Annotated in this window: 59 protein-coding genes and 1 pseudogene (1 of these 60 running past the window's edge); 28 read left to right on the forward strand and 32 right to left on the reverse strand. The window is 66.7% G+C overall.

Annotated elements, in window-relative coordinates:
* Positions 1–95 precede the first annotated feature (95 nt).
* Positions 96–236 (forward strand): annotated as a pseudogene (locus A5775_RS25330) (amidohydrolase); the annotation flags it as partial.
* Positions 237–282: 46 nt separating this feature from the next.
* Here the strand turns inward: A5775_RS25330 and A5775_RS08410 are convergent.
* Positions 283–1,053, reverse strand: coding sequence for a fructosamine kinase family protein (locus A5775_RS08410; RefSeq protein ID WP_067250574.1), 771 nt, complete (start codon positions 1,051–1,053; stop codon positions 283–285).
* Positions 1,050–2,708: an acyl-CoA synthetase gene (locus tag A5775_RS08415; protein ID WP_067250578.1), complete on the reverse strand. Its 1,659-nt coding sequence runs from the start codon at positions 2,706–2,708 to the stop codon at positions 1,050–1,052. The genes A5775_RS08410 and A5775_RS08415 overlap by 4 nt, the downstream gene beginning before the upstream one ends.
* A gap of 70 nt (positions 2,709–2,778) precedes the next feature.
* Between A5775_RS08415 and A5775_RS08420 the strand changes: the two genes are divergently transcribed.
* Positions 2,779–3,615 (forward strand): crotonase/enoyl-CoA hydratase family protein, encoded by an 837-nt coding sequence (locus A5775_RS08420; protein ID WP_156660645.1) that lies wholly within the window; start codon positions 2,779–2,781, stop codon positions 3,613–3,615.
* 33 nt (positions 3,616–3,648) lie between these two features.
* On the opposite strand, the gene A5775_RS25630 is transcribed toward A5775_RS08420, so the two are convergent.
* Positions 3,649–3,867 (reverse strand): hypothetical protein, encoded by a 219-nt coding sequence (locus tag A5775_RS25630; RefSeq protein WP_197512483.1) that lies wholly within the window; start codon positions 3,865–3,867, stop codon positions 3,649–3,651.
* On the opposite strand from A5775_RS25630, the gene A5775_RS08425 reads away from it, so the two are divergent.
* The gene (locus A5775_RS08425) at positions 3,781–4,656 is read left to right on the forward strand and encodes a hypothetical protein (protein ID WP_067250584.1); all 876 of its coding nucleotides are present in this window, start codon (positions 3,781–3,783) and stop codon (positions 4,654–4,656) included. The genes A5775_RS25630 and A5775_RS08425 overlap by 87 nt on opposite strands.
* A gap of 32 nt (positions 4,657–4,688) precedes the next feature.
* Here A5775_RS08425 and A5775_RS08430 read toward each other — a convergent pair whose 3' ends face one another.
* Positions 4,689–5,909, reverse strand: a complete 1,221-nt coding sequence (locus A5775_RS08430; protein ID WP_067250587.1) for a cytochrome P450 — start codon at positions 5,907–5,909, stop codon at positions 4,689–4,691.
* 42 nt (positions 5,910–5,951) lie between these two features.
* Here A5775_RS08430 and A5775_RS08435 point away from each other — a divergent pair, with 42 nt between their 5' ends.
* The gene (locus A5775_RS08435; RefSeq protein WP_067250590.1) at positions 5,952–6,674 is read left to right on the forward strand and encodes an acetoacetate decarboxylase family protein; all 723 of its coding nucleotides are present in this window, start codon (positions 5,952–5,954) and stop codon (positions 6,672–6,674) included.
* Between the two features lie 116 nt (positions 6,675–6,790).
* On the opposite strand, the gene A5775_RS08440 is transcribed toward A5775_RS08435, so the two are convergent.
* Entirely contained in the window at positions 6,791–7,822 is a 1,032-nt protein-coding gene (locus tag A5775_RS08440) for an LLM class F420-dependent oxidoreductase (RefSeq protein ID WP_067250593.1), read from the reverse strand.
* Positions 7,823–7,890: 68 nt separating this feature from the next.
* Here A5775_RS08440 and A5775_RS08445 point away from each other — a divergent pair, with 68 nt between their 5' ends.
* From A5775_RS08445 to A5775_RS08460, 4 genes are read left to right on the forward strand one after another with little or no spacing between them, the layout of a single operon-like run.
* Entirely contained in the window at positions 7,891–8,892 is a 1,002-nt protein-coding gene (locus A5775_RS08445) for a Zn-ribbon domain-containing OB-fold protein (RefSeq protein ID WP_197512441.1), read from the forward strand.
* Between the two features lie 15 nt (positions 8,893–8,907).
* A complete protein-coding gene (locus A5775_RS08450; RefSeq protein ID WP_067250599.1) occupies positions 8,908–9,972 on the forward strand; it encodes a thiolase domain-containing protein in 1,065 nt (354 codons plus the stop codon).
* Positions 9,972–11,171, forward strand: coding sequence for a thiolase domain-containing protein (locus A5775_RS08455; RefSeq protein ID WP_067250603.1), 1,200 nt, complete (start codon positions 9,972–9,974; stop codon positions 11,169–11,171). The genes A5775_RS08450 and A5775_RS08455 overlap by 1 nt, the downstream gene beginning before the upstream one ends.
* Before the next feature lie 8 nt (positions 11,172–11,179).
* Positions 11,180–11,587 carry a nuclear transport factor 2 family protein gene (locus A5775_RS08460; protein WP_067251361.1) on the forward strand — a complete coding sequence of 136 codons (408 nt, stop codon included), beginning with the start codon at positions 11,180–11,182 and terminating at the stop codon, positions 11,585–11,587.
* On the opposite strand, the gene A5775_RS08465 is transcribed toward A5775_RS08460, so the two are convergent.
* The gene (locus A5775_RS08465) at positions 11,584–12,108 is read right to left on the reverse strand and encodes a gamma carbonic anhydrase family protein (protein WP_067250607.1); all 525 of its coding nucleotides are present in this window, start codon (positions 12,106–12,108) and stop codon (positions 11,584–11,586) included. The genes A5775_RS08460 and A5775_RS08465 overlap by 4 nt on opposite strands.
* A 114-nt stretch (positions 12,109–12,222) precedes the next feature.
* On the opposite strand from A5775_RS08465, the gene A5775_RS08470 reads away from it, so the two are divergent.
* The gene (locus A5775_RS08470; RefSeq protein WP_067250610.1) at positions 12,223–13,380 is read left to right on the forward strand and encodes a Rieske 2Fe-2S domain-containing protein; all 1,158 of its coding nucleotides are present in this window, start codon (positions 12,223–12,225) and stop codon (positions 13,378–13,380) included.
* 5 nt (positions 13,381–13,385) lie between these two features.
* Positions 13,386–13,835, forward strand: coding sequence for a hypothetical protein (locus A5775_RS08475; RefSeq protein WP_067250613.1), 450 nt, complete (start codon positions 13,386–13,388; stop codon positions 13,833–13,835).
* A 181-nt stretch (positions 13,836–14,016) separates the two neighbouring features.
* Here A5775_RS08475 and A5775_RS08480 read toward each other — a convergent pair whose 3' ends face one another.
* The 7 genes from A5775_RS08480 to A5775_RS08510 form a co-directional block, all read right to left on the reverse strand.
* Complete coding sequence (locus A5775_RS08480; RefSeq protein ID WP_067250616.1) at positions 14,017–15,162, reverse strand: sulfotransferase; 1,146 nt, start codon at positions 15,160–15,162, stop codon at positions 14,017–14,019.
* Positions 15,162–15,944 carry an SDR family oxidoreductase gene (locus A5775_RS08485; protein ID WP_067250620.1) on the reverse strand — a complete coding sequence of 261 codons (783 nt, stop codon included), beginning with the start codon at positions 15,942–15,944 and terminating at the stop codon, positions 15,162–15,164. Before A5775_RS08485 ends, A5775_RS08480 begins: the two co-directional genes overlap by 1 nt.
* On the reverse strand, positions 15,941–17,068 hold the full coding sequence (locus A5775_RS08490; protein ID WP_067250623.1) for a hypothetical protein: 1,128 nt from the start codon (positions 17,066–17,068) through the stop codon (positions 15,941–15,943). Before A5775_RS08490 ends, A5775_RS08485 begins: the two co-directional genes overlap by 4 nt.
* Positions 17,069–17,156: 88 nt before the next feature.
* Positions 17,157–17,462 carry a hypothetical protein gene (locus tag A5775_RS08495; protein WP_067250626.1) on the reverse strand — a complete coding sequence of 102 codons (306 nt, stop codon included), beginning with the start codon at positions 17,460–17,462 and terminating at the stop codon, positions 17,157–17,159.
* Between the two features lie 62 nt (positions 17,463–17,524).
* On the reverse strand, positions 17,525–18,580 hold the full coding sequence (dmpG, locus tag A5775_RS08500) for a 4-hydroxy-2-oxovalerate aldolase (RefSeq protein ID WP_067250629.1): 1,056 nt from the start codon (positions 18,578–18,580) through the stop codon (positions 17,525–17,527).
* Positions 18,577–19,500, reverse strand: coding sequence for an acetaldehyde dehydrogenase (acetylating) (locus A5775_RS08505; RefSeq protein WP_067250632.1), 924 nt, complete (start codon positions 19,498–19,500; stop codon positions 18,577–18,579). The genes dmpG and A5775_RS08505 overlap by 4 nt, the downstream gene beginning before the upstream one ends.
* A 53-nt stretch (positions 19,501–19,553) precedes the next feature.
* Positions 19,554–20,339 (reverse strand): 2-keto-4-pentenoate hydratase, encoded by a 786-nt coding sequence (locus tag A5775_RS08510; RefSeq protein WP_067250635.1) that lies wholly within the window; start codon positions 20,337–20,339, stop codon positions 19,554–19,556.
* A gap of 71 nt (positions 20,340–20,410) precedes the next feature.
* Here A5775_RS08510 and kstD point away from each other — a divergent pair, with 71 nt between their 5' ends.
* Together kstD and A5775_RS08520 are read left to right on the forward strand one after the other, a co-directional pair.
* Positions 20,411–22,102, forward strand: coding sequence for a 3-oxosteroid 1-dehydrogenase (kstD, locus tag A5775_RS08515; protein ID WP_067251364.1), 1,692 nt, complete (start codon positions 20,411–20,413; stop codon positions 22,100–22,102).
* A 5-nt stretch (positions 22,103–22,107) separates the two neighbouring features.
* Positions 22,108–22,968, forward strand: a complete 861-nt coding sequence (locus A5775_RS08520) for a MaoC family dehydratase (protein ID WP_067250638.1) — start codon at positions 22,108–22,110, stop codon at positions 22,966–22,968.
* Between the two features lie 129 nt (positions 22,969–23,097).
* On the opposite strand, the gene A5775_RS08525 is transcribed toward A5775_RS08520, so the two are convergent.
* The 7 genes from A5775_RS08525 to A5775_RS08555 all read right to left on the reverse strand — a co-directional run bounded on the left by A5775_RS08525 (position 23,098) and on the right by A5775_RS08555 (position 30,014).
* Positions 23,098–23,931 (reverse strand): endonuclease domain-containing protein, encoded by an 834-nt coding sequence (locus A5775_RS08525; RefSeq protein WP_067250641.1) that lies wholly within the window; start codon positions 23,929–23,931, stop codon positions 23,098–23,100.
* Positions 23,932–24,069: 138 nt separating this feature from the next.
* On the reverse strand, positions 24,070–25,239 hold the full coding sequence (locus A5775_RS08530) for a lipid-transfer protein (protein ID WP_067250645.1): 1,170 nt from the start codon (positions 25,237–25,239) through the stop codon (positions 24,070–24,072).
* A complete protein-coding gene (locus A5775_RS08535) occupies positions 25,240–25,641 on the reverse strand; it encodes a MaoC family dehydratase (protein ID WP_067250648.1) in 402 nt (133 codons plus the stop codon). It abuts the gene before it with no gap.
* A complete protein-coding gene (locus tag A5775_RS08540; RefSeq protein ID WP_067250652.1) occupies positions 25,638–26,600 on the reverse strand; it encodes a bifunctional MaoC family dehydratase N-terminal/OB-fold nucleic acid binding domain-containing protein in 963 nt (320 codons plus the stop codon). Before A5775_RS08540 ends, A5775_RS08535 begins: the two co-directional genes overlap by 4 nt.
* A complete protein-coding gene (fadE29, locus tag A5775_RS08545) occupies positions 26,597–27,760 on the reverse strand; it encodes an acyl-CoA dehydrogenase FadE29 (protein WP_067250656.1) in 1,164 nt (387 codons plus the stop codon). Before fadE29 ends, A5775_RS08540 begins: the two co-directional genes overlap by 4 nt.
* Positions 27,751–28,764, reverse strand: coding sequence for an acyl-CoA dehydrogenase family protein (locus A5775_RS08550; protein WP_067250659.1), 1,014 nt, complete (start codon positions 28,762–28,764; stop codon positions 27,751–27,753). Before A5775_RS08550 ends, fadE29 begins: the two co-directional genes overlap by 10 nt.
* Positions 28,764–30,014: a cytochrome P450 gene (locus A5775_RS08555; RefSeq protein ID WP_067250662.1), complete on the reverse strand. Its 1,251-nt coding sequence runs from the start codon at positions 30,012–30,014 to the stop codon at positions 28,764–28,766. The genes A5775_RS08550 and A5775_RS08555 overlap by 1 nt, the downstream gene beginning before the upstream one ends.
* A 122-nt stretch (positions 30,015–30,136) precedes the next feature.
* On the opposite strand from A5775_RS08555, the gene A5775_RS08560 reads away from it, so the two are divergent.
* From A5775_RS08560 to A5775_RS08575, 4 genes are read left to right on the forward strand one after another with little or no spacing between them, the layout of a single operon-like run.
* Entirely contained in the window at positions 30,137–31,300 is a 1,164-nt protein-coding gene (locus A5775_RS08560; RefSeq protein WP_067250665.1) for a steroid 3-ketoacyl-CoA thiolase, read from the forward strand.
* Positions 31,301–31,307: 7 nt separating this feature from the next.
* Positions 31,308–31,694: a hypothetical protein gene (locus tag A5775_RS08565; protein ID WP_067250668.1), complete on the forward strand. Its 387-nt coding sequence runs from the start codon at positions 31,308–31,310 to the stop codon at positions 31,692–31,694.
* A gap of 8 nt (positions 31,695–31,702) precedes the next feature.
* The gene (locus A5775_RS08570) at positions 31,703–32,149 is read left to right on the forward strand and encodes a nitroreductase family deazaflavin-dependent oxidoreductase (protein WP_067250671.1); all 447 of its coding nucleotides are present in this window, start codon (positions 31,703–31,705) and stop codon (positions 32,147–32,149) included.
* A gap of 39 nt (positions 32,150–32,188) precedes the next feature.
* The gene (locus A5775_RS08575) at positions 32,189–32,686 is read left to right on the forward strand and encodes a nitroreductase family deazaflavin-dependent oxidoreductase (RefSeq protein WP_067251366.1); all 498 of its coding nucleotides are present in this window, start codon (positions 32,189–32,191) and stop codon (positions 32,684–32,686) included.
* 25 nt (positions 32,687–32,711) lie between these two features.
* On the opposite strand, the gene A5775_RS08580 is transcribed toward A5775_RS08575, so the two are convergent.
* Both A5775_RS08580 and A5775_RS08585 read right to left on the reverse strand, forming a co-directional pair.
* On the reverse strand, positions 32,712–33,617 hold the full coding sequence (locus A5775_RS08580; RefSeq protein ID WP_067250674.1) for an SDR family oxidoreductase: 906 nt from the start codon (positions 33,615–33,617) through the stop codon (positions 32,712–32,714).
* Between the two features lie 14 nt (positions 33,618–33,631).
* Positions 33,632–34,429 (reverse strand): SDR family oxidoreductase, encoded by a 798-nt coding sequence (locus tag A5775_RS08585; RefSeq protein ID WP_369827804.1) that lies wholly within the window; start codon positions 34,427–34,429, stop codon positions 33,632–33,634.
* A 60-nt stretch (positions 34,430–34,489) separates the two neighbouring features.
* On the opposite strand from A5775_RS08585, the gene echA20 reads away from it, so the two are divergent.
* From echA20 to ipdC, 4 genes are all read left to right on the forward strand, one after another.
* Positions 34,490–35,248 (forward strand): (7aS)-7a-methyl-1,5-dioxo-2,3,5,6,7,7a-hexahydro-1H-indene-carboxyl-CoA hydrolase, encoded by a 759-nt coding sequence (gene echA20, locus A5775_RS08590; protein ID WP_067250680.1) that lies wholly within the window; start codon positions 34,490–34,492, stop codon positions 35,246–35,248.
* 59 nt (positions 35,249–35,307) lie between these two features.
* The gene (gene ipdA, locus A5775_RS08595; protein ID WP_067250684.1) at positions 35,308–36,186 is read left to right on the forward strand and encodes a cholesterol ring-cleaving hydrolase subunit IpdA; all 879 of its coding nucleotides are present in this window, start codon (positions 35,308–35,310) and stop codon (positions 36,184–36,186) included.
* A gap of 3 nt (positions 36,187–36,189) precedes the next feature.
* Complete coding sequence (gene ipdB / locus A5775_RS08600) at positions 36,190–36,945, forward strand: cholesterol ring-cleaving hydrolase subunit IpdB (protein ID WP_067250687.1); 756 nt, start codon at positions 36,190–36,192, stop codon at positions 36,943–36,945.
* 61 nt (positions 36,946–37,006) lie between these two features.
* Positions 37,007–38,077 carry a (3aS,4S,5R,7aS)-5-hydroxy-7a-methyl-1-oxo-octahydro-1H-indene-4-carboxyl-CoA dehydrogenase gene (gene ipdC / locus A5775_RS08605; protein ID WP_067250690.1) on the forward strand — a complete coding sequence of 357 codons (1,071 nt, stop codon included), beginning with the start codon at positions 37,007–37,009 and terminating at the stop codon, positions 38,075–38,077.
* A 133-nt stretch (positions 38,078–38,210) separates the two neighbouring features.
* Here the strand turns inward: ipdC and fadA6 are convergent, their stop codons facing one another.
* Genes fadA6 through ipdE1 form a run of 4 tightly spaced genes read right to left on the reverse strand, consistent with a single transcriptional unit; the run spans position 38,211 to position 41,976 of the window.
* On the reverse strand, positions 38,211–39,371 hold the full coding sequence (gene fadA6, locus A5775_RS08610) for a steroid 3-ketoacyl-CoA thiolase FadA6 (RefSeq protein ID WP_067250693.1): 1,161 nt from the start codon (positions 39,369–39,371) through the stop codon (positions 38,211–38,213).
* On the reverse strand, positions 39,364–39,996 hold the full coding sequence (gene kstR2, locus A5775_RS08615; RefSeq protein ID WP_156660624.1) for a TetR family transcriptional regulator KstR2: 633 nt from the start codon (positions 39,994–39,996) through the stop codon (positions 39,364–39,366). The genes fadA6 and kstR2 overlap by 8 nt, the downstream gene beginning before the upstream one ends.
* Before the next feature lie 46 nt (positions 39,997–40,042).
* Positions 40,043–40,831 carry a (5R,7aS)-5-hydroxy-7a-methyl-1-oxo-2,3,5,6,7,7a-hexahydro-1H-indene-carboxyl-CoA reductase gene (ipdF, locus tag A5775_RS08620; protein ID WP_067250699.1) on the reverse strand — a complete coding sequence of 263 codons (789 nt, stop codon included), beginning with the start codon at positions 40,829–40,831 and terminating at the stop codon, positions 40,043–40,045.
* Positions 40,828–41,976, reverse strand: coding sequence for an acyl-CoA dehydrogenase IpdE1 (gene ipdE1, locus A5775_RS08625; RefSeq protein WP_067250703.1), 1,149 nt, complete (start codon positions 41,974–41,976; stop codon positions 40,828–40,830). Before ipdE1 ends, ipdF begins: the two co-directional genes overlap by 4 nt.
* A 115-nt stretch (positions 41,977–42,091) precedes the next feature.
* On the opposite strand from ipdE1, the gene fadD3 reads away from it, so the two are divergent.
* Genes fadD3 through A5775_RS08650 form a run of 5 tightly spaced genes read left to right on the forward strand, consistent with a single transcriptional unit; the run spans position 42,092 to position 47,847 of the window.
* Complete coding sequence (gene fadD3, locus A5775_RS08630; RefSeq protein ID WP_067250706.1) at positions 42,092–43,636, forward strand: 3-((3aS,4S,7aS)-7a-methyl-1,5-dioxo-octahydro-1H-inden-4-yl)propanoate--CoA ligase FadD3; 1,545 nt, start codon at positions 42,092–42,094, stop codon at positions 43,634–43,636.
* Positions 43,636–44,781 carry an acyl-CoA dehydrogenase family protein gene (locus tag A5775_RS08635; RefSeq protein WP_067250709.1) on the forward strand — a complete coding sequence of 382 codons (1,146 nt, stop codon included), beginning with the start codon at positions 43,636–43,638 and terminating at the stop codon, positions 44,779–44,781. Before fadD3 ends, A5775_RS08635 begins: the two co-directional genes overlap by 1 nt.
* A complete protein-coding gene (locus tag A5775_RS08640; RefSeq protein WP_067250712.1) occupies positions 44,778–45,731 on the forward strand; it encodes an acyl-CoA dehydrogenase family protein in 954 nt (317 codons plus the stop codon). Before A5775_RS08635 ends, A5775_RS08640 begins: the two co-directional genes overlap by 4 nt.
* Positions 45,728–46,684, forward strand: a complete 957-nt coding sequence (locus A5775_RS08645) for an acyl-CoA dehydrogenase family protein (protein ID WP_156660625.1) — start codon at positions 45,728–45,730, stop codon at positions 46,682–46,684. Before A5775_RS08640 ends, A5775_RS08645 begins: the two co-directional genes overlap by 4 nt.
* The gene (locus A5775_RS08650) at positions 46,681–47,847 is read left to right on the forward strand and encodes a pyridoxal phosphate-dependent aminotransferase (protein WP_067250715.1); all 1,167 of its coding nucleotides are present in this window, start codon (positions 46,681–46,683) and stop codon (positions 47,845–47,847) included. Before A5775_RS08645 ends, A5775_RS08650 begins: the two co-directional genes overlap by 4 nt.
* Positions 47,848–47,858: 11 nt before the next feature.
* Here A5775_RS08650 and A5775_RS08655 read toward each other — a convergent pair whose 3' ends face one another.
* Entirely contained in the window at positions 47,859–48,689 is an 831-nt protein-coding gene (locus A5775_RS08655; RefSeq protein WP_067250718.1) for an arylamine N-acetyltransferase, read from the reverse strand.
* Between the two features lie 128 nt (positions 48,690–48,817).
* Between A5775_RS08655 and A5775_RS08660 the strand changes: the two genes are divergently transcribed.
* Positions 48,818–49,291 (forward strand): hypothetical protein, encoded by a 474-nt coding sequence (locus A5775_RS08660; RefSeq protein ID WP_067251371.1) that lies wholly within the window; start codon positions 48,818–48,820, stop codon positions 49,289–49,291.
* Between the two features lie 7 nt (positions 49,292–49,298).
* Here A5775_RS08660 and hsaB read toward each other — a convergent pair whose 3' ends face one another.
* Genes hsaB through hsaA form a run of 4 tightly spaced genes read right to left on the reverse strand, consistent with a single transcriptional unit; the run spans position 49,299 to position 52,836 of the window.
* Positions 49,299–49,862: a 3-hydroxy-9,10-secoandrosta-1,3,5(10)-triene-9,17-dione monooxygenase reductase subunit gene (gene hsaB / locus A5775_RS08665; protein WP_067250721.1), complete on the reverse strand. Its 564-nt coding sequence runs from the start codon at positions 49,860–49,862 to the stop codon at positions 49,299–49,301.
* A gap of 2 nt (positions 49,863–49,864) precedes the next feature.
* Positions 49,865–50,767, reverse strand: coding sequence for an iron-dependent extradiol dioxygenase HsaC (gene hsaC / locus A5775_RS08670; protein WP_067250725.1), 903 nt, complete (start codon positions 50,765–50,767; stop codon positions 49,865–49,867).
* The gene (gene hsaD, locus A5775_RS08675; RefSeq protein ID WP_067250728.1) at positions 50,767–51,639 is read right to left on the reverse strand and encodes a 4,5:9,10-diseco-3-hydroxy-5,9,17-trioxoandrosta-1(10),2-diene-4-oate hydrolase; all 873 of its coding nucleotides are present in this window, start codon (positions 51,637–51,639) and stop codon (positions 50,767–50,769) included. The genes hsaC and hsaD overlap by 1 nt, the downstream gene beginning before the upstream one ends.
* Before the next feature lie 12 nt (positions 51,640–51,651).
* On the reverse strand, positions 51,652–52,836 hold the full coding sequence (gene hsaA / locus A5775_RS08680) for a 3-hydroxy-9,10-secoandrosta-1,3,5(10)-triene-9,17-dione monooxygenase oxygenase subunit (RefSeq protein WP_067250732.1): 1,185 nt from the start codon (positions 52,834–52,836) through the stop codon (positions 51,652–51,654).
* Positions 52,837–52,994: 158 nt separating this feature from the next.
* On the opposite strand from hsaA, the gene A5775_RS08685 reads away from it, so the two are divergent.
* Together A5775_RS08685 and A5775_RS08690 are read left to right on the forward strand one after the other, a co-directional pair.
* Positions 52,995–54,089, forward strand: a complete 1,095-nt coding sequence (locus A5775_RS08685) for a ferredoxin--NADP reductase (RefSeq protein WP_067250734.1) — start codon at positions 52,995–52,997, stop codon at positions 54,087–54,089.
* Positions 54,090–54,141: 52 nt separating this feature from the next.
* Positions 54,142–54,675 carry a hypothetical protein gene (locus A5775_RS08690; protein ID WP_067250738.1) on the forward strand — a complete coding sequence of 178 codons (534 nt, stop codon included), beginning with the start codon at positions 54,142–54,144 and terminating at the stop codon, positions 54,673–54,675.
* A gap of 27 nt (positions 54,676–54,702) precedes the next feature.
* On the opposite strand, the gene A5775_RS08695 is transcribed toward A5775_RS08690, so the two are convergent.
* Positions 54,703–55,043, reverse strand: partial view of an SDR family oxidoreductase gene (locus tag A5775_RS08695; RefSeq protein ID WP_067250742.1) — the 3' portion only. The gene runs 550 nt beyond the window's last position; 341 of the gene's 891 nt are visible here — the last part of the coding sequence; its start codon lies beyond the right edge, outside the window — the gene reads right to left on this strand; the stop codon is at positions 54,703–54,705.

Below are 55,043 nucleotides of genomic sequence, written 5' to 3' on the forward strand. Positions count from 1 at the left end.
GCGCTGGCCGCCTGAGCGGCGTCTACATCGGATTGCCCGCCTTCTCCTCCTGCCGTTACGCGGCGTGCATCGTCGCCGGGCTACTGTCGATCCCGATGACGATCGACGTCTGGATGCAACACCCGACGCAGCGGTTCCTGCGCAGCGACATGCTGGCGTCCCTGCGGCGCTGGACGGGCGGGTCGATCCCCGATACCGAAATCCCGATCGAGGCGACCCTGGCGACGATGCACGCCGCGTAACGGCAGGAGGAGAAGGCGGGCAATCCGATGTAGACGCCGCTCAGGCGGCCAGCGCGGCGCGGGCGGCGGCGCCGGTCTGCCGCGCGTATCCGCCACCGAACAGCACGACATGGGCCAGCAGTCCGAAGAGCTGGTGCAGCCCGATACGGTTTCGCCAGCCGGGTTGCAGCGGCCGCACCCGCTGATAACCGTCGATGATCGCGTCGTGATGCGGGCAGCCGAACAGCGCGAGCATCGCCAGGTCCGTCTCGCGGTGACCGCCGTGCGCGGCCGGGTCGATCAGCACCACGCCGCCGGGCGTCCACATCACATTGCCGCTCCACAGATCGCCGTGCAGCCGGGCCGGCGGGTCGTCGTCGTCGAAATCTCCTGCGCGGCAACGCGCCGCGACGCCGTCGACAGCCTCGCGGGTCGCCGCGTCGAGCCCCGGCGCCGCGAGTTCGGCCATCGGGGCCAGCCGCTCCTGCGCGTAGAACTCGCCCCAGCGCCGGTGTCCCCGCAGCGACATCGGCAGGGGCTGCGACAGCGGCCCGAAGAAGCCGGGGCCGTCCCACCCGTCGGGCCCGGCGCCGAACGCCTTGGCGCCGGCGTCGTGCGTGATGGCCAGTTGGCCTCCGAACGCTCGCGCCGCCTCGGGGGTGGGGTTCACCGCATCGAGGCGCCGCAGCGTCAGGCGCGTCGCGCTGACGGAGACGACCTGCGCGCACGGCACACCGCCGTCGACACCGGAAAGCCATTGCAGGCCCGCGGCTTCAGCCGCGAAGAAACCGGCGGGCGCGTCCGGATTGTGCTTGACGAAGTCGGTCGTCACGCACCGGTCGCCGCGTGAGCGGCGTGCACGTCGTCGGCCGGGCGGGCCTCGGTCTGCTCCTTGGCCCAGCGGTAGTCCGGTTTGCCCGCGGGCGAACGCTTGACCTCGTCGACCAGCCACAGGCTGCGCGGCACCTTGTATCCCGCGATCTCGGAACGCACGAAGGCATCCAGCTCCGACAGCGCGGGCCGCGTCCCCGGCCGCGGCTGGACGACGGCGGCGACGTGCTGGCCGTACCGGGCGTCAGGCACGCCCACCACCAGGGCGTCGAAGACGTCGGGGTGCCCCTTGAGCGCGGCCTCGACCTCCTCGGGGTAGATCTTCTCGCCGCCGCTGTTGATCGACACCGAGCCGCGGCCCAGCATCGTGACGGTGCCGTCCTCCTCGACCGTCGCGAAGTCGCCGGGGATCGCGTAGCGCACACCGTTGATGGTCTTGAACGTCTCGGCCGTCTTCTTCTCGTCCTTGTAGTAGCCGACGGGAATGTTGCCCTTCTTGGCAATGAAGCCGCGCACACCGGAGCCGGGCTTGACCTCGTTGCCGTCCTCGTCGAGCACCACGGTGCGGTGGTCGATCGTCACGCGCGGGCCACCGGCGTGCGGCGCGTCCTTAGCGACGACGCTGGTGCCGCCGAACCCGGTTTCCGAAGACCCGATGGAGTCGGTGATGACCCGGTTGGGCAGCAGCTCGAGGAACTTCTCCTTGATGCTCGGCGAGAACAGCGCCGCGGTGGAGGCGAGCAGGAACAGCGAGGACAGGTCGTACTCGTTGCCTTTGTCCTGGTGTGCCAGCAGCGCGTCGAGCAGGGGCCGCGCCATGGCGTCGCCGGTGAAGAACAGCAGGTTCACCTTGTGGTCGTGGATCGTGCGCCACACCTCGTCGGCGTTGAATTCCGGTGCCAGCACGGTCGTTTGGCCCGAGAAGATCGACATCCAGGTGGCCGACTGGGTGGCGCCGTGGATCATCGGCGGAATGGGGTGGCGGACCATCGGCGGGTTGGCCGCGGCGGCCTTGGCCAGGTCGTATTCGTCCTTGACGAATTCGCCTGTGGCGAAGTCGGTTCCACCGAACAGCACCCGGTAGATGTCCTCGTGGCGCCACATCACGCCCTTCGGGAAGCCGGTGGTGCCTCCGGTGTAGAGCAGGTAGATGTCGTCGGCGCTGCGCTCACCGAAGTCACGTTCCGGTGAGCTCTGCGCGATCGCCGAGTAGAACTCGACGCCGCCGTAGCGGCCGAAGTCGTTGTCGCTGCCGTCCTCGACGACCAGGATCGTCTTGACGTTGGGCGTATCGGGCAACACGTTGGCCACCCGATCGGAGTACTGGCGCTCGTGCACCAGCGCGACCATGTCGGAGTTCTCGAACAGGTAGCGCAGCTCGCCCTCGACGTAGCGGTAGTTGACGTTCACCAGGATGGCGCCCGCCTTGACGATGCCGAGCATCGCGATGACGATCTCGATGCGGTTACGGCAATACAGCCCGACCTTGTCGTCCTTTTTCACCCCCTGCTCCATCAGGTAGTGAGCCAGGCGGTTGGCCTTCTCCTCTAGCTGGGCATAGGTCAACTTCTCGTCGCCGCAGATCAGGGCGACACGGTCGGGCACAGCGTCGATGGCGTGCTCTGCAAGATCGGCAATATTCAAGGCCACGGCCACCAAATTAGAACGTGTTACATTTCGAGGCAAGCTCGTGCCCATTGTCGAGGGAAAGGCGGTAGCCGTGTCCGTGGAGAATGCCGGAACCCCAGCAAACACAGAAAACGGGCAGACCGGCCCCGCTGAAGCCGATGCGCTGGTGGAACAGCGTGGTCACACCCTCATCGTGACCATGAACCGGCCGCACCGTCGCAACGCCCTGAGCACCGAAATGATGGAAATCATGGTCCAGGCCTGGGACCGCGTGGACAACGATCCCGACATCCGTTGCTGCATCCTGACCGGCGCCGGTGGCTACTTCTGCGCGGGCATGGACCTCAAGGCAGCAACCCAGAAGCCGCCGGGTGAGTCATTCAAGGACGGCAGCTACGACCCGTCGCGAATCGACGCCCTGCTGAAGGGCCGGCGCCTGACCAAGCCGCTCATCGCGGCCGTCGAAGGCCCGGCCATCGCCGGGGGCACCGAGATCCTGCAGGGCACCGACATCCGGGTCGCCGGTGAGAGCGCCAAATTCGGCATCTCCGAGGCCAAGTGGAGCCTGTACCCGATGGGCGGGTCCGCGGTGCGACTGGTGCGCCAGATCCCCTACACGGTGGCGTGCGACCTGCTGCTGACCGGACGGCACATCACCGCCGCCGAGGCCAAGGACATGGGCCTGATCGGCCACGTCGTTCCCGACGGGCAGGCGCTGGCCAAGGCGCTCGAGATCGCCGAGGTGATCGAGAACAACGGGCCCTTGGCCGTGCAGGCGATTCTCAAAACGATCCGCGAGACCGAGGGCATGCACGAGGAAGAGGCCTTCAAGCCCGACACCGCCAACGGGATACCGGTGTTCCTCTCCGAGGACTCCAAGGAAGGCCCCCGGGCGTTCGCCGAGAAGCGCAAGCCCAACTTCCAAAACCGCTAAACCGGCGCCGGCCCCTTTGCGCCGAACGTGACGTCACGGCGGCTTTTCGGCTGATTTTTCGCCCTCCTTTTCGCCGAACGTGCACCCACGGCGAATTTCGGCCGAGATTTTCGCGCTCAGTGCACGTTCGACGAGCTTGTCGGGGCTCTGCGGCACACTCCCGCCATGCGAGAGCCGTTCATCGGTAGCGAGGCCGTCGCATCCGGCCTGGTGACCCCGTACGCGCTGCGGAGCCGGTTCGTCAAAGTTCATCCCGACGTGTACGTCCCGGCCCACACCGCGCTCACCCCCGGATTGCGCGCTCAGTCGGCTTGGCTGTGGTCTCGTCGGCGCGGTGTCGTCGCGGGCAGATCCGCGGCAGCCCTGTACGGGACGAAATGGATCGATGACCGCGCACCTGCCGAGCTGCTTTACGGGTACCGGCGTCCGCCCAGTGGCATTCACACGTGGTCAGATCGGCTGAGCGGCGGCGAGATACAAACGATCGCCGGCATGCCGGTGACTACGCCCGCGCGGACAGCTCTCGACATCGCCTGTCGCTATCCCGTCGAGCGGGCTGTCGCAGCGATCGACGCGCTGTCGCGCGCAACCGATCTCAAGGTGAGCGAGGTCGAGCTACTCGCCGAACGCTACCGAGGCCGCCGCGGCATCGCCCGTGCGCGCATCGCGCTGCCGCTTGTCGACGCGGGCGCCGAGTCTCCCCGCGAAACCTGGTTGCGCCTTCTGCTGGTGCGCGCGGGTTTCCCGACGCCGCAGACGCAGATACCGGTTTACGACGCGTATGGCTTCCTGATCGCCGCGCTCGACATGGGCTGGGAAGACATCAAGTTGGCCATCGAGTACGAAGGCGATCACCACCGCTTCGACCAACGACAATTCAACAAGGACATCCGGCGTGCGGAGGCGCTCGCTGAGCTGGGTTGGACCAACGTGCGGATCACGGTTGAAGACACGCCAGGCGGCATCATCGGCCGGGTGGCAGCGGCCTGGCAGCGTCGAACGTGCACTCAGCGCGAGGATTTGGCGAAAATCTCGCCGTGAGAGCACGCTCGGCGAAAGGGGCTCAAACGCAATCAGCCCAGCAGCGGCGCGCTCGGGGTGAACACCACCGGCATGGCCTCCAGGCCGCTGACGAAGTTCGCCCGCCGCAGGGGCAGGGTCGAGTCGTCGGCCAGTCTCAGATCCGGCAGCCGCTTGAGCACCCGCTCGGTCATCATCGACAGCTCCAGCCGCGCCAGCTGGTTCCCCAGGCAGAAGTGCGTGCCGAATCCGAAAGCCATGTGGCTGTTCGGGTTTCGCCGGATGTCGAAGCTGTCCGGATTCTCGAACGTCGTCTCGTCGAAGTTGCCCGACTCGAACAGCAGCATGATCTTCTCGCCCTCGCGCAGCGAGGTCCCGTGGAATTCGGTGTCCGCGGTCACTGTCCGGCACATGTTCTTGACCGGCGACGTCCAGCGCAGCATCTCCTCGATGGCGCATTGCAGCAACGAGGGATCGCGCACCAGGGCGTCCCACTGATCGCGGTGGCGCACCAGCTGTTCGGTGCCGCCGCTCAGTGTGTGCCGGGTGGTTTCGTCGCCGCCGATGAGGATGAGCAGCGTCTCCATCACGATCTCGTCGTCGGACATCCGCTGCCCCTCCACCTCGGCGTTCACCAGGATGGAGAACAGGTCATCGGTGGGCTCGGCGCGCCGCTTGGTGATGATGTCCGTGGTGAATTCGGTGTAGGCGGCGAAGGCGGCCATTACTGCCTGGGCTTCGTCCGACGTGGGGTCGATGTGCGAGCTCAGCCCGCTGACCAGGTCGTCGGACCATTTCAGCAGCATGCCGCGTTCGGTGGGCAGCACGCCCAGCATGTCGCCGATCACCGCCATCGGCAGTGGGGCGGCGATATCGCGGACGAAGTCACACTCGCCCCGCTCACACACCGCGTCGATCAGGGTGTCGCACAGCCTCGCGATGGAAGGCTCCTTCTCCTTCACCCGCTTGCGGGTGAAGCCCGCGTTGACCAGCTTGCGTCGCAACAGGTGCGCGGGATCGTCCATGTCGATCATGTAGGGCATTCCCGGCTGATCGGGACGGATGCCGCCCGTGCTGGAGAACAACTCCGGATTGCGCTCGGCGTCGAGGATGGCTTGATAAGTGGTGGCACCGGCCAGGCCGTTGCGATCCCGAAATATCGGCTGGTTGGCGCGCATCCAGCGATAGGCCTCGCGTGAGGTATGACGGTCGGCATAGAAATTGCCATCGGTCAGATCGATGTTCGAGATTGCTTCCGGGGTGGTCGAAGTCATCTATAGCCTCCAAATGTTGACGAACGGATTACAGTAAGCGGCATGGCTGAGTCACAACACGTCGTTGCGGGGACAGTCCTCACCATGCCGGTGCGGATACGAAAAGCGGACGTGCACACCGCGATGTTTTCGGTCGATGCCCAAGCGGCACAACGGCTTATCGATTACAGCGGCCTGAAAGTCTGTCAGCACCGGCCGGGCCGGGCGGTGGTCAACCTGATGCTGGCCCGCTATATCGACGGCGACCTGGGCCAGTACCACGAATTCGGCACCTGCGTGATGGTCAATCCGCCCGGTTCGACGGCGCGCGGCTGGCGGGCGCTGGGCGATGCGGCCGCGTTCATCCACCATCTGCCGGTCGACCAGAGCTTCACCCTGGAAGCGGGGCGCTCCATCTGGGGATTCCCGAAGATCATGGCGGACTTCACCATTCGCGAGCACGGCGGGTTCGGGTTCGACGTCAGCGCCGACGGCGCGCACATCGCCGGCATCGACTTCGCCCGCGGATTGCCGGTGCCGTCGATCTTCACGTCGCGGCCGCAGGTGCTCAAGACCTACACCTTCGCCGACGGCATCACCCGGGAAGTGCCCTGGGAGATGCAGGTGCGCGGCATGCGCGGCCGGCTCGGCGGCGCGACGCTGCGACTGGGCGATCACGCCTACGCCAAGGAGCTGGCGTCGCTGGGCCTGCCAAAGCGGGCGATGATCTCTGGATCTGTCGGCCACGTCGAGATGACATTCGGCGACGCCCACCCGCTCGGCTGACCGGCCGGACCGCGCGCTCCGCATCGTCGTCGGGCGTGTCATCCGGACAATCTAGAACGCGTTCTAAGCCGCTGGCAAGAAAAATAGAACGTGTTCTAGTTCGTCATGCGGGCCGCTCAGATCAGGGCAGCCAGCTCGCGGACCTGCTCTGTACTGCGGCCGGACACCACCATCATGGTCACGCCGGCGGCCTCCCAGGCCTTGATCTGCTTACGCACGTAGTCGACGTCGCCGACGATCGCGGCGTCGTCGATCACCTCGTCGGGGATGATCTCCGCCGCCTTGTCCTTCTGGTTGCTGCGGAACAGCTTGGTGACGTCGTCGACCACCTCGGAGTAGCCCATCCGGCGGTACACGTCGGCGTGGAAGTTGGTGTCCTCGGCGCCCATCCCGCCCATGTACAACGCGATGTAGGGCTTCATGGCCGCGAACGCGGCGCCGCGGTCCTCGGTGATCACGATGTTGGCCGTCGCGCAGATCTCGAAGTCCTCGCGGCTGCGGCGTGCGCCCGGGCGGGCGAACCCCTCGTCCAGCCACTCGTTGTAGGTGTGGGCCATGCGCGGGGTGTAGAAGATCGGCAACCAGCCGTCACAGATCTCGGCGGCCAGCGCGACATTCTTCGGCCCCTCGGCGCCCAGCATGATGGGGATGTCGGCACGCAGCGGATGGGTGATCGGCTTGAGCGGCTTGCCCAGGCCGGTGGTGCCCTCGCCAGTCCTCGGCAGCGGGTAGTGGGGGCCGTCGCTGGTCACCGGCGCCTCGCGCGCCCACACCTGCCGGATGATGTCGATGTATTCGCGCGTACGGGCCAGCGGCTTGGGGAACGACTGGCCGTACCAGCCCTCGACCACCTGCGGTCCGGAGACGCCCAGCCCGAGGATATGCCGCCCGCCGGACAGGTGGTCGAGCGTCAGAGCCGCCATGGCGCAGGCCGTCGGCGTGCGGGCGGACAGCTGAACCACCGAGGTGCCCAGCCGCACCCGGGACGTCGACGAACCCAGCCAGGCCAGCGGTGTGTACGCGTCCGAACCCCAGGCCTCGGCGGTGAAGACGGCGTCGTATCCGGCCTCCTCGGCAGCGGCGACGAGCTCGCCGTGGTTCTGCGGCGGCTGAGCGCCCCAATATCCCAACTGCAATCCCAGCTTCATCGTCTTGGCCCTTTCAAGAGGTAGACCCGATGTTGAATCCGTTCTTAGAACCTGTTCTACTCGATGGCGTGACAGCCAGCTCGAGTAGCCCGCCCCTGATGGATAACCCTGAGCCACCACTCGCCGCGCCACTGACGTTGTCCTTCGACTACACCCGTTCGGTCGGCCCCACGCTGAGCAAGTTCTTCACCGCACTGCGTGATCGCCACGTCCTCGGGGTACGCGGATCGGATGGCCGGGTGCATGTTCCGCCGGCGGAATATGACCCGGTCACCTATGAGCCGCTGGGCGAGATGGTACCGGTGTCCAGTGTCGGCACCGTCGTCTCCTGGACCTGGCAGCCCGAACCGATGGAGGGCCAGCCGCTCGATCGCCCCTTCGCCTGGGCGCTGATCAAGCTCGACGGTGCCGACACCCCGTTGATCCATGCCGTCGATGTCGGAGCCGCGGGTCCTTCCGCCATCAAGACCGGCACCCGGGTACACGTGCACTGGGTCGACGAGCCGGTGGGCGCCATCACCGACATCGCCTATTTCGCGCTCGGTGAGGAAGCCGAAGCCGTCGCGGAAAAGTCGGACGGCGAAAAAGACCCGGTGACAATGATTGTCACGCCGATCTCGCTGACCATTCAGCACACCGCCTCGCACGAGGAGAGCGCCTACCTGCGGGCCATCGCCCAGGGCAAGCTGCTCGGCGCGCAGACGGGCAAGAACGGCAAGGTCTACTTCCCGCCCCACGGCGCCGACCCGGCCACCGGCCAGCCGACCACCGACTTCGTCGAACTGCCGGACAAGGGCACGGTGACGACGTTCGCGATCATCAACATCCCGTTCCAGGGCCAGCGCATCAAGCCCCCCTACGTGGCTGCCTATGTGCTGCTCGACGGGGCCGACATCCCGTTTTTGCACCTCGTCGCCGACATCGACGCGCACGAGGTACGGATGGGCATGCGCGTCGAAGCGGTGTGGAAACCCCGTGAGGAGTGGGGTTTTGGCATCGACAACATCGAGTACTTCCGGCCGACCGGGGAACCCGACGCCGACTACGACACCTACAAGCACCACCTGTAAAGGGCTTAGGAACACATGAGCGCTCGCAACGTTGCGGTAGTCGGCTTTGCCCACGCACCACACGTCCGCCGCACCGACGGCACCACCAACGGCGTCGAGATGTTGATACCGTGCTTCGCCCAGCTGTACGAGGAACTGGGCATCGAACGGACCGACATCGGCTTCTGGTGTTCCGGATCGTCCGATTACCTTGCCGGACGGGCTTTTTCGTTCATCTCGGCGATCGACTCGATCGGCGCCATTCCGCCGATCAACGAATCGCACGTCGAGATGGACGCGGCGTGGGCCCTCTACGAGGCCTACATCAAAATCCTGACCGGTGAGGTCGACACCGCGCTGGTGTACGGCTTCGGCAAGTCCTCGGCCGGGATCCTGCGCCAAATCCTGTCGCGGCAGACCGACCCTTACACCGTCGCGCCGTTGTGGCCCGATTCGATCTCGATGGCCGGGCTGCAAGCCCGTATGGGGATTGACACCGGCAAGTGGACCGAGGAGCAGATGGCGCGCGTCGCCCACGACTCCTTTGCGAACGCGCGCCGGGTGGACAAGGTGGAAGGGTCGATCAGCGTGGCGGAGTTGCTCGAACGGCCGTATTACGCCGACCCGCTGCGACGACACGACATCGCACCGATCACCGACGGCGCCGCGGCGATAGTGCTCGCGGCCGGGGACCGGGCGCGCGAGCTGCGCGAAAACCCGGCCTGGATCACCGGAATCGAGCACCGGATCGAAACCCCGTCGCTGGGTGCACGCGACCTCACCGAGTCCGTGTCGACCAAGGCCGCGGCCCACGTGGCCACGGGTGGCAGGACCGACAACCTCGACGTCGCCGAGATCTGCGCGCCCTTCACCCACCAGCACTTGATCATCGCCGAAGCCATCTGGATACCGGGACGGACGAAGGTGAATCCGTCCGGTGGTGCGCTGGCGGCCAACCCCATGTTCGTCGCCGGCCTCGAGCGAATTGGCTTTGCAGCACAACATATCTGGGACGGTTCCGCTGAGCGGGTGCTGGCGCACGCCACCAGCGGGCCCGCGCTACAACAGAACCTGGTCGCGGTCATGGAAGGAAAGAACTGATGGCCGGTGCAGGGCCAAACATCGCTGCGGTACTAGGTACCGGCCAGACGAAGTATGTCGCCAAGCGCAAAGACGTTTCGATGAACGGCCTGGTGCGCGAGGCGATCGACCGTGCGCTGGAAGACTCGGGTTCCACCTTCGACGACATCGACGCCGTCGTGGTCGGCAAGGCGCCGGACTTCTTCGAGGGCGTCATGATGCCCGAGCTGTTCATGGCCGACGCCATGGGCGCCACCGGCAAGCCGCTGATCCGAGTGCACACCGCGGGATCGGTCGGTGGCTCCACCGCAGTGGTGGCCGCCAGCCTGGTGCAGTCCGGCAAGTACCGGCGTGTGCTGGCGATGGCCTGGGAAAAGCAGTCGGAATCAAACGCGATGTGGGCGTTGTCGATTCCTATCCCTTTCATCAAGCCGGTGGGCGCCGGCGCGGGTGGCTACTTCGCCCCGCACGTGCGCTCGTACATCCGCCGCTCTGGGGCGCCGACGAACATCGGTGCCATCGTCGCGGTCAAGGACCGGCTCAATGGCAGCAGGAATCCGCTGGCGCACCTGCACCAGCCCGACATCACCGTGGAGAAGGTGATGGCGTCCCCGATGCTGTGGGACCCGATCCGCTACGACGAGACCTGCCCCTCGTCGGACGGTGCCGCCGCGGTCGTGATCGGCAACGAGGAGGCCGCCGAAGCCCACTTGGCGCAAGGTAATCCGGTGGCGTGGATCCACGCCACGGCGCTGCGCACCGAACCGCTGCAGTTCTCCGGGCGCGACCAGGTCAGCCCGCAGGCCGGCCGTGACGCGGCCGCCGCGCTGTGGAAGGCCGCCGGAATCACGAGTCCCATCGACGAGATCGACGCCGCGGAAATTTACGTGCCGTTCTCCTGGTTCGAACCGATGTGGTTGGAAAACCTCGGGTTTGCGCCCGAGGGCGAAGGCTGGAAGCTCACCGAAGCGGGCGAGACCAGGATCGGTGGCCGGTTGCCGGTGAACGCGTCGGGCGGCGTGCTGTCCTCGAACCCGATCGGCGCCTCGGGCCTGATTCGCTTCGCCGAAGCGGCGATTCAGGTCATGGGCAAGGGCGGCGACCACCAAGTACCCAACGCGCGAAAGGCGTTGGGACACGCCTACGGCGGCGGCTCGCAGTACTACTCCATGTGGGTCGTCGGCGCCGACAAGCCGGCGGCCCAGAAGCTCGACGCGTGAGCGTGCCGATGACTGAGCATCCCGCGCACGAGGCCGGCCGCCGCTCCCGCGAGGCGGTGGCGGCCCGGGACAAGGACGCGTGGCTGGCGGTGTTCGCCGACGACGCCATCGTCGAGGACCCGATCGGCCCCTCCGCGTTTGACCCCGAGGGCAAAGGGCATCGCGGCCGCGACGCGATTTCGGCGTTCTGGGACAAGGCCATCGCCCCCACGACGAAGATCGAGTTCGTTTTCCGCGACACCTATCAGTGCGGCAACGAGGAAGCCAACGTCGGGCACATACTCATCACGACGGGCGAATACCAGACGACCGCCGAAGGCGTGTTCACCTACAAAGCCGACGACGCGGGCAAGCTGGTGGCCCTGCGCGCCTACTGGGAGATGGACCGCGCGGCGGCCAACACGCGCAAGGTCTAGATCGGTTCCAGCCCGTCCAGATGCCGCTGGGCAAGATCGCGGTAGGCCTGCGGATTCAGCTTGATCCACATTTCGGCGCCGGTTCCGGCGACCGGGCCCCTGATCTGCGCCGGCGCGCCGACCGCCAGCATCCCGGCCGGGATCTGGGTGCCGGCCGTGACCAGTGAATGCGCGGCGACCAGGCTGCGCGCGCCGATCACCGCGCCGTCCAGAACGGTGGCGTGGTTGGCGATGAGCGCCTCGGACCCCAGGTGCGCCCCGTGTATGACGCACAGATGCGCCACCGTCGCACCCGGACCGATGTCCACCGGAATGCCGGGAGGGGCGTGCAACACCGACCCGTCCTGCACATTGGCGCCCTCGCGCACCATGATGGGCGCGTAGTCGCCCCGCAGTACGGCGTTGAACCAGATTGAGGCGCCCGCCTCCACGACGACGTCGCCGATCACAGTGGCTGTCGGGGCCACGAAAGCGGTGGGATCGATCCGTGGTGACCGGCCCTCGAATGCAAACAACGGCATTGTTTACGTATACCCCAGCACGCATATCTCCCAGCCAGGGTCGCCTTCGTTGCGCGCTCCCGTCGCAAAACTGTAACGTGTTCTAGTTAGAGGGCTATGAGTTGGAGGTGACAGGTGAGTACCGACACCAAGGCGGTCGGCATCCGGGAGATCGATCCCGGCGCCTTGCCGACCAGATACGCCCGGGGCTGGCACTGCCTGGGCGTCGCGAAGGACTTCCAGGACGGCAAGCCGCATTCGATTGAGGCTTTCGGCACCAAGCTGGTGGTCTTCGCCGACTCCCATGGGGACATCAAGGTCCTCGACGGCTATTGCCGGCACATGGGTGGAGACCTGTCGGAGGGCACCATCAAGGGCGACGAGGTCGCCTGCCCGTTCCACGACTGGCGCTGGGGCGGCGACGGCCGCTGCAAGCTGGTGCCCTACGCCAAGCGCACGCCGAAGACTGCGCGCACCCGGTCGTGGTCGACCGATGTGCGTGGCGGCCTGCTGTTCGTCTGGCACGACCACGAAAACAACCCGCCGGACCCCGCCGTGCAGATTCCGGATATCCCGGAAGCGCACAGCGACGAGTGGACCGAGTGGCGGTGGAACAGCATCCTCATCGAGGGATCCAACTGCCGCGACATCATCGACAACGTCACCGACATGGCGCACTTCTTCTACATCCATTTCGGGTTGCCGACGTATTTCAAGAACGTCTTCGAGGGGCACATCGCGTCGCAGTACCTGCACAACGTGGGTCGGCCCGACGTGAACGACCTCGGCACGTCGTACGGTGAGGCGCACCTGGATTCCGAGGCGTCCTACTTCGGTCCGTCATTCATGATCAACTGGCTGCACAACAGCTACGGCGGCTATAAGGCCGAGTCGATCCTGATCAACTGCCACTACCCGGTCACCCAGAACTCGTTCGTACTGCAGTGGGGCGTCATCGTCGAAAAGCCTACGGGCATGGACGAAGAGATGACCGACAAGTTGGCGAAGGTGTTCACCGAGGGCGTCAGCAAGGGCTTCCTGCAGGATGTCGAGATCTGGAAGCACAAGACCCGGATCGACAATCCGCTGCTGGTCGAAGAGGACGGCGCGGTCTACCAGCTGCGCCGCTGGTATCAGCAGTTCTATGTCGACGTCGCCGACATCGAGCCGGAAATGGTGGAACGCTTCGAGATCGAAGTGGACACCACCCGCGCCAACGAGTACTGGAATTCCGAAGTCGAGGAAAACCTCAAGGCCAAGGAATCCGAAGACGTTCCAGTGGAGCAACACTAGGCATCATGCCCGACGATCAGCCGCAGGTACCTGACGTCGATCGGCTTGCACGGTCGATGTTGCAGCTGCACGGCGATCACCATGACCACGAGGACAAGCCCGCCAGCGACGGCGGGTCGGGATCATGGTCGAAGTCACGGGATTTCGCCAACGATCCACAACGGGCGGCGGCGGTGGCCGAAGCCAGCCGCGCCGACCGTGAGCGCTACCTCAGCTCGGGGCTGCTACCGGTGGACTGCCGCTTCTGCCACGTCCGCGTCACGGTGCGCAGGCTGGGGCCGGGACACACCGCCGTGCAATGGAACACCGAGGCGTGGCAGCGGTGTGCGCACTTCACCGAAGTCCGGGAGTCCGGCGGCGACACCGCGCGCACCCGGTCGTGCCCCAAGCTGAGCGACAGCATCGAGCACGCCGTCGCCGAGGGCTATCTCGACAACGAGCCCGACGAACACTGATCGACTGTCGAATTCGCCATATCCGCCCGCCGGCCCCGCACCGGCGCCGCAAGCATTAGGTGTGATGCCCACCTTTGAGCGACAAACCCGGTGCGCGCCGGATAGATTCGCGACGGTGTCGCTCAGAGGCGGGCACAAGGTGTGCCCACCGGCACGGAAACGCCTGTGGCGCTTGTGACTTCTACAGTCCGGCGAATCGCTCCTTGACCGTCTCGACGCTGAGCCCATAGTCGGCCAGTGAGTAAGAATGCTTCGGCGCGCGCTCGCCGGACTGGCTGTCGGCGTGGGTCTTTTCCATGGCGGCCATGGCCTCATCGGTCAGCGTCAGGCCGAAGTGCCGGTAGACATCGGCCACGGTGCCCATCGGGTCGGCGATCAATTCCCGGTAGTCGACGTCGTAGAACTGGGCGGGACTGTATTTGGCACGGGCGGTGTTGAAACGCTCCAACCCGCGCGACCAGGTTTCCATTGCGTCAGCCCCGATTTGGGCCCCGGTGAACGACGTTGACCATCCCTCGGCGGTGTGCTGGGCGAGCGAGCACATCGAGGCCATGATCGTTTCGACCGGCCGATGAGTCTGGATCACCAGCGCGTCGGGATAGGTGGCCATCAACGCGTCCAGCGCGAACAGGTGGCTGGGATTTTTCAGCACCCACCGCTTGTCGGCGTCATTGAGCCCGATCAGCTGAAGGTTGCGACGGTGCCGCTGATATGACGGCGTCCAGTCCTGTTCCGAGAGCCAGTGCGCGTAACTCGGCAGGTGCGCCAGCGTTTCGTAGGACACCGAATGCAGCGACTGCCGCAGCAGCTGCCAACACTCCTCCAGCTCGTATGCGGCCATGAAATGCAGCCCGGTGTAGCCGGGGTTTTCCTGGTGGTGCTGGGTGAACTGGGCGTCGAGCTGGCGGTACATCGGGTGTGAATCCCAGGTCTCGCGCGGCGGGCGCGGCTGCGGGAATTCGGCCAGCCACATGTGCAGGCCCTGATGCGCGGGATCGGCACCCAGGAGCCGGTGCAGCGCCGTGGTACCGGTACGCACCAGACCGGTGACGAAGATGGGACGTTCGATGGGGACGTCGGCGTACTGCGGGTGCTGCTTCCAGGCCGCCTCGGACAGCAATCGCGCCACCAGTGCCCCACGCAGGAAGAAGCGATTCATCTTGCTGCCCAACACGGTAAGCCCGGCCTCGGTCCGGTAGGAGTCCAGCAGCACTGAAAGCGCTTCGCGGTAGTTGTCGTCGTCGACGCCGAAGTCGTCGAGCCCGGTCAGCTTGGTGGCCGATGCGTGTAGCTCGTCGACGGTACCGATATCGGTGCGATCGCTCATCAAACGTGATACTCCCCGCAGTTGACGTCCAGGGTCTGTCCGGTGATGCCGCTGGACAGATCGCTGGCCAAAAAGAGGATGGCCGAGGCCACTTCGTCCTCGGTGGGCAGCCGCTTGAGGTCGGAGTTCGCCGCAGTCGCCTCATAGATCTGCTCGGCCGTGGTGCCGTACTTGCCGGCCTGATGGTTGAAGTAGGCCTGCAACGTGTCACCCCAGATATATCCGGGCGCAACGGAATTGACGCGGATGCCCTGGTCGCCGAGTTCGGTGGCCAATGACTGCGACATGGACAGCAGTGCGGACTTGGCCATCTTGTAGGCGCCGTACTTGGCCTGCGAGTGCCGGATCACCATGGAGTTGACGTTCACGACTGACCCCTTGGATTCCGCCAGCGCGTCGGTAAAGCCCTGGATCAGCCGCAGCGCGCCCAGCGCACTGAGCTCGATCGCGTCACGGATGTGCTGAAAGCTGGTGCCGGCCAACGGCTTCATCGATGGAACCCGGAACGCGTTGTTGATCAGGACGTCGACCTTGCCGTAGGCCTCGAGCGTGGCGGCGATGAGGTTGCTCACCTGGTCGTCATCGGTGATATCGGTGGGCACCGTCGTCGCACGCCCTCCGATATCGGCGATCTGCTTGGCGACGTCGTCCAGGCGTTCTGGCGTGCGAGCCGCCAGTACCAGGTCGGCGCCCTCTCGCGTGCATCGATGCGCCAGCGTCGTACCGAGGCCAGGGCCGACGCCGCTGATCACCACTACCTTGCCATCGAGCAACTTCGTCATCCCAGCATCCTCGCCTGAATTTGTTGATGACGCAGCGCGATTCGCGCTCGCCATTCGTCATCGGAAATCTTGTTGTGCTCGAAATACGGCAGCGTTGCCGGTATGGCGTCGATGTCGACCAGCTCGACGGTGGGGCCGTCGGCGTCGGTGAGTTGGCGCGACACCCGCTGCCACCGGAACTGCAAGATGCCCTTTCGGTGCCCGAGCGTCTCCACCCAGTTGGTCACGCCGGGGTTCTGGTCGGCGACGACGATGCGCACCTTGCCGTCCGGATCCGCTTGCGCCTGAGTGTTGTTCAGCGACGTCTGGTGGTTGATGTAGTCCAGCGAGATGTACCACAGGCTGCCCAACTGGAACCCGAGGTAGGGAGCGTCGGTGACCGGGATGGTGATCACCAGCGCCTGGTCGGGCCGCAGCTCGTAGTGCCCGACCGACGAGTACTGCGTCGCCAGCCCGCCGGGCGTCAGGCGGGGTGCGACCATTGTGTTGACCGGAATGTTGAAATAGAACCACTGCGGGAATTGCAACCACGTCTTCACCCGGTTCACCAGTTGCTTTCCGGCTGTGGCATAACGCTTTTCGATGGTCTCGCGACTCAGCGGCGGCGGCGCGGTGCCCGCGGTGTCCAGACGGGAGATGGCCAGCGTGCCGCGCTGCGCGGCCCAGTCGCCGTACACCTCGCGGATGACCAGCTGCCCGGGGTTGGTGGGCCGGACCCGCCATTCGAAGCTGCCGTCGGGAGCGATCTGCAGTTCCCGGTCGTCGAACGCGGCCTGGCTGACCGGCACGTTGTCGTCGGTGTATTCACCGCCGAGCAGCTGGAAACTCAGGTCGGTGGTGGTGCCGCGCCTGCCGGTGACGACGTAATCGTGGTTGGCGTGCACCCGGGTGCCGAAATACAGGGTGTCGGGGTTGTCCAGGCCCATCTTGGTGAACGGCCCGGTGCCCGACTGCAGGAAGGGATGGTCGCGGTCGTAGTCGAAGGCCAGGTGCGTGCAGGCCGCGATGCAGCCGGCCAGATATTGGAGTCCTTCGAGCAGGTCGGCTTCGGTCTCGATGTGCGGTGCGGCCGCCACGAGCTCTTCGGCCTCAGCGATCGCGGAGGTGAGGGGATCAGAGAACACGCCTAGACGCTAGAACGTGTTCTACTTTTTCGTCAATGGCGAACATTCCCCCGCGTCGGCCGCGACGTTCGAGGACGAGGCAGATTCGCTAGGGCGGGCACGCGTGGGACAGGTCGATCAGGTGCTGGCGTACGTCGGGATGCCGATTCAGGTAGTCGATCACACTGCCGTTACCGCCCTCAGCCTGCGATTTGGACTGCAGCTGCTGGTGGAGGTCGGGATGGCGCTGCAGGTACGCGTCGATGGAACTACCCACGTCCTGATTGCAATCCGCGGCGGCTGTGCCCGCCAGGGGTACTGCGATCACGGTCGCGGCGGCCGCAGTCAATAGCCCCCCGGCGAGCAGGCCGAACAGTCCGCGACCACGTGTGCCGGCTGTCTTGGATGTGCTCATGCCCACCAGCGTACGCGCGGTAGCTTTGCGTAGCCTGTGCGCGCCGTCGGCAAAGAGGCAGGTCAAGCGGTCGCGGCGCCGTCCCGCTCGCGCTTGATCTCCAGTGCGATGTCGATGAGCTGGTCTTCCTGGCCGCCGATGAGTTTGCGCTGGCCGGCGCGGTGTAACAGCTCATGCGGCGGGACGCCGTAGCGCTCGCCCTGGCGGATGGCGTGTTTGAGGAAGCTCGAGTAGACCCCGGAGTAGCCCATGATCAGGGCGTTGCGGTCGAGTAGGCACTCGGCGGGCATGGCGGGGGCGACGACCTCTTCGGCGGCGTCGGCGATGTCGAAGAAGTCGATGCCGGTCTTGACGCCGATCTTGTCGAACACCCCGATCAGGGCCTCGACGGGCGCGTTGCCCGCCCCGGCGCCGAACCGGCGGCACGAGCCGTCGATCTGCTTGGCGCCGGCCCGCACGGCCTCGACGCTGTTGGCGACCCCGAGTCCGAGGTTTTCATGCCCGTGGAAGCCCACCTGGGCGTCGTCGCCGAGTTCGGCGACCAGCGCCGCGACTCGGTCCCGCACGCCTTCGAGTACCAGTGCGCCGGCCGAATCGACGACGTAGACGCACTGGCAGCCGGCGTCGGCCATGATGCGGGCCTGGGCGGCCAGCTTCTCGGGCGAGATGGTGTGGCTCATCATCAAAAAGCCGACGGTCTCCAGGCCGAGTTCGCGGGCCAGGCCGAAGTGCTGGATCGACACGTCGGCCTCGGTGCAGTGCGTGGCGATCCGGCAGATCGAGCCGCCGTTGTTCTGCGCCTCTTTGATGTCCTCCTTGGTGCCCACCCCCGGCAGCATCAAAAAGGCGATCTTGGCCTCCTTGGCCGTCTCGGCGGCGAGCTTGATCAGCTCCTGCTCGGGGGTCTTGGAGAACCCGTAGTTGAAGCTCGACCCGCCCAGCCCGTCGCCGTGCGTCACCTCGATGACCGGCACGCCCGCGGCGTCCAGGGCGGCCACGATGGCGCCGACCTCGTCGGTGGTGAACTGGTGGCGTTTGTGGTGGGACCCGTCGCGCAGCGACGTGTCGGTCATCCGGACGTCCCAGATTGGGTTGAAGAAAATCTCGGTGGTGCTCATGCTTGGGCTCCTGCTGCCAGGCTCTCTTTGGCGATCTCCTCGCCGACCTTGGTCGCCGCGGCGGTCATGATGTCCAGGTTGCCCGCATACGGGGGCAGGTAATCGCCGGCGCCCTCGACTTCGACGAAGGTGGTGACCAGCGCCTGGCCGCCGGAATTGATCGACGGGTCGTCGAACTGGGGCTCGTTGAGCAGCCGGTAGCCGGGCACGTAGGTCTGCACCTCGGCCACCACGTCGTGGATGGATTTGGCGATCGCGTCGCGGTCGGCGTCCTCGGGGATCGCGCAGAAGATGGTGTCGCGCATGATCATCGGCGGGTCGGCCGGGTTCAAGATGATGATGGCCTTGCCCCGCTTGGCCCCGCCGATGGTCTCCACGCCCCTGCTGGTGGTCTTGGTGAACTCGTCGATGTTGGCTCGGGTGCCGGGGCCCGCCGACAGCGAGGCGACCGAGGCGACGATCTCCGCGTAGGGCACGCCACCGAGGTCGGCGACGGCACGCGACACCGCGTAGACGATCGGGATGGTCGCCTGCCCACCGCAGGTGATCATGTTGACGTTCGGCGCGTCCAGGTGCTGGCGCAGGTTGGCCGGCGGGATCACCGCCGGGCCCACCGCGGCCGGTGTCAGGTCGATGGCCCGGATGCCGGCGGCCTCATACTTGGGTGCGGCGTCGCGGTGCACGTAGGCGCTGGTCGCCTCGAACACCAGATCGGGCTTGTCCGACTGGGCCAACAGCCAGTCCACGCCCTCGTGGGTGGTCTCCAAACCCAGCTTGCGGGCCCGGGCCAGGCCCTCGCTGTCCGGGTCGATGCCGACCATCCAGCGCGGTTCCAGCCAGTCCGATCGCAACAACTTGTAGAGCAGGTCAGTGCTGATGTTCCCCGACCCGACAATGGCCACACTCGCCTTAGTCGGCATGATGCCCCTTTTCGAAGCGTTGAGAGATTTAAGTTAGACGATTTAATTCGAGCCTATTCGAACGATAACCGCACCGCACCGAGGCCCGCGAAGTCGGCGACGAAGTTGTCGCCGGGGTGTGCGTCGATCGCTTTCGTGCACGATCCGGGCAGCACCACGTCGCCCTTGCGCAGCCGTACGCCGAAGCCGTCCACCTTGCGGGCCAGCCAGGCCACCGCGGTGACCGGGTTGCCCAGCACCGCGTCGGTACGGCCTTGCGCGACGACCTCACCGTTGCGGCGCAAGACGGCGTCGATCCCCTTGACGTCGATGTCGCGGGCGGAGACGCGCGCCTCACCGAGCACGAAACCCGCCGACGAGGCGTTGTCGGCGATGGTGTCGCACAGTTCGATCTTCCAGTCGGTGATCCGGGTATCGATCAGCTCGATGGACGGGACCAGTGCCTCGGTGGCCGCCAACACGTCGTCCTCGGTGCAACCGGCCCCCGGAAGGTCCGCGTTCAACACGAAACCGACCTCGACCTCGACCCGGGGGTACAGGTAGCGGTTGGCCTTGACCGGGGTGTCTTCGAACAACTGCATCTCGTCGAGCAAATGACCGTAGTCCGGCTCGTCGACACCCATCATCTGTTGGATCGCCAACGACGACAGCCCCACCTTGTGACCCAGCACCCGGGCCCCCTCGGCGACCCGCTGCCGGATATTGATCAGCTGAATCTCGTAGGCGTCGACAACATCGATGTCCGGATATGCGGCAGTCAACGGGGCGATCGGCTCACCGCTCCGCTCGGCCTGCGCCAAGTCGGCGGCGAGCTCGTCGCGGGTGGCAACACTGAGCATTTTCAAAGTCTCCTCGTACGGTCGACCGGGCCAGTAGCGGCCGCCCCGGGCAATTCTATAACGTGTTCTACATGTCAGCGCAGGAGTACGACGTCGTCGTGGTCGGGAGCGGCGGGGCCGGCATGGTGGCCGCCCTTACCGCCGCTCACCGGGGTCTTTCCACAATAGTCATCGAAAAGGCCCCGCACTTCGGCGGCTCGACCGCACGGTCGGGCGGCGGCGTTTGGATCCCAAATAACGAAGTGCTCAAGCGTGACGGGGTCAAGGACACCGCGGAAGCGGCCCGCACCTATCTGCACGGGATCATCGGCAGCGTCGTCGAGCCGGAACGCATCGACACCTACCTCGAGCGCGGGCCCGAGATGTTGTCGTTCGTGCTGAAGAACACGCCGCTGAAGATGTGCTGGGTGCCGCGTTACTCCGACTACTACCCGGAGTCGCCGGGCGGGCGCGCGGAGGGCCGGTCGATCGAGCCGAAGCCGTTCAACGCCCGCAAACTCGGCGCCGACGAGTCCGGCCTGGAGCCGGCGTACGGCAAGGTCCCGCTCAACGTCGTCGTGATGCAACAGGATTACGTGCGGTTGAACCAGCTAAAGCGCCACCCGCGCGGTGTGCTGCGCAGCCTGAAGGTCGGCGCCCGCACGATGTGGGCCAAAGCGACCGGCAAGAACCTCGTCGGCATGGGCCGGGCGCTGATCGGACCGCTGCGGATCGGGTTGCAACAGGCCGGGGTGCCGGTGGTGCTCAACACCGCCCTCACCGACCTGTACGTCGAAGACGGCGTGGTGCGCGGGGTCTACGTGCGCGGCGCCGGTGATGCCGAGTCGGGTGAGCCCCAGCTGATCCGGGCCCGCCGCGGGGTGATCCTGGCGTCGGGCGGGTTCGAGCACAACGAACAGATGCGGGTGAAGTACCAGCGCGCGCCGATCACCACCGAGTGGACCGTCGGCGCGGTGGCCAACACCGGCGACGGAATTCTGGCGGGCGAAAAGCTCGGCGCCGCATTGGACATCATGGAAGACGCCTGGTGGGGGCCGACCGTCCCACTGGTGGGTGCGCCGTGGTTCGCGCTGTCCGAGCGCAACTCGCCGGGATCGATCATCGTCAACATGTCCGGCAAGCGGTTCATGAACGAATCGATGCCCTACGTCGAGGCCTGCCATCACATGTATGGCGGCGAATACGGCCAGGGGCCGGGGCCGGGTGAGAACATTCCCGCATGGCTGGTGTTCGACCAGCAGTACCGCGACCGCTACATCTTCGCGGGATTGCAGCCCGGACAACGTATTCCGCGCAAGTGGCTGGAGTCCGGCGTCATCATCACGGCCGACACGCTGGCGGAGCTGGCGCAGAAGGCCGGTCTTCCGGTGAACGAATTCACCGCGACCGTGGAGCGTTTCAACGGCTTCGCGCGCTCCGGCGTCGACGCCGACTACCAGCGCGGCGAGAGCGCCTACGACAGGTACTACGGCGACCCGACCAACAAGCCGAACCCCAATCTCGGCGAGATCAGCCACGCGCCGTACTACGCCGCCAAGATGGTGCCCGGCGACCTGGGCACCAAGGGCGGCATCCGCACGGATGTCCACGGCCGGGCGCTGCGCGACGACGGCAGTATCATCGAAGGCCTTTACGCCGCCGGCAATGTCAGTGCGCCAGTGATGGGCCACACGTATCCCGGTCCGGGTGGCACCATCGGCCCGGCCATGACGTTCGGTTACCTGGCGGCATTGCACATTGCCGGCGGAGCCGGGGAAAGGTAACCGCAATGCCCATCGACGTAGACGTCGCGCTGAATGCCGAGCTGGATCCGATCGAATTCTCTTGGGTCAGTAGTGATATCCAGCTCTACCACCTTGGCCTGGGCGCCGGAGCGGACCCGATGGACCCCCGCGAGTTGCGTTACCTGGTGGACGACACCCCGCAGGTGCTGCCGACGTTCGGCAACGTCGCCGCCAGCTTCCACATGACAAAACCGCCGACCGTTCAGTTTCCCGGCATCGACATCGAGTTGGGCAAGGTGTTGCACGCATCCGAGCGCGTGGAAGTGCCCGGGCCGCTTCCGCCTTCGGGCAAGGCCAAGGCCGTCACCCGGTTCACGGACATCTGGGACAAGGGCAAGGCCGCGGTGATCTGGAGTGAGACGACGGTGACCGCGCCGGACGGCACGTTGTTGTGGACTCAGCGACGGTCGATCTTCGCGCGCGGCGAAGGTGGCTTCGGTGGTGAACGCGGTCCGTCAACCTCGGACGGCGCACCGGGCCGAGCTCCCGATCTCGAAGTCGACGTGCCGATCTTGCCCCAGCAGGCATTGTTGTACCGGCTGTGTGGCGACCGCAACCCGCTGCACTCCGATCCCGAATTCGCCGCCGCCGCAGGCTTTCCCAGGCCCATCCTGCACGGGCTGTGCACGTACGGCATGACCTGCAAGGCGATCGTCGATGCGCTGCTCGACGGTGACACCGGCGCGGTGGCGGCCTACGGCGCGCGTTTCGCCGGGGTGGCTTTCCCCGGCGAAACGCTCAAAGTCGGGATCTGGAAGGAGAACGGCCGGTTTGTGGCCAGCGTTGTCGCGCCCTCGCGCGACAACGCCGTCGTGCTCTCCGGCGTCGAGCTGGTCCCGGCCTAGGCCTAGGGGCTCCTCGCTCTCTGCGTCGAAGCGTTCTTGCTTGTCGCGGCGTTCCTGCGTCGAGGCGTTCTTGCGGCGAGTGTGACGCCAGCCGCACACTCGGTCCCGACTGCGCGACTAGCCGCGCACTCACCGGGCCAACGCATCACGAACACGCCTGACGACCTCGGCTGGGCGGTCGCCGGCGACCACGCGGACCACGATCCAGCCGTGCCGTTGCAGCATCTCTGATCTACGTAGATCCCACGTGTACTGGTATCGATCGCTGCGGTGTTGCTCCCCGTCGTACTCGACCGCTACTTTGACGTCCTCCCATCCCATATCTAAATATGCGATGGCACTGCCGAATTCGTTGACCACCGGAATCTGCGTCTGTGGCCTGGGTAAGCCCGCTTGGATCAGCACGATACGTAGCCAAGACTCTTTCGGTGACTGCGCGCCGGCATCGAATAGATCCACCGCTTGACGCGCTCGCGCGATCCCGCGCCGTCCGGCATACCTGCGAGCCAGCAGTTCAAGGTCGGCCGCTTTGACATTGGTGGCGCGAGCAAGCGCGTCGATAGCTGCCACGGCGGTCGTCGTCGGGTACCAACAGCCCAAGTCCAGAGCTGTTCTGACCGGCGACGTGACTGGCATGGCTGCGACTATCTCGATCTCGTCCTCCTCAACACGATCGCGGTGGGTCAGGATTCCCGGTGGACGGCGTCGATTGTCGTGCAACAACTCCACCGCCTGAGCATCATCGACCCATCCGCTGCCGTGCAGGACCGCCGCCGAGAACCCCGCGAGCACACCTCGGCGCCCGGACCACAGCCACCCCGCCTTCGCACGTGAAGCGGCACCGATGCCGACGTCGCGCTCGACATAGACGTCTGGAAACAGTCGACGGTACCGCGTCGCCAGTTGAGTCTTGGTCAATGCTCCAGCGGCGACGGCCTCGCTCCCGATGAACGGCTCAGCCACGACGGCAGCGTCGCACGCCGTACCACCGCGGTCACTTCAGCCGTCCACACGTCGCCGCATGTGAAGCTGGGCGCACAGTCGCGCAGCCGTGTGCTGCTGCACGCACACTCGGCGGCGAACGGCCGGCGCGGAGAAGACTCAGCCGAGGATGAGGCCGGAAGTGGGCACGCCCGTACCCGCGGTGACCAGGACGTGCTCGACGTCGGGCACCGGGTTCACCGATGTGCCGCGCAGTTGCCGCACTCCCTCGGCGATGCCGTTCATGCCGTGGATGTAGGCCTCACCGAGTTGGCCACCATGGGTGTTGATGGGGAGCCGCCCGCCGATCTCGATCGCCCCGTCAGCGATGAAGTCCTTGGCCTCACCGCGGCCGCAGAACCCCAACTCCTCCAACTGAATCAGGGTGAACGGCGTGAAATGGTCGTACAGCACCGCGGTCTGGATCTCGGATGGCCTCAAGCCCGACTGCGCCCAGAGCTGTTGTCCGACAAGCCCCATCTCCGGCAGGCCGAGCTCGGGCCGGTAGTAACTGACCATCGTGTACTGGTCGGGGCTGGAGCCCTGCGACGCCGCCTCGATGATCGCCGGCCGCTGCTTGAGGTCCCGCGCACGCTCGGGCGACGTCACCACGATCGCCACCGCCCCGTCGGTCTCCTGGCAGCAGTCCAGCAGCCGCAGCGGCTCGGCGATCCACCGCGAATTCTGGTGGTCCTCAATGGTTATCGGCTTCTCGTAGAAGTACGCTTTCGGGTTCTTCGCCGCGTGTTTGCGGTCGGCGACCGAAATCGCGCCGAAGTCCCGGCTGGTCGCACCCGAGAGGTGCATGTAGCGCTGGGCGATCATCGCGACCTGGGCGGCCGGCGTCGAAAGCCCGTGCGGGTAGGAGAACGAATTGTCGGCCGTGGTCGAATCAGCTTGTGCGCGGGCATCTCCCGCCAGCCGGGTCTGGACCTGACCGAACCGCATGCCGGACCGCTCGTTGAACGCCCGGTACGCCACGACGACATCCGCCACGCCGGTGGCGACGGCGATCGCGGCCTGCTGAATGGTCGCGCAGGCGGCGCCGCCGCCGTAACCGATCTGCGAGAAGAACTTCAGGTCACCGATGCCGACCGCCCGCGCGACCGCGGTTTCGTTGTTGGTGTCCATCGTGAAGGTGGTCAGCCCGTCGACGTCGGCTGGGCTCAGCCCGGCGTCGTCCAGCGCATCCAACACCGCCTCGGCGGCCAACCGCAGCTCGCTGCGACCGGAGTCCTTCGAAAAGTCGGTCGCGCCGATGCCGACAATCGCGGCCTTACCGGACAGCATCTACGCATCCCCCATCGTCAGCGTCACGGTCGCGATGACATGGTCACCAAGACTGTTGCGGCCGAACACCTTCACGGTCGCCAGGCCATCCTCCACGGCGGTCACCTCACCCGAGAACGTCACGGTGTCATACGCGTACCACGGCACCCCGAGGCGCAGCCCGATCGACTTGATCAGCGCCGACGGGCCGGCCCAGTCGGTGACATAGCGCTGTACCAGCCCGGTGTCGGTGAGGATGTTGACGAAGATGTCCTTGGACCCCTTGGCCTGCGCCAGGTCGCGGTCGTGGTGAACGTCCTGGAAGTCCCTGGTGGCCAGGGCGGTTGAGATGATGAACGTCGGGTCCCCATAGAGCTTGAGCTCGGGCAGCGTGGTGCCGACCTCGATGACCGGCGCGCTCATGCTCGAGCCTCCACGGGCTGCCAGGCGTAGAGGCTCCACTCCGGCCCGGTGTCACCGGCCGGGAAGTCGATATAGGTTGCCTGCACCGGCATTCCAATCTTCACCTTGGCGGCCTCGACGTTGCGCAGCTCGCCGAGCATGCGCACGCCTTCCTCGAGTTCGATGAGGGCGATCACGAACGGCAGTGTGCGGCCGGGCACTTTCGGCGCGTGGTGCACCACGAAGCTGAACACCGTGCCCTTGCCGCTGGCCACCACATAGTCGATCGGCGCGGCTTTGTCCTGCCACACAGCCGGCACCGGCGGGTGCTGCAGGCTGCCGTCCGGGCGCCGCTGGATCCTCAGCTCGTGCTCCTTGACGCCTTCCCAGAAGAACGCCGTATCGCGCGACGACGAGGGCCGCATCATGGCGGTGGGGTCGAGGTCGTCGGGCACCGACGACGCGGGGGCCTCGGCTTCGCGGGGCCTGAACTTGAGGATGCGCCAATTCATCTCGGCGACGTCCTCGTCGCCCACCCGCCAGATGATGTGCTGGTTGATGAAATAGCCCTCACCCAACCCGGTCTGCTTGGGCCCCACCACATCACCCATCTCGGAGGTGATGCTGACGTGTTCACCGGGCTGCAGGTACCGGTGATAGGTCTGCTCGCAGTTGGTGGCGACCACGCCGATGTACCCGGCGTTGTCGAACAATTCCATGATGGGGCCCATGGGGTCGTCCTTCGGACGCTCCCCGCCCAGGCCGAACATGGTCCACACTTGAATCATGGCCGGTGGGGCCACAACTCCGGGGTGCCCGACGGCGCGGGCCGCGGCCTCGTCGACGTAGATCGGATTGCTGTCGCCGATGGCCTCCACCCAGTTGTTGATCATCGGCTGGTTCACGGCGTCGCGGCCGGCGCGCGGCTTGGGCCCGCCGGCGGCCTTGATTTCCGCGATGGCGTCCTGGATCTCGGTCATCGAGGCACCCTCGGCACTTTGAGTCCGGCTGCGGCGATCATCTCGCGCATCACTTCGTTCACGCCGCCTCCGAAAGTGATCACCAAGTTGCGCTTGGTCTGGGAGTCCAGCCAGTTGAGCAGATCGGCGGTGTCGGAGTCCGCGGGGTTGCCGTACTTGCCGACGATTTCCTCGGCAAGCCGGCCGATGTACTGAACGCGCTCCGTGCCAAAGACTTTGGTTGACGCTGCGTCGGCGACGTTGATGTCCTCACCGGCGGCGGCCACCTGCCAGTTGAGCAGCTCGTTGATCCGCCACGTCGCGTGGATCTCGCCGAGCGCCCGCTTGACGTCGGCGTGGTCGATCGGCGTGACCCCGTCACTGCCCGGCTTGGACGCCCAGGCGTGCACCCGGTCGTAGATGCCGGCGGTACGGCCGGCCGGCCCCAGCATGACGCGTTCGTTGTTGAGCTGGGTGGTGATCAACCGCCACCCGCCGTTCTCCTCGCCGACCAGCATGTCGGCGGGTACCCGCACGTCGTTGTAATACGTGGCGTTGGTGTGGTGGGCGCCATCGGACAGGATGATCGGCGTCCAGGAGTAGCCGGGATCCTTGGTGTCGACGATCAGGATCGAAATGCCTTTGTGCTTCACGGCTTCGGGATCAGTGCGGCAGGCCAGCCAGATGTAATCCGCGTCGTGGGCGCCGGTGGTGAAGATCTTCTGGCCGTTGACGATGTACTCGTCGCCCTGACGCACGGCGGTGGTCCGCAGGGAGGCCAGGTCGGTGCCGGCCTCGGGCTCGGTGTAGCCGATGGCGAAGTGCACCTCGCCGGCCAGGATCGCCGGCAGGAACTTCTTCTTCTGTTCTTCGCTGCCGAACTGTTGCAGCACCGGACCGACCGTCTGCAGCGTCACCGCGGGCAGCGGCACGTCGGCCCGATGCGCCTCGTTGACGAAGATCGACTGCTCGATCGGGCCGAATCCCAAGCCGCCGAACTCCTTCGGCCACCCGACCCCGAGCTTGCCGTCGGAGCCCATCCGCCGGATCACCGCGCGGTAGGCTTCGTTGTGACGGTCCTGCTCCATCGCCTTCATCTCGTCGGACGAGATCAGGTTCGAAAAGTATTCCCGTAGTTCCGCTTGCAGCTGACGCTGCTCCGGGGTCAGGTCTATGAACATTGCGCTCCCACCAGATCGAGACGATGAGAAGGACCGCCCAGCAGTCGGGTCAGGTCCTTGATCGTGGAGTAGTACCGGTGCATCGGGTAGGTGATGTCCATACCCATGCCGCCGTGCAGGTGGTGGCAGAGCTGCATCACCGGTGGCGCTTGCGATGTCACCCAATACCCGAGGACGTCCAAGTCGTCATCGGCATCCCGGCCTTCGGCCAGTCGCCACGCCACCGACTTTGCTGCCAAATCTATGGTGCGCGAGGCGATGTAGACCTCCGCGAGCTGGGCGGCCACAGTCTGGAACGTCGACAGCGGCTTGCCGAACTGCTTCCGGTTGGCCACGTAGTCCGCGGTCAGACGCAGCGCCCCGGCCACCAACCCGTCGGCGTAGGCGCCGATGGCCGCCAGCACCAGCTGGTTGACCCGAGATGCGTTGGCGCCCACCAAGACGCTGGAGTCTTCGACGACGACGTCGGCGAACGTGACCGAGTACTCGTCGGAGCCGTTCGATGTCGGCGTTTGAACCAGCTCGACGCCGCTGGCCTTCGGTGACACCACGACCACGGCGCTGTCGGCGGTGACGATCATCCAATCCGCTTGCCCGGCATAGCCGACGCCGACCTTGGTGCCCGACAACCGACCGCCCTCGAACGTGGTCGACGGCCGGTCCGGCAGCGCGGCACCGGGCTCGTTGAGCGCGGCGGTCAGCACCCCGCCCTTGGCGACATCGGCCAGAAACCGGTCCTGCTGTTCGTCGGATGCCAGGTCAAGCAACGGCACCACGCCGAAACCCAAAGTGGCCAGGGCCGGCGTGATGGCGCCGTGGCGACCGATCTCGGTCAGCACGGTGGCGACCTCGGGCAGACCCACCCCGTCTCCGCCGAGACGCTCGGGCACCGGCAGCGCCGTCACGCCCCCGCTGACCAAAGCGTCCCAACTCAATTCGCGCTCGGACACCGACGTGACGACATCAGCGACAGCGTGCTGTGTCGCGGTGAGGTCGAAGTCCATCAGGACGTCACCGCGGATTTGCCGCTGTAGTCGACCTGCCAGTGCTTGATCCCGTTGAGCCAGCCCGACCGCAGTCGCTCGGGCTCCGAAATCGGCTTGAGGTCCGGCATGTGGTCGGCCACGGCGTTGAAGATCAGGTTGATCGTCATCCGGGCGAGGTTGGTGCCGATGCAGTAGTGCGCACCGGTGCCGCCGAAACCGACATGCGGATTCGGGTCGCGCAGGATGTTGAAGGTGTGCGGGTCGTCGAAGACCTCGTCGTCGAAGTTGGCCGAGCGGTAGGACATCACGACCCGCTGGCCCTTCTTGATCTGCACGCCGTTCAGCTCGGTGTCCTCGTTGGCGGTGCGCTGGAATGCCGATACCGGCGTCGCCCAGCGAACGATCTCGTCGGCGGCGGTCGACGGCCGCTCCTTCTTGAAGAGCTCCCACTGATCGGGGTTGTTTGCGAAGGCGATCATTCCGTGGGTGATCGAGTTGCGGGTGGTCTCGTTCCCTGCCACCGCGAGCATGACCACGAAAAAGCCAAATTCGTCGTCGGAGAGCTTCTCACCGTCGATGTCGGCCTGGATGAGCGTGGTGACGATGTCGTCGGTCGGGTTTTTGCCCCGCTCTTCGGCCATCGCCATCGCGTACATGATCAGTTCCATCGATGACTGCGCGGGATCGATGTCGGCGTACTCGGGATCCTCACCGCCGGTCATCTCGTTCGACCAGCGGAACAGCTTGTCGCGATCTTCCTGGGGCACGCCGAGCAGGCCGGCGATGGCCTGCAACGGCAGCTCGCACGACACCTGTTCGACGAAGTCGCCGCTGCCCTCGGCTGCCGCGGCCTTGGCGATGTTCTGCGCTCGCTGGGCCAGTTCGGCTTCCAGCCGTCCGATGGCCCGTGGCGTGAACCCGCGGGAGATGATCTTGCGCAGCCGGGTGTGGTGGGGGGCGTCCATGTTGAGCATGACGCTGCGCTGCAGTTCGACCTGCTCCCGCTTCATCTCCGGCGGCCAGGTCGGGATGGCGCCGTTCATCCAGCTCGAGAAGATGTCGCTGCGGCGCGACACCTCCTTGACGTCGGCGTGCTTGGTGACGATCCAGTATCCGTGGTCCTCGAAGCCGCCCGCGCCATTCGGGATGTCAACCCAGTGGATCGGCTCTGCCTTGCGCAGCTGGGCGAGCTCCTCGACGGGCAGCCCGGCAAGGTTGACGTCGGGGTCAAGAAAGTCGAAGTCGGCGGGAATGTTGGGGGGTGCCATGTGTAATGCGCTCCTCAATTGCAACGTGTTCTAGTGCCAGTAAAACACGGCTCCTGCGCAGATAAAAGGCAGGTCACCATCCTCGCTTGTCAGACTAATGAAACGTGTTCTAGCCTGACGGAATGGGTAACCCGGTAATCGTCGAAGCCACTCGCAGCCCGATCGGCAAGCGCAACGGATGGCTCTCAGGACTCCACGCCACCGAGCTGCTCGGTGCCGTACAGAAGGCGCTGGTCGAGAAGGCCGGCATCGACGCCGGCGACGTCGAACAGGTCATCGGTGGCTGTGTGACACAGTACGGCGAGCAGTCCAACAACATCAGCCGTGTTAGCTGGCTTGTCGCCGGGCTGCCCGACCACGTCGGCGCGATGACCGTGGACTGCCAGTGCGGCAGCGGCCAGCAGGCCAACGGCCTGGTTGCCGGCCTGATCGCCGCGGGCGCCATCGACATCGGCATCGCCTGCGGAATCGAGGCCATGAGCCGCGTCGGGCTCGGCGCCAACGCCGGTCCCGACCGCGGCATCCTGCGGCCGGCGTCGTGGGACATCGATCTGCCCGACCAGTTCACCGCCGCCGAGCGGATCGCCAAGCGGCGTGGCATCACCCGCGAGGACATCGACGAGTTCGGCTTCAACTCGCAAGCCAAGGCCAAGCAGGCCTGGGACGAGGGCCGATTCGACCGCGAGATCTCCCCGATCGAAGCCCCGGCGCTCGACGAGAACAAGCAGCCGACGTCGGAGCGCGTCACCATCTCCCGCGACCAGGGCCTGCGCGAGACGACCCTGTCGGGCCTGAGCGCGCTGAAGCCGGTCATCGAGGGCGGGATCCACACGGCGGGAACGTCGTCGCAGATCTCCGACGGCGCGGCGGCCGTGCTGTGGATGGACGAGGACAAGGCCAAGGCCCTCGGGCTGCGGCCGCGGGCCCGCATCATCAGCCAGGCGCTGGTCGGCGCCGAGCCCTACTACCACCTGGACGGGCCGGTGCAGTCGACGGCCAAGGTGCTGGAAAAGGCCGGCATGAAGATGGGCGACATCGACATCACCGAGATCAACGAGGCGTTCGCCTCGGTGGTGCTGTCGTGGGCGCGGGTGCACAACCCCGACATGGACAAGGTGAACGTCAACGGCGGCGCCATCGCGCTCGGTCACCCGGTGGGTTCCACCGGCAGCCGGCTGATCACCACGGCGTTGCACGAACTGGAGCGCACCGACCAGACCACCGCGCTGATCACGATGTGCGCGGGCGGCGCCCTGTCCACCGGCACCATCATCGAGCGCATCTAGCTCGTCGGTGGTCGTCCCGGAAGCGAGCCGCATCGCCGCGGCGCAGTCCTATATCGATGCCCTGGTCAGCCATGACGGCGACGCCGTCCCGTTCGCGGCCCGCTGCACCCGCATCGAGCAGGGAATCAAGAACGGGTTCTCTGGAAACCATTTGCGGCGCAGCCTGATTCGCGGGCCCCAGTATCGGCTGCTCGAGCGCACGACGCCGCCGGACTACCGCGTCGACGGCGACGAGGTGCACGCCGCCTACCAGGTGCTGACCAAGGCGGCACTCGGCGGGCGTCGGCTCGCCGCGCGCGTCAACGAGACCTTCGTGATTCCGGCCGAAAGTGCAAGCGGCAGAGCCGAAATCCACCACATCAAGGTTCACTTCCGACCGTTCATTCAGCGCTAAGGATCGCCATGGAAAAGCCCAAATCTTTGAATTCGCCCGTGACCGGCTTCTTCATCAAGTGGATGTCCCGGGCCAACACCTGGATGTATCGCCTCAGCAAGGGCACGTGGGGCGGCACATTCCAGAAGAGTCCCGTCGCGCTGCTGACCACCACGGGCCGTAAATCCGGGCAGCCACGGGTGAGTCCGCTGCTCTATCTGCGCGAGGGCGATCGGGTGATCCTGGTGGCATCTCAGGGCGGCCGCGACAAGCACCCGCTGTGGTACCTCAACCTCAAGGCGAACCCGAAGGTCTCGGTGCAGATCAAAGACGAGGTGCTGCAGCTGCAGGCCCGCGACGCCTCAGAAGAAGAGCGCAAACAGTACTGGCCGAAGTTGGTGGCCATGTATTCCTCGTTCGACGATTACCAGTCGTGGACCGATCGGGTGATCCCGGTCGTCATCTGCGACCCCTAGAGTTTCAAGTCGCCAGGATTGGGAACCATCCTGGGCAAGATGTCCGACCGTCGCTGGATTCGCAATTCTCGCCCGATTGCGCTGCTGCTCAAGTACTTCGCCCGTGCCCATATCTGGGTGTACCGCCGAACCAACGGCAAGGTCGGCGCCAAGCTGTTGCGGTTCCCGGCGGCGCTGCTGACGACGACCGGTCGCAAGTCCAGCCGGCCGCGGACCACCGCGACGCTGTACCTGCGCGACGGCGATCGGGTTATTTTGCCCGCGTCCTTCGGCGGGCGCGACGAAGATCCGGTGTGGTATCTGAATCTCAAAGAGGATCCCGAGGTGCGGGTGCAGATCCGGGCCCAGCACCTGGATCTGGTCGCACGCGATGCCACCGACGCTGAGCGCGAACGCTATTGGCCGCCGCTGATCCGGATGTACCCGCCTTATCGCAAGTACCGTGAAGCCGCCGACCGGGTCATCCCGCTCGTCGTGTGCGAACCCCCTCGGCGAACGTGCACTGATGGCGAAAAATTGCCGAAATCATCGCCGTGAGTGCACGTTCGGCGCGGGCGGCGCGCTAGGCGCCGTAGACGGGGACCGGCGGGCGTGCCTTGGCGAGCAGGTCGGCGACGACACGTCCCAACTCCGCGGGATCCCACTTGGCGCCCTTGTCGATCTCCGGCCCGTGCGCCCAGCCCTCGGCGACCCGAATCTTGCCGCCCTCGACCTCGAACACCTTGCCGGTCACGTCGCGCGATTCGGCGCTCCCCAGCCAAACCACCAGCGGCGAAATGTTTTCCGGGGCCATCGCATCGAAATCCTGGTCCTGCGTGGACATCATTTCGGCGAACACCGTCTCGGTCATGCGGGTGCGGGCCGAGGGCGCGATGGCGTTGACGGTGACGCCGTAGCGACCCATCTCCGCCGCGCCGACGAGCGTCAGCGCCGCGATGCCGGCCTTGGCGGCGCTGTAGTTGCCCTGCCCCACGCTGCCCTGCAGGCCGGCACCCGAACTGGTGTTGATGATCCGGGCGTCGACCGCTTTGCCCTCTTTGGACAGCCCGCGCCAGTACGACGCGGCGTGCCGCATCGTGGCGAAGTGCCCCTTGAGGTGCACGGCGATGACGGCGTCGAACTCGTCCTCGCTGGTGTTGGCCATCATCCGGTCCCGCACGATGCCGGCGTTGTTCACCAAAACGTCCAGGCCGCCGAAGGTTTCGACGGCGGTCTGGATCAGACCGGCGGCTTGGTCCCAGTCTGCGATGTTGGATCCGTTGGCGACGGCTTCGCCACCGGCCGCGGTGATTTCGTCGACCACACCCTGGGCGGCGCTACCGCCGCCCGCCGGTGAACCGTCCAGGCCCACCCCGATGTCGTTGACCACCACGCGCGCGCCCTCGGCGGCGAAGGCCAGTGCATGCGCGCGGCCGATGCCGCCGCCCGCTCCGGTGACGATGACGACGCGGCCGTCAACCACTCCCATAGTTCGTGTCTCCTCTACTTGACCGCGCTGGCGGTCGTGGTGGACAGATAGTGCGGCGGCTCGCCGCCGCCGTGCACCTCCAACGAGGCCCCGCTGATGTAGGAGGCCGCATCCGAGGCCAAAAATGCTGCGGCCCAACCGATATCCTCGGGCTTGGCCAGGCGGCCAAGCGGCACATTCTTCGAGATCGCGGCGATCGATTCGGCGTCACCGTAGAACAGTTCCGACTGCTCGGTCTCCACCATGCCGACCACACAGGCGTTCACCCGGACCTTCGGCCCCCACTCGACGGCCAGGGTCTGGGTGAGGCTTTCCAGCCCCGCCTTGGCCGCCCCGTATGCGCCGGTCCCCGGGGACGGCCGCCGGCCGGACAGACTGCAGATGTTGATGATCGACCCACCGCGTGGCTGGCCTTGCATTTTGTCGTTCGCGTGTTGCGAAACCGACAGCGCGCCAATCAGATTGAGTTCGATGATCTTGCGGTTGAACTTGGCGCTGGACTCCGCGGTCAGCACGTACGGCGATCCCCCGGCGTTGTTGACGACAACATCGAGGCTGCCGTGCCGCTCCACAATGGTCTCGATCAACGCCTTGACGGCGTCGTCGTCGCGGACGTCGCAGGAGTGGAACTCATACGGCGATCCCTCGACAGGCCGTCGCGCGCACGTGACGACGGTGGCACCCTGGGCGGCGAAAACGGAGCTGATGCCGGCGCCCACCCCGCGAACACCGCCGGTGACCAGAACCACCCGCCCGGCCAGCCCCAAGTTCATGGCGTCTTCACATGGGGGGCATGCTTCGGCGCGAGTCACTGTGCTAGCGTACCAAGCAAGTGCTTGCTTAGGTAGTTACCCCCACAAGGAAGTGGCACCTTGCCCATCAAATCCACAACCACCGAACCGGGCATCGTCGCGGTCACCGTCGACTTCCCGCCCGTCAACGCCATCCCGTCGCGCGGCTGGTTCGACCTCGCCGACACCATCACCGCGGCCGGCCAGGACCCGCAAACCCACGTCGTCATCCTGCGGGCCGAGGGCCGCGGCTTCAACGCCGGGGTCGACATCAAGGAGATGCAGCGCACCGAGGGATTCACCGCGCTGATCGACGCCAACCGCGGCTGCTTCGCCGCGTTCCGCGCGGTCTATGAGTGCCCGGTGCCCGTCGTCGCGGCCGTGAACGGTTTCTGCGTCGGCGGCGGCATCGGCCTGGTCGGCAACTCCGACGTCATCGTCGCGTCCGAGGACGCCACCTTCGGGCTGCCGGAGGTGGAGCGCGGCGCGCTCGGCGCGGCCACCCACCTGTCCCGGCTGGTGCCCCAGCACCTGATGCGGCGACTGTTCTTCACCGCCGCCACCGTGGACGCCGCCACCCTGCACCACTTCGGTTCGGTGCACGAGGTGGTGCCGCGGGATCAGCTGGACGAGGCCGCGTTACGGGTCGCGCGGGACATCGCCGCCAAGGACACTCGGGTCATCCGGGCGGCCAAGGAAGCGCTGAACCTCATCGACGTGCAACGAGTCAACTCGAGTTACCGCATGGAACAAGGCTTTACGTTCGAACTCAATCTCGCCGGAGTGGCCGACGAGCACCGGGACGCGTTCGCCGGCACGACGAAGGGCGAGAAGGCTTAGCCGCTGACGGCGATAACCGGAGCAGTGCGATCGAAAGAAGACAGGAGGAGCGGCGAATAATGGCGGACAAGCGGACCACCTTCGACGATGCCGTCGCGCAGGTGCGCAGCGGCATGACGATCGGCATCGGCGGCTGGGGATCACGGCGCAAGCCAATGGCGTTCGTGCGCGCCTTGTTGCGCACCGACGTCACCGACCTGACCGTGGTCACCTACGGCGGGCCCGACCTCGGGCTGCTGTGCTCGGCGGGCAAGGTGAAGCGCGCCTACTACGGGTTCGTCTCGCTGGACTCCCCGCCGTTCTACGACCCGTGGTTCGCCAAGGCCCGCGCGGCCGGTGCGATCGAGGCCCGCGAAATGGACGAGGGCATGCTGCGCTGCGGGTTGCAGGCCGCCGCACAACGACTGCCGTTCCTGCCGATTCGGGCCGGCCTGGGCAGTTCGGTGCCCGACTTCTGGGAGGGCGAGTTGCAGACCGTCACCAGCCCGTATCCGGCGCCCGGCGGCGGCCACGAAACGCTGATCGCCATGCCGGCGCTGCGCTTGGACGCCGCCTTCGTCCACCTCAATCTCGGTGACAGCCAAGGCAATGCCGCCTACACCGGCATCGACCCCTACTTCGACGATCTGTTCCTGATGGCCGCCGACAAGCGCCATCTGTCGGTGGAGCGCATTGTATCCACCGAGGAGCTGGTCAAGGCGGTTCCGCCGCAGGCGCTGCTGGTCAACCGCATGATGGTCGACAGTGTCGTGGAGGCGCCGAAAGGGGCCCACTTCACCACCGCGGCACCGGATTACGGTCGGGATGAGAAATTCCAGCGGCACTACGCCGAGGCGGCCTCGACCGACGAGGGCTGGCAGAAGTTCACCCAGACCTACCTGTCGGGCACCGAGGACGACTATCAGGCGGCGGTTCGCGCATTCGCAGAGGAGGCCTGAAAAGTGAGCAGCACCCGCGCCGAAGTGTGCGCAGTCGCCTGCGCCGAATTGTTCAGGGATGCAGGCGAGATCATGGTCAGCCCGATGACCAACATGGCCTCGGTCGGGGCGCGGCTGGCCCGCTTGACCTTCTCACCCGACATCGTGCTGACCGACGGCGAAGCCCAGTTGCTGGCCGACACCCCGGCGCTGGGCGCGCCCGGGGCCCCAAACAAGATTGAAGGCTGGATGCCGTTCGGCCGCGTCTTCGAGACGCTCGCCTGGGGGCGGCGCCATGTGGTGATGGGCGCCAATCAGGTTGACCGGTTTGGCAATCAGAACATCTCGGCGTTCGGCCCGTTGCAGCAACCCAAGCGGCAGATGTTCGGCGTGCGCGGCGCACCCGGCAACGCCATCAACCACGCCACCAGTTACTGGGTGGGCAACCACTCCAAGCGGGTGTTCAGTGAAAAGGTGGATGTGATCTGCGGTGTCGGCTGGGACAACGTCGATTCCGACAATCCGGCGTTTCGCTTCGCCAACACGTACCGGGTCGTGTCGAACCTCGGCGTGTTCGACTTCGGCGGCCCCGACCGGACCATGCGGGCGGCATCTCTGCACCCCGGCGTTTCACCGGACGAGGTCCGCGAGAACACCTCGTTCGAGATCCACGGCCTCGAGGACGCCGGGGAGACCCGGCTGCCCACCGACGACGAGCTGCGCCTGATCCGCGAAAGGATCGACCCGAAGTCCTTGCGCGACCGAGAGATACGTTCATGATTATGCCGCCTCCTCCTGCCTCGTTTCGGCCGCACTGCTCCGTTTCTCGTCGGCGGTGGCTATGAAGTTGCGCACGCCACTGACCGAACTGGTCGGTGTCGAGCATCCGGTGGTGCAGACCGGGATGGGCTGGGTGGCCGGCGCCCGCCTGGTGGCGGCCACCGCGAACGCGGGCGGGCTGGGCATCCTGGCCTCGGCCACGATGACGCTGGACGAATTGGCGACGGCCATCGCCAAGGTGAAAGCCGCCACGGACAAGCCGTTCGGCGTGAACATGCGCGCCGACGCCGCCGATGCCGGCGACCGGGTCGATCTGATGATCCGCGAAGGCGTCAAGGTGGCGTCCTTCGCCTTGGCGCCCAAGCAGGAGCTCATCGCCCGGCTCAAAGAGGCCGGCGCAGTGGTGATTCCGTCGATCGGGGCGGCCAAGCATGCCCGCAAGGTCGCGGGCTGGGGCGCCGACGCGATGATCGTGCAGGGCGGTGAGGGCGGTGGGCACACCGGGCCGGTCGCCACCACGCTGCTGCTGCCCTCGGTGCTGGACGCCGTGCGGGGCACCGGCATCCCCGTGATCGCGGCGGGCGGATTCTTCGACGGGCGCGGGCTAGCCGCCGCGTTGAGCTACGGTGCCGCCGGGGTCGCGATGGGCACGCGGTTCCTGCTGACCTCGGATTCGACCGTGCCCGACGCGGTCAAGCGGCGCTACCTGGAGTCGGCGCTTGACGGCACCGTCGTCACCACCCGCGTCGACGGCATGCCGCACCGGGTGTTGCGCACCGGCCTGGTCGAGAAGCTGGAAAACGGTTCGCCGGTACGGGGTCTCACCGCCGCCGTGCGCAACGCCGCCAAGTTCAAGCACATGTCGCGGATGTCCTGGCGGTCGATGATCAGCGACGGCCTGGCGATGCGGCACGGCAAGGAGATGACCTGGTCGCAGGTGGTGATGGCGGCCAACACCCCGATGCTGTTGAAAGCCGGTCTGGTGGACGGCAATACCGAGGCCGGGGTCCTGGCGTCCGGGCAGGTGGCCGGCATCCTCGAGGACCTGCCCTCGTGCGCCGAACTGATCGACTCGATCGTGCGCGAGGCGGTCGAGCACCTGCGGGCGGCGTCCGGCCTGATCGAGGGCTGACCCCTTTCACGCCGAGCGTGTATTCAGCGCCAAAAGCCGCCGAGATGCTGTCGCTGAGTGCACGTTCGGCGCGAAGGCTAGAGGGCGCGAAGGCTAGAGGGCGCGAAGGCCTAAAGCACCCGAGAGCCTAGAGCTACAGGCGCTCGATGATCGTGACGTTGGCCGTGCCCCCGCCCTCGCACATCGTCTGCAGACCGTAACGGCCGCCGATGCGCTCGAGCTCGTTGAGCATGGTGGTGAACAGCTTGGCGCCGGTGGCGCCGAGCGGGTGCCCGAGCGCGATCGCGCCGCCGTTGGGGTTGACCTTCTCCGGGTCGGCCTTGACTTCCTTGAGCCACGCCATGACCACCGGCGCGAACGCCTCGTTGATCTCCACGGTGTCGATGTCCTCGATCGACAGCCCGGTCTTGTCCAGCGCATGGCGGGTCGCGGGGATGGGCCCGGTCAGCATGAAGACGGGGTCGGCGGCGCGGGCGCTGATGTGGTGGATACGGGCGCGCGGCGTCAGGTTGTGGTCCTTGACGGCTTGCTCGGACGCCAACAGCACGGCGCTGGCCCCGTCGGAGATCTGGCTGGCCATGGCCGCCGTCAGCCGGCCCCCTTCGACCAATGTCTTGAGGCCGGCCATCTTCTCCAGCGACGACTCGCGCGGGCCTTCGTCCACCCGGAACGGACCGGATTCGGTTTCGACGGTGATGATTTCGTTGTCGAAGTGGCCGCCACGGATCGCCGCGAAGGCGCGCTCGTGACTGGTCAGCGCGTACCGCTCCATCTCCTCGCGGGACAGGTTCCACTTCTCGGCGATCAGCTCCGAGCCGCGGAATTGCGAGATCTCCTGGTCGCCGTAGCGGTGCAACCACTGCTTGGACTCGTTGGTCGGTGAGGTGAAGCCGAACTGCTCGCCCACGGTCATGGCCGATGAGATCGGGATCCAGCTCATGTTCTGCATCCCACCGGCGACGATGAGGTCGGCGGTGCCTGACAGAATCGCCTGCGCGCCAAAGGAAATGGCCTGCTGGCTGGAACCGCACTGCCGGTCGACGGTGACGCCGGGCACCTCTTCGGGATAGCCGGCGGCCAGCCACGAGAGCCGGGCGATGTTGCCCGCCTGTCCGCCGATCGCGTCGACGCAGCCGGCGATCACGTCGTCAACGGCGGCGGGGTCGACGTCGACCCGGTCGAGCAGTCCGCGCCAGCCCAGGGCGCCCAAGTCGACCGGGTGTACCCCGGCCAGCGATCCGCCGCGCTTGCCGACCGCGGTACGCACAGCGTCGATGACGTAGGCATCAGCCATGTTTCAGACTCCTTTTTCCATCTTTTGAAAATTCCGTCGTGATTCCGCCGAGAACGATGGCGAGGTATTGCTGACCCACTTGCTGCGCGGTGAGCGGCCCGCCCGGCTGATACCAGCGCACCGACACCCACGTGGTGTCGCGGATGAAGCGGTAGACGAGGTCGACGTCGAGGTCGGGCCGGAAATGGCCCTCGTCGACGCCCTGATGGAGCAGCTCGAGCCACATCTTGCGCTGTTGCCGGTTCATGTCCTCGATGTAGGCGAACCGGGGCTGCGACAACAGCCGCTGGGCTTCGTCCTGGTAGATGACGACCTGCGCATGCCGGTGCTCGATCGCCTCGAACGAGGCCATGAACAACCCTTTGAGCCGCTCCAGCGGGTTGGCCTCGCTGTCCACGATCTCGCGGTAGCGCGCGAACAACCAGTCCAAGAAGCTTCGTAGGACCTCGTCGACCATCTCCTCCTTGGACGAGAAGTGGTGATACAGGCTGCCCGACAGGATCCCCGCGCTGTCGGCGATGTCACGCACGGTGGTAGCGCGTAGCCCACGCTCGGCGAACATGGTCGCGGCAAGTTCCAGCAACTCGTCTCGCCGGCTGTTGGCCTGACCGGGCACTCGGTCCACCCGACCAGAGTATCAACCAAGCGCTTGCTTGGCTAGCGGCCTGCGCTCACGGATGCTGACTGGATACCGAGATGACCTCGCCGGTCAGGTAGCTGGAGTAGTCGCTGGCGAGGAAGGCGATGGTGGCCGCGACCTCCCACGGCTCGGCGGCCCGGCCGAAGGCTTCGCCGGCCGACAACCGGTCGAGCAGTTCGGACGACGTGGTTTTGTCCAGGAATTTGTGCCGCGCGATGCTCGGCGACACCGCATTGATCCGGACGTCATACTCCGCGGCTTCGATTGCGCTGCAGCGGGTCAGCGCCATCACGCCGGCCTTGGCGGCCGCATAGTGCGCTTGTGAGTGCTGGGCCCGCCAGCCCAGGACGCTGGCGTTGTTGACAATCACCCCGCCGTGCGACGCCTCGCGGAAATAGCGCAGCGCCGCCCGGGTGGCGCGAAACACCGATGTCAGGGTCACTTCGAGGACGCGGTCCCATTCCTCGTCGGTCATGTCGACCACCGGCGTCTGCCCGCCCAGCCCGGCGTTGTTGACCAGGACGTCGATGCGCCCCATGCGGGCGGTGGCCGACGCGAACAGCGCGTCGATCTGGGCGGTGGACGTCACGTCGCACAGCACGCTTTCGACGCGGCCCTGGCCGAGCGCGGAGAGCTCGTCGGCCGTCTCGCCCAGCCGCCGTTCGTGGTGGTCCGAGATCACCACGTCGGCCCCTTCGGCCAGCGCCCGCCGCGCGGTCGCCGCGCCGATGCCGGTGCCGGCGGCGGCGGTAACGACCACCACCTTGCCCTGCAGAAGTCCGTGTCCGGCAATCTCTTTGGGAGCTTCGGACAGACTCATCCCTTAACCTCTCGGGGTAGGCCGAGCACCCGCTCGGCGATGATATTGCGCTGGATCTCGTTGGACCCGCCGTAGATGGTGTCGGCGCGGGTGAACAGGAACAGCCGCTGCCATTCGTCGAACTCGCCGTCGGTCAGGGTCAGGCCCGGCTTGCCGATGACGTCCATCGCCAGCTCGCCCAGATCGCGATGCCAGTTGGCCCACAACAACTTCGACACGTTGTCCTGGCCCGGCTGCTCGACGTCCATGGTGGCCAGCGCGTACGAACGCATCGCCCGCAGCCCGGTCCACGCCCGGGTCAGGCGCTCCCGGATGAACGGGTCGTCAGCGGCGCCGGTGCGCTGCGCGAGCTCAGCCAGGTTGGAAAGTTCACGGGCGTAACGGATTTGCTGACCGAGCGTCGACACGCCCCGCTCGAAGGTCAGCGTTCCCATGGCGACCCGCCAACCGTCGCCCGGCTCACCGACCACCAAACCGGCCTCGGTACGCGCGTCGTCGAAGAACACCTCGTTGAATTCCGCGGTGCCGGTGATCTGGACGATCGGGCGCACCTGAACGCCCGGCTGGTCCAGCGGCACCAACAGATACGACAGCCCGGCATGGCGCTTGGAGCCCTTCTCGGTGCGCGCGACGACAAAGCACCACTGCGACAGGTGCGCCAGCGATGTCCACACCTTCTGGCCGTTGATCACCCACTGGTCGCCGTCGAGTTCGGCGGTGGTCGCCACGTTGGCCAGGTCGCTGCCGGCGCCGGGCTCCGAATAGCCCTGGCACCACAGCTCGGTGACGTCGAGGATCTTAGGCAGGAAACGCTGCTGCTGCTCGGGTGTCCCGAACGCGATCAGCGTCGGCCCCAGCAACTCCTCGCCGAAGTGATTGACCTTGTCCGGCGCGTCGGACCGGGCGTATTCCTCGTAGAAGGCGACCCGGTGCGCGGTGGAAAGGCCGCGGCCGCCATGTTCGACCGGCCAGCCCAGGCAGGTGAGTCCGGCTTTGGCGAGATGCTGGTTCCAGGCCCGGCGTTCCTCGAAGGCCTCATGCTCCCGGCCGGGGCCACCCAGGCCCTTGAGAGCTGCGAATTCGCCGACCAGATTGTCGGCGAGCCAAGAGCGGACCTCGGCCCGGAACTCCTCGACGTCCTGCATGCCTTGTAGGCTAACCTACCAAGCACTTGCTTTGTAGCTCGGTGACGATGCATGCCGCGTGGTGGCATGAGGAGGACCGAGCGATCTCACTCAGAGCATTCGAGGAGCCTCGCCGATGACCACCGATCCCCGCACCGTGCCCGCGGCGCTGGATCGTTTCGCGGGCCAATTCCCCGATCACGACGCGTTGGTCACCGAGGACCGGTCCTTCACCGCCGCGGCCTTGCGCGATGAAGTGCACCGGGCGGCGGCGGCACTCATCGGTCTCGGTGTGCGGGCCGGCGACCGGGTGGCGATCTGGTCACCCAACACCTGGCATTGGGTGGTGGCCTGCCTGGCCATCCACCACGCCGGCGCCGCGATGGTTCCGCTGAACACCCGCTATACGGCCGCGGAGGCCGGCGACATCCTGGCCCGCGTCGAAGCGCCGGTGCTGTTCGGCATGGGCGTATTCCTGGGCAACGACCGCGTCGCCGATCTGGATCGGGCGGCGCTGCCCGCGTTGCGGCACATCGTGCGGATACCGATCGACGCCGCAGATGGGACCTGGGACGAATTCATCGCTGGGGGTTCCGACCCAGAAGACTTGGCCGCGGTGTCCGCGCGCGCCGCGGCGGTCACGCCCGACGACGTCAGCGACATCCTGTTCACCTCGGGCACCACCGGCCGCAGCAAAGGCGTGCTGTGCGCGCACCGGCAGTCGCTGTCGGCCTCGGCATCGTGGGCGGCCAACGGCAAGATCACCGCCGACGACCGCTATTTGTGCATCAACCCGTTCTTTCACAACTTCGGCTACAAGGCCGGCATCCTGGCTTGCCTGCAGACCGGCGCGACCCTGATCCCGCATCTGACCTTCGACCCGGTGCGCGCGCTGCAGGCGATCGAGCAGCACCGCATCACCGTGTTGCCCGGGCCGCCGACTATTTACCAGACCCTGCTGGATCACCCGGCGCGCGACGATTACGACCTGAGCTCGCTGCGCTTCGCGGTGACGGGGGCGGCCACCGTGCCGGTCGTGTTGGTCGAGCGCATGCAATCCGAACTCGACATCGACATCGTGCTGACCGCCTACGGGCTCACCGAGGCCAACGGCATGGGAACCATGTGTCGCGCCGACGACGACGCGGTCACCGTCGCGACCACCTGCGGGCGCCCGTTCGCCGACTTCGAATTGCGCATCGACTCCGGGGAATCCGGTGAATCCGGGGAAGTGTTGCTGCGCGGCCCCAACGTGATGCTGGGCTACCTCGACGACGCGGCGGCCACCGCGGCCGCCATCGATGCTGACGGGTGGCTGCACACCGGTGACATCGGTGTGCTCGACACGGCCGGCAACCTGCGCATCACCGACCGGTTGAAAGACATGTACATCTGCGGCGGATTCAACGTCTACCCCGCCGAGGTCGAGCAGGTGCTGGCCCGGCTCGACGGTGTGGCCGATGCCGCGGTGATCGGGGTTCCCGACGAGCGGCTCGGCGAGGTCGGTCGCGCTTTCCTGGTGACCCGGCCCGGCGCCGAGCTCGACGAACAATCTGTGATCGCTTACACCCGTGAGCATTTGGCGAACTTCAAGGCACCGCGGTCGGTGCGGTTCGTCGACGCGTTGCCGCGCAATGCGGGCGGCAAGGTGGTCAAACCACAACTGCGGGAGCTGGACTGATGGATCTGGATCTAGACGGCGACACCTTGGCGTTTGCGGCCGAAGTGCGGGAATTCTTGTCGGCCAATGCCGAGTCGATCCCGACGAAGTCATACGACAACGCCGAAGGCTTTGACCAGCACCGGCATTGGGACCGGGTGCTGTTCGACGCCGGACTTTCGGTGATCACCTGGCCGAAGCGTTACGGCGGCCGCGACGCGCCGCTGTTGCACTGGGTGGTGTTCGAAGAGGAGTACTTCCGCGCCGGGGCGCCCGGCCGGGCCAGCGCCAACGGTACCTCGATGCTGGCCCCGACGCTGTTCGCGCACGGCACTCAAGAGCAGCAGGACCGGATCCTGCCGAAAATGGCCAGCGGCGAAGAGATCTGGGCGCAGGCGTGGTCGGAGCCCGAATCCGGCAGCGACCTGGCGTCACTGCGATCCACCGCGACGGCGACCGACGGCGGCTGGCTACTCAACGGGCAGAAGATCTGGAGCTCACGGGCGCCGTTTGCCGAGCGGGGATTCGGGCTGTTCCGGTCCGATCCCGGCGCCGAGCGCCACAACGGGCTGACCTACTTCATGTTCGACCTGAAGGCCAAGGGCGTCACCGTGCGGCCGATCGTCCAGCTGGGCGGCGACACCGGATTCGGCGAGATCTTCCTCGACGACGTTTTCGTGCCCGACGAGGACGTGATCGGCACCCCGCACGAAGGCTGGCGGGCGGCCATGAGCACGTCGAGCAACGAGCGCGGCATGTCGCTGCGCAGCCCGGCCCGCTTCCTGGCGACAGCGGAGCGGTTGGTGCAGCTGTGGAAGGATGCCGGCTCACCCGCCGCGTTCGCCGATCGGGTCGCCGACGGCTGGATCAACGCGCAGGCCTACCGGCTGCAGACCTTCGGGACGGTGACCAGGCTGGCCCTCGGCGGCGAGCTGGGCGCCGAATCCTCGGTGACCAAAGTGTTCTGGTCGGATCTCGACGTCGAACTGCACCAGACCGCACTCGACATCCTCGCCGCGGACGGGGAACTCGCCGGCCCGTGGACCGAGGGACTGCTGTTCGCGCTGGGCGGCCCGATCTACGCCGGCACCAACGAAATTCAGCGCAACATCATCTCCGAGCGGCTGCTGGGCCTGCCGCGCGAGAAGTCCGGGGGCAAGAAGTGAAATTTGCGCTAGACGAACAGCAGCGTGACTTCGCGGCCAGCATCGACGCCGCACTCGGCGCGGCGGACCTGCCCGGCGCCGTGCGCGCGTGGGCCGCGGGCGACACCGCGCCGGGCCGCAAGGTGTGGGAGCAGCTGGCCAACCTGGGCGTCACCGCCCTGAGTGTGCCGGAGAAATTCGACGGCATCGAGGCACACCCGATCGACCTGGTCGTCGCCCTCGAGCGCCTCGGGCGCTGGTGTGTGCCCGGCCCGGTGGTCGAATCCATCGCTGTGGCACCGGTATTGCTGGCCTCCGACGATCACGCCGAGCGCTGCGCGGCGCTGGCCTCCGGTGCGCTCATCGCCACCGTCGCGCTGCCGCCGCGGGTACCGCGCGCCGTCGACGCCGACATGGCCGGGCTGGTGCTGCTGGCCGGCTTGAATGGGACTGACGGGGTCGCCGAAGCCGCCGCGGGTGACGAGCACGAGTCCGTCGACCCCAGCCGGCACCTGTTCGACGTGACCGCGGCCGGCCCGGCCTGGGAGGCGGATGTCAACCGTGCCTATGAGTTCGGCGCGCTGGCCACCGCGGCACAACTGATCGGCGCCGCCGAGGCGCTGCGCGACGCCGCCGTCGACTACGCCAAACAGCGCACCCAGTTCGGCCGGGTGATCGGCTCGTATCAGGCGATCAAACACAAGCTCGCCGACGTACACGTCGCCATCGAACTGGCCCGGCCGCTGGTGCACGGCGCGGCGTTGACGCTGAATCCCCGCGACGTGAGCGCGGCCAAGGCGGCGGCGTCCGAGGCGGGGCTCCTGGCCGCGCGTTCGGCACTGCAGACCCACGGCGCGATCGGTTTCACCCAGGAGCACGACCTGTCGCTGTTGCTGCTGCGGGTGCAGGCGCTGCGGTCCGCCTGGGGCACGCCGGCGCAACATCGGCGGCGAGTGCTGGAGGCGCTATGACCATGACCGAAGAACGCGAGCTGCTCCGCGAGACCGTCGCCGCACTGGTGGCCAAGCACGCCTCTCCGGCGGCGGTGCGCGCCGCCATGGAGTCCGACCGCGGCTACGACGAATCGCTCTGGCAACTGCTGTGCGAGCAGGTCGGCGCCGCGGCCCTGGTGATACCCGAGGAGCTGGGCGGTGCCGGCGGTGAATTGGCCGACGCCGCAACGGTTTTGCAGGAGCTCGGCCGCGCCCTGGTGCCCTCCCCGCTGCTGGGTACCACGCTGGCCGAGCTGGCGCTGCTGAGCGCGTCCGAGCCGGACGCCACGACGCTGGAGGGCCTGGCCGAGGGAGCCTCGATCGGCGCGCTGGTGCTCGATGCCGACTACGTCGTCAACGGCGACATCGCCGATGTCGTGGTCGCCGTCGAGGACGGACAGCTGAGCAGGTGGACCCGATTCAGCGCGCAGGCCGTCACCACGATGGACCCGACCCGGCGCCTGGGGCGGGTGCAACCGGAGGAGTCCGAGGCGATCGGCGCGGACCCGGGCCTGGCGGACACGGCCGCCGTCCTGCTGGCCGCCGAGCAGATCGGCGCCGCCGAACGCTGTATGGAGCTGACCGTCGAATACGCCAAGGACCGAGTGCAATTCGGCCGGCCGATCGGCAGCTTCCAGGCGCTCAAGCATCGGATGGCCGATCTGTACGTGACGGTCGCCGCGGCGAAGGCCGTCGTGTCCGACGCGTGCGACGACCCCACTCCCACCAACGCCGCCGCCGCGCGCCTGGCCGCCACCGAGGCGCTGAACACCGTGGCCGCCGAAGGTATCCAGCTGCACGGCGGCATCGCGATCACGTGGGAACACGACATGCACCTGTACTTCAAACGCGCCCACGGCAGCACGCATCTGCTGGATGCGCCGCAACAGCTGCTTAGCCGACTGGAATCCGAGGTACTCAAGACGCCGTGACCGATCGTGTCTCGCTGCGCGCCGGCATCCCCCCGTTCTATGTGATGGATGTCTGGTTGGCGGCGGCCGAACGCCAGCGCAGCCACGGCGATCTGATCAACCTGTCGGCGGGCCAGCCCAGCGTCGGCGCACCCGAGCCGGTCCGGGCGGCCGCGGCCGCGGCCGTGCACTCCAACGAGCTGGGTTACTCGGTGTCGCTGGGCATCCGCGAGCTGCGTGCCGCGATCGCTGCGGACTACCGGCGCCAGCGCGGGCTCGAGGTCGACCCCGACGCGGTGGTGATCACCACGGGCTCCTCGGGCGGCTTCCTGCTCACCTTCCTGGCCTGCTTCGACGTTGGCGACCGGGTGGCGCTGGCCAGCCCCGGCTATCCGTGTTACCGAAACATCTTGTCGGCACTGGGATGCGAGGTCGTGGAGATCCCCTGCGGGCCGCAGACCCGCTTCCAACCCACCGCGCAGATGCTCGCCGAGCTCGACCCCCCGGTGCAGGGTGTCATCGTGGCAAGCCCCGCCAATCCCACCGGAACCGTCATCGCGCCGGAGGAGCTGGCCGCGATCGCCTCGTGGTGCGATGCCGCCGGTGCGCGACTGATCAGCGACGAGGTCTACCACGGCCTGGTCTACGAAGGCGCGCCCCAGACCAGCTGTGCGTGGCAGACGTCGCGGAATGCCGTGGTGGTCAACAGCTTTTCGAAGTACTACGCCATGACGGGCTGGCGGCTGGGTTGGCTGCTGGTGCCCGCCGAGTTACGCCGCGCGGTGGAGTGCCTCACCGGGAACTTCACCATCTGCCCCCCCGTGCTGTCGCAGCTGGCCGCGGTGGCGGCCTTCACCCCGGAGGCCACCGCCGAGGCCGACGGCCACCTGCACCACTATGCGAGGAACCGCTCGCTGCTGCTGGACGGGCTGCGCGGCATCGGCGTCGATCGCCTTGCCCCCACCGATGGCGCGTTCTACGTGTACGCCGACGTCTCGGATTTCACCGACAACTCAATCGAATTCTGCTCAAAGCTGTTGGAAGAGAACGGCATTGCCATCGCGCCGGGTATCGACTTCGACACGACCCGCGGCAATTCGTTCGTCCGGCTGTCCTTCGCCGGGCCCACCGACGACATCGAGGAAGCACTGCGACGCCTCGGTCCGTGGCTTGCGGCCCGCTAGCGGACGCGGACCTAAGCGTCCAGCACCTGCCCGATGCGTGCCTCGAGCGCACTGCGCTCACCGATGCCGGCCACGTCGATGCCGAATCGCTCACCGAGCACGTCGATGACCGCCGCCGCGTCGTCGAGGCGGATTTTCTCGCTGCCGTCGGCGCGGTGGATGCTGAGGTTGCGGCCGGCCAGGTTGTAGCGGGCGTCGTCGGTCGTCAGGGCAGCCGTCAGCCCGGTGACGAAGATCGACTCGGGGTGCGTGGAGACGTACCAGCTACCCACCCTGAGATCGACCTGCGGTACGGCGTGGGTGCCGAACACGTACAACGGTTTCCACTCGTCGCGGACCAGGGCCTGCAGCACCAGGCCGTCGCCACGGTCGTTGAGCCGATACGGCTCGTGCGTTGTCTGTTGGGCGTTTCCGGTCTCGAAACGGATCGGGGAGGTCAGGGTCTGGCCCCCGAAGCCGACGTCGACCAGATACGAACCCTGCGAACCCGGGAACGTCACCGCCAGCACTGTGTGGGTTTGGGCTCCCAATGGCGCTTCCGGCGGAAGCATCCAGACCACCCGCCCGGCCAGGCGACGCACCCGGAACCCGATTTCGGCCAGCACGTAACCCATCAGGCCGTTCTGCTCGTAGCAGTAGCCACCGCGGCGCCGGTACACCAGCTTGTCGGTGAGGGCTTGCGGGCTCAGGTCCTCGACCGGCACCCCCATCAGCGGATCGAGGTTCTCGAACGGGATCGACCCGGTGTGCGCGGTCATCAGATCCTGCAGCACCTCGAGTTTCGGCTCGGCGGCACCGCGGTAGTTGATGCGGTCGAAGTACGCGCGCAGATCCAGCGTCATGACACCATTCTGACCCGCGGCCGCCTGCCGAAGCAGTGGGTGTCGCCATCGGTTGTTTGATTCCTGTCGAATACGGCAACCCGGCGGATGGGACCGTTGCGTGTCCCACCCTGACAACGGAGCCCACCATGAACACCAGCAACACCGTCTGGATCGTCGTCGCCGCAGTCGTGGCGGTCCTCGTGATCGTCGCCCTCGTCATCGCCGCCCGCCGAGCGGCCAGGCGCCGCCGCGAGCGGGAAGCCGAGGGCATTCGCGAACGAGCCCAGGTGGAGACGGCCAAAGTGGAGCGCCGCGAGGCGCTGGCCGCTGAGACGGCCGCGAAAGCCCGTGCCGCGCAGGCCGAAGCTGAGGCCAAGGCGGCGGAAGCCGCCCGGCTGCAGGATCGGGCGTCAACCCATCAGACTGAGGCGGCGTCCTCCCGCGAACAGCTGGACGAACAATGGAAGCGTGCCGACAGCCTTGACCCAACGGGGAAGGCCGAGAAGGACGCCGCTGGTGGTGAGGCCGCCGCCGACCGCGATTCCGCGTGGAGCAAGGAACAGCCGATACCGGACAAGTCTCCCACGGGGGACATGTCGGCCGATCGCCGCGACCGCTAGGACGCCGCTAAAGCCAGGTGTCCTGGGTGGTGGTGGTGAGGAACGCTTCCAGGTCGTCGCGCCACTGCGCCGGTGTCGTCTTGTCCGGTTCGATACCGGTGTATTCACCGCGATAGAACAGCAGCGGCCGCGGCTTGATCTTGGGAGCCTCCGAAAGCGATTGCACCGCACCGAAGACCACGAAGTGGTCGCCGCCGTCATGCGCGGAGGCCACCGTGCAGTCGATATAGGCCAGCGACCCGTCGATGATCGGCGAACCGAGATCGGAAGGGTGCCAGTCGATGCCGCCGAACTTATCGGGCTCCTTGGAACCGAAGCGGGCCGAGACGTGCTTCTGGCTCTCGGTCAGCATGTTGACGCAGAACCGGCCGGACGCCTCGATGGCCTTCCAGGACCGTGACACCTTGGTCGGGCAGAACAGCACCAGCGGCGGGTCCAGCGACAGCGCCGCAAAGGACTGGCAGGCGAAGCCGACGGGGGCCTCGTCGTGCACGGTGGTGATGATCGTGATGCCGGTGCAGAACTGGCCCAGCACCTGCCGGAAGGTCCGTGGATCGATGGGCGCTGACATGGTCAGCCGCGCATGCCGACCGTGAAGTCGTGGCCCCACAGGCTGACCGCGGTGCTTTCCCGGGCGACCCAGTCGTTGTCTTCGACTTGCCTTCCCTCGCAGCCGAATTCGATGTCGAACCCGCCGGGCGTCTTCATGTAGAACGACAGCATCAGGTCGTTGACGTGACGGCCCAGGGTGGCCGACATGGGCACCTTGCGGCGCAGCGCCCGGTCCAGGCACAGCCCCACGTCGTCGGCGTTCTCGACCTCCATCATCAAGTGCACGATGCCGCTGGATGTCGGCAAAGGCAGGAAGGCCAGGCTGTGGTGGCGCGGGTTGCAGCCGAAGAAGCGCAACCAGGCGGGGGCCCCGTCGGCGGGCCGGCCCACCACCTGGGGCGGCATCCGCATCGAGTCGCGCAGCTTGAACCCGAGCACGTCGCGGTAGAAGTGCAGCGCCTCGTCGTCGTCGCGGGTGGACAACACCACGTGCCCCAGGCCCTGCTCACCGGTGACGAACTTGTGCCCGTAAGGGCTGACGACCCGGCGGTGTTCCAGGGCGACGCCGTGGAAGACCTCCAGGCAGTTGCCCGACGGGTCGGAGAATCGGATCATCTCGACGACCCGGCGATCCGCCAGTTGCGCGGCGGTGGCCTCCTTGTAGGGGACGCCCTCCACGTCGAGCCGGTCCCGGATCTCTTGCAGGCCTTCGGCGTTCGCGCATTCCCAGCCGGCTTCCATGAGGTGGTCGCGCTCACCGGGCACGATCACCAGCCGGGCCGGGAAATCGTCCATCCGCAGATAGAGCGCGCCCTCGGTGTCGCCGCTACCCTCGATCATGCCGAGAACTTTCAGGCCGTACTCACGCCAGGCCGCCATGTCGGTGGCCTCGATGCGTAGATAGCCCAGCGAACGGATGCTCATCACGCACCTCCCAGGAAATCGATGGTGAGCTTGTTGAACTCGTCGAACTTCTCCACCTGCGCCCAATGCCCACATTGCCCGAAAACGTGCAGCTGCGCACGCGCCATGGTCTTCAGCGCGACCAGCGCCCCGTCCAGGGGATTGACGCGGTCCTCGCGGCCCCAGATCAGCAGCACGGGCTGGCGCAGCCGGTGCACCTCGCGCCACATCATGCCGAGCTCGAAATCGGCCCCCGCAAACGACATTCCCATCGCCCGGGTCGCCGTCAGCGATTCCGGCGTGCTGGCCAACGCGAACCGCTCGTCGATCAATTCGTCGGTGATCAGTTTCTGGTCGTAGACCATCACCCGCAAAAACGCCTCGAGGTTTTCCCGGGTGGGTTCGGCCGAGAACTTCCCCAGCCGCTTGACGCCCTCGGTGGGGTCCGGCGCGAACAGGTTGATGCTCAGCCCACCGGGCCCCATCAGCACCAGGCGCCCGGCCCGGTCGGGGTGGTCCAGGGCGAACCGCACCGCGGTGCCCCCGCCTAATGAATTGCCCACCAACGGGACTCGCCCCAGCTCCAGCTGGTCGAAGAGCCCCTTGAGTGCCCTGGCCGCGTAGTGATTGAACTGCCCGTGTTCGGCGCGCTTGTCGGAATGGCCGTAGCCGGGCTGATCGACGGCGAGCACGCGAAACCGCTCGGCGAGCACCGGAATGTTGCGCGACCAGTTGGTCCAGCTGGCCGCTCCGGGACCGCCGCCGTGCAGCAGCACGATCGTCTGATCGTTACCCACACCGGCCTCGTGGTAGTGCAGCTTGAGCGGCCCATCCACGTCCACCTCGGCGAAGCGCGAGGTGGACTCGAACGTCAGCTCCTCGATAGCGGTCACTGTGCGCCCGGCTCAGACCATGGTGTCGCCGGGCGGCAACCCGAACTCGTTGTTCCCGAAGATCTGGTAGGCGCGCTCGGGATCGTTGGCCGCGTGCACCCGGCCCGCGTGCGCGTCGCGCCAGAACCGTTGCACCGGTTGGTCGTTGGCCAGGGCGGTGGCGCCCGACGCCTCGAACAAGCGGTCGATGGAAGCGATCGCACGGCCGGTGGCGCGCACCTGGTCGCGGCGGGCGCGGGCGCGCAGGTCGAACGGGATCTCCTTGCCGGCCGACAGCAGCGCGTACTCGTCGGCGACGTTGCCGCTCAACTGGCGCCACGCCGCGTCGATGTCGCTGGCCGCCTCGGCGATGCGGACCTTGGCGAACGGGTCGTCCTTGGCCTTCTCGCCGGCGAACGCCGCGCGCACCCGCTTGCCCTGATGCTCGACGTGCGCGTCGTACGCTCCGTAGGCCATGCCGACGATCGGCGCCGAGATGGTGGTGGGATGCATGGTGCCCCAAGGCATCTTGTAGACCGCGGCGGTGTTGGTCTCATACCCGCCGGCGGTGCCGTCGTTCATCGCCTTGTAGGACAGGAACCGGTGCCGCGGCACGAAGACGTCCTTGACGACGACGGTGTTGCTGCCGGTACCGCGCAGACCGACGACATGCCAGACGTCGTCGATGCGATACTCGCTGCGCGGGATCAGGAAGCTGCCGAAGTCGACCGGGCGGCCGTCCTTGATCACCGGGCCACCCAGGAATGCCCACGTCGCATGGTCACAGCCCGAGGACCAGTTCCACGCGCCGTTGACCAGGTAGCCGCCATCGGTCACCACGCCCGCGCCCATCGGGGCGTACGACGAGGAAACCCGGGTCTTGGGGTCCTCACCCCAGACCTCCTCCTGGGCCTGCTGGTCGAACAGGGCCAAGTGCCAGTTGTGCACGCCGATGATGGAGCTCACCCAACCGGTGGAGCCGCACGCGCTGGCAAGGCGCCGCACCGCCTCGTAGAACAGCGTCGGATCGCACTGCAAGCCGCCCCACTGTTCGGGCTGCAACAGGGTGAAGAAGCCCACGTCCTGGAGATCCTGGACGGTCTCGTCGGGCAGCCGCCGCAGATCCTCCGTCGCCTGAGCGCGTTCCCGGATCCGCGGAAGCAGATCATCGATGCCAGCCAGAACCGACTGGGCATCACGCTGTTGAATGGACGTCACTTAAGTTTGCCTCCCGGGCCAGACTTACACAGCGGACTTACACCAGAGACTAGAACACGTTCCGATTTGTGTCGAGCAGGGTATTCCTGCGGCTGGTAGCGATACGAATCCACTTTTCTGTAACATGTTCTAGTTGCCACGAAAGGAAGGGACGGGCCTTGACGGAGGCGGATCCGGACCAAACACCCGACGAGCCACTCGGTGATCACGTCCTCGAACTGCAGATCGCCGAGGTCATCGCCGAGACCGACGACGCGCGGTCGCTGGTGTTCGCGGTGCCCGACGATGAAGGGGACCCCGACATCCCGCCCGAGCGGCTGCGGTACGCCCCGGGACAGTTCTTGACGCTGCGCGTTCCCAGCGAGCGCACCGGGTCGGTGGCGCGCTGCTATTCGCTGTGCAGCTCGCCGTTCACCGACGACGCCCTGGCCGTCACGGTCAAACGAACCGCGGACGGTTACGCGTCCAACTGGTTGTGCGATCACGCGCACAAGGGCATGCGGATCCAGGTGCTGGCCCCGTCGGGCAACTTCGTGCCGAAAACGCTGGGCGATGACTTCCTGCTGATGGCCGCGGGCAGCGGGATCACGCCGATCATGTCGATCTGCAAGTCGGCGCTGGCCGACGGCGGCGGACAGGTGACGCTGCTCTACGCCAACCGCGACGAGGATTCGGTGATCTTCGCCGACGCGCTGCGCGAGCTGTCCAACAAATATCCCGACCGGCTCACCGTCGTGCACTGGCTGGAATCGCTGCAGGGGTTGCCCAGCGCCGCCGCGCTGGCCAAGCTGGCGGCCCCCTACACGGATCGACCCGTTTACATCTGCGGCCCGGGCGCGTTCATGGACTCCGCCAAACAAGCCCTGGAAGCGCTGAAAGTCCCTGCGCCGCAAATACATATTGAAGTGTTCAAGTCGCTGGAATCGGATCCGTTCGCGGCGGTGAAGATCGAGGACACCCCCGAGGGCGACCAGCCGCCGGCCACCGCGGTGGTAGAGCTCGACGGTGAAACCCACACCGTGTCGTGGCCGCGCAACGCCAAATTGCTCGACGTGCTGCTGGCCAAGGGCCTCGACGCGCCGTTCTCCTGCCGCGAGGGTCACTGCGGCGCGTGCGCCTGCACCCTGCGCGGCGGCAAGGTGACCATGGAGGTCAACGACGTGCTCGAGCAGCAGGACCTCGACGAGGGCCTCATCCTGGCCTGTCAATCTCACCCCGAATCTGATTCGGTAGAAGTCACCTACGACGAGTAGTCGCGGGTTAGGTTCACCCTTGGGGTCAGCAAACCGGGGAAGGGGAGCATCGATGATGCGGCTGGTATCGGGATTCGCGGTCGCCGCAGCGTTGCCGATGTTGCTGCCCGCCGGGGTGTGCGCGGCGGCCAGCAACACCGCCACCACGCTGTTCCCGCTGGACGGGCCCAACCAGCTCGAGACGCGGGTGATCCTCAACTGCTTCAAAGCCGACGGCCACTGCGACTTCACCGCCGGAGCGGACATGCTCACGCCCGACGGGGTGTCCGGTTTCCCGCCCGGCCTGTGGGCCCGCCAGACGACCGAGATCCGGTCCTCGAACCGGCTGGCCTACCTCGACGCACACGCCGACGGCCAGAACGAGCGGGTGATGAAGTCGATGGGTTCCGACGAGATCACCACGGTCTACTTCGGTGAGGGACCCCCGGACAAGTACCAGACGGCCGGGCGCATCGACTCCACCGATTGGCAGACCGGCCAGCCCAGGACCGACAACAACGTCATCGTTTGCACCCACATCCAGGTGGTCTATCCCGGGGTCAACATCACGTCCCCCAGCACCTGCGCGCAGACGACGTTCTCCTGAGTTCTCCTGAGTTCTCTTAGAGCCCGGTCAGCGTAATTCGCCGGTCTCGAGGTCTTCGAGCAGGCTTGGCCCGGTGGGTTTCCATCCGAATTGCCGGCGGGTCAGGGTGCTGGACGAGGGCTGGTCGACCGCGAACATCGTTCCGAGTGGGCCGAAGGCCTCGGTCGGGGCGGGTTCGACGGGCACCCCGAGCCGGCGACCGATCACCTCGGCGATCGCCCGCATGGGGTCGCCTTCGTCACCCACCGCGTGCAGAACCGAGCCGGGCGGGGCCGTTTCGAGCGCGAGGCGGAACAACACCGCCGCGTCGTCCCGATGCACCGCGGGCCAACGTTGTGTCCCGTCTCCGACGAAAGCCGACACTGAGC

Source organism: Mycobacterium sp. 852002-10029_SCH5224772 (assembly GCF_001667315.1).
In the GTDB taxonomy this organism is placed as follows: Bacteria; Actinomycetota; Actinomycetes; order Mycobacteriales; family Mycobacteriaceae; genus Mycobacterium.

Bases quoted from the DNA above. Each gene is read 5' to 3' on its own strand.
- A5775_RS08540 (WP_067250652.1), bottom strand. From the start codon at position 26,600: ATGACCGAGATCCAGGACGCCATCGCGGAAATCAAGGCCGCCGGCGGG.
- ipdA (WP_067250684.1), top strand. From the start codon at position 35,308: ATGGCGGACAAGCGGACCACCTTCGACGATGCCGTCGCGCAGGTGCGC.
- A5775_RS08535 (WP_067250648.1), bottom strand. From the start codon at position 25,641: ATGAGCGCGCCGGTCATCGAGGTCGGCACCACGCTGCCCGAGCTCAAG.
- A5775_RS08495 (WP_067250626.1), bottom strand. From the start codon at position 17,462: ATGAGCACATCCAAGACAGCCGGCACACGTGGTCGCGGACTGTTCGGC.
- A5775_RS08645 (WP_156660625.1), top strand. From the start codon at position 45,728: ATGACCATGACCGAAGAACGCGAGCTGCTCCGCGAGACCGTCGCCGCA.
- hsaB (WP_067250721.1), bottom strand. From the start codon at position 49,862: ATGTCAGCGCCCATCGATCCACGGACCTTCCGGCAGGTGCTGGGCCAG.
- kstD (WP_067251364.1), top strand. From the start codon at position 20,411: ATGTCAGCGCAGGAGTACGACGTCGTCGTGGTCGGGAGCGGCGGGGCC.
- A5775_RS08555 (WP_067250662.1), bottom strand. From the start codon at position 30,014: ATGGCACCCCCCAACATTCCCGCCGACTTCGACTTTCTTGACCCCGAC.
- fadE29 (WP_067250656.1), bottom strand. From the start codon at position 27,760: ATGTTCATAGACCTGACCCCGGAGCAGCGTCAGCTGCAAGCGGAACTA.
- ipdC (WP_067250690.1), top strand. From the start codon at position 37,007: ATGAAGTTGCGCACGCCACTGACCGAACTGGTCGGTGTCGAGCATCCG.
- A5775_RS08465 (WP_067250607.1), bottom strand. From the start codon at position 12,108: ATGCCGTTGTTTGCATTCGAGGGCCGGTCACCACGGATCGATCCCACC.
- A5775_RS08505 (WP_067250632.1), bottom strand. From the start codon at position 19,500: ATGCCGACTAAGGCGAGTGTGGCCATTGTCGGGTCGGGGAACATCAGC.
- A5775_RS08480 (WP_067250616.1), bottom strand. From the start codon at position 15,162: ATGAGCGATCGCACCGATATCGGTACCGTCGACGAGCTACACGCATCG.
- A5775_RS08435 (WP_067250590.1), top strand. From the start codon at position 5,952: ATGGCTGAGTCACAACACGTCGTTGCGGGGACAGTCCTCACCATGCCG.
- A5775_RS08455 (WP_067250603.1), top strand. From the start codon at position 9,972: ATGGCCGGTGCAGGGCCAAACATCGCTGCGGTACTAGGTACCGGCCAG.
- A5775_RS08475 (WP_067250613.1), top strand. From the start codon at position 13,386: ATGCCCGACGATCAGCCGCAGGTACCTGACGTCGATCGGCTTGCACGG.
- ipdF (WP_067250699.1), bottom strand. From the start codon at position 40,831: ATGAGTCTGTCCGAAGCTCCCAAAGAGATTGCCGGACACGGACTTCTG.
- A5775_RS08485 (WP_067250620.1), bottom strand. From the start codon at position 15,944: ATGACGAAGTTGCTCGATGGCAAGGTAGTGGTGATCAGCGGCGTCGGC.
- fadA6 (WP_067250693.1), bottom strand. From the start codon at position 39,371: ATGGCTGATGCCTACGTCATCGACGCTGTGCGTACCGCGGTCGGCAAG.
- A5775_RS08520 (WP_067250638.1), top strand. From the start codon at position 22,108: ATGCCCATCGACGTAGACGTCGCGCTGAATGCCGAGCTGGATCCGATC.
- fadD3 (WP_067250706.1), top strand. From the start codon at position 42,092: ATGACCACCGATCCCCGCACCGTGCCCGCGGCGCTGGATCGTTTCGCG.
- A5775_RS08635 (WP_067250709.1), top strand. From the start codon at position 43,636: ATGGATCTGGATCTAGACGGCGACACCTTGGCGTTTGCGGCCGAAGTG.
- A5775_RS08530 (WP_067250645.1), bottom strand. From the start codon at position 25,239: ATGCTGTCCGGTAAGGCCGCGATTGTCGGCATCGGCGCGACCGACTTT.
- A5775_RS08570 (WP_067250671.1), top strand. From the start codon at position 31,703: ATGGAAAAGCCCAAATCTTTGAATTCGCCCGTGACCGGCTTCTTCATC.
- A5775_RS08440 (WP_067250593.1), bottom strand. From the start codon at position 7,822: ATGAAGCTGGGATTGCAGTTGGGATATTGGGGCGCTCAGCCGCCGCAG.
- A5775_RS08655 (WP_067250718.1), bottom strand. From the start codon at position 48,689: ATGACGCTGGATCTGCGCGCGTACTTCGACCGCATCAACTACCGCGGT.
- A5775_RS08575 (WP_067251366.1), top strand. From the start codon at position 32,189: ATGTCCGACCGTCGCTGGATTCGCAATTCTCGCCCGATTGCGCTGCTG.
- A5775_RS08460 (WP_067251361.1), top strand. From the start codon at position 11,180: ATGACTGAGCATCCCGCGCACGAGGCCGGCCGCCGCTCCCGCGAGGCG.
- hsaC (WP_067250725.1), bottom strand. From the start codon at position 50,767: ATGAGCATCCGTTCGCTGGGCTATCTACGCATCGAGGCCACCGACATG.
- ipdE1 (WP_067250703.1), bottom strand. From the start codon at position 41,976: ATGCAGGACGTCGAGGAGTTCCGGGCCGAGGTCCGCTCTTGGCTCGCC.
- A5775_RS08560 (WP_067250665.1), top strand. From the start codon at position 30,137: ATGGGTAACCCGGTAATCGTCGAAGCCACTCGCAGCCCGATCGGCAAG.
- A5775_RS08690 (WP_067250738.1), top strand. From the start codon at position 54,142: ATGATGCGGCTGGTATCGGGATTCGCGGTCGCCGCAGCGTTGCCGATG.
- A5775_RS08580 (WP_067250674.1), bottom strand. From the start codon at position 33,617: ATGGGAGTGGTTGACGGCCGCGTCGTCATCGTCACCGGAGCGGGCGGC.
- A5775_RS08450 (WP_067250599.1), top strand. From the start codon at position 8,908: ATGAGCGCTCGCAACGTTGCGGTAGTCGGCTTTGCCCACGCACCACAC.
- A5775_RS08425 (WP_067250584.1), top strand. From the start codon at position 3,781: ATGCGAGAGCCGTTCATCGGTAGCGAGGCCGTCGCATCCGGCCTGGTG.
- dmpG (WP_067250629.1), bottom strand. From the start codon at position 18,580: ATGAGCACCACCGAGATTTTCTTCAACCCAATCTGGGACGTCCGGATG.
- A5775_RS08660 (WP_067251371.1), top strand. From the start codon at position 48,818: ATGAACACCAGCAACACCGTCTGGATCGTCGTCGCCGCAGTCGTGGCG.
- A5775_RS08510 (WP_067250635.1), bottom strand. From the start codon at position 20,339: ATGCTCAGTGTTGCCACCCGCGACGAGCTCGCCGCCGACTTGGCGCAG.
- A5775_RS25630 (WP_197512483.1), bottom strand. From the start codon at position 3,867: ATGAACTTTGACGAACCGGCTCCGCAGCGCGTACGGGGTCACCAGGCC.
- A5775_RS08550 (WP_067250659.1), bottom strand. From the start codon at position 28,764: ATGGACTTCGACCTCACCGCGACACAGCACGCTGTCGCTGATGTCGTC.
- A5775_RS08430 (WP_067250587.1), bottom strand. From the start codon at position 5,909: ATGACTTCGACCACCCCGGAAGCAATCTCGAACATCGATCTGACCGAT.